The sequence below is a fragment of the Corticimicrobacter sp. genome (genome assembly GCF_040137905.1).
In the GTDB taxonomy this organism is placed as follows: domain Bacteria; phylum Pseudomonadota; class Gammaproteobacteria; order Burkholderiales; family Burkholderiaceae_B; genus Corticimicrobacter.
Map to the genome: position 1 here is coordinate 1 of NZ_JBEFDG010000011.1, position 53,237 is coordinate 53,237.

At 60.3% G+C, this 53,237-nt stretch carries 48 protein-coding genes, 1 tRNA gene and 5 pseudogenes; 29 read left to right on the plus strand and 25 right to left on the minus strand.

The window, feature by feature from the left end; all coding sequences use genetic code 11:
- The 4 genes and pseudogenes from ABN482_RS01240 to ABN482_RS16435 form a co-directional block, all read left to right on the plus strand.
- A pseudogene (locus tag ABN482_RS01240) lies at positions 1-1,157 on the plus strand (hypothetical protein); the annotation flags it as partial.
- A gap of 2 nt (positions 1,158-1,159) precedes the next feature.
- On the plus strand, positions 1,160-1,489 hold the full coding sequence (locus ABN482_RS01245; protein WP_349502285.1) for a hypothetical protein: 330 nt from the start codon (positions 1,160-1,162) through the stop codon (positions 1,487-1,489).
- A 75-nt stretch (positions 1,490-1,564) separates the two neighbouring features.
- A pseudogene (locus ABN482_RS01250) lies at positions 1,565-1,935 on the plus strand (transposase); the annotation flags it as partial.
- A gap of 81 nt (positions 1,936-2,016) precedes the next feature.
- Positions 2,017-2,306 (plus strand): annotated as a pseudogene (locus tag ABN482_RS16435) (immunity protein CdiI family protein).
- A 146-nt stretch (positions 2,307-2,452) separates the two neighbouring features.
- Here the strand turns inward: ABN482_RS16435 and ABN482_RS01255 are convergent.
- On the minus strand, positions 2,453-2,656 hold the full coding sequence (locus ABN482_RS01255) for a hypothetical protein (protein WP_349502286.1): 204 nt from the start codon (positions 2,654-2,656) through the stop codon (positions 2,453-2,455).
- A gap of 122 nt (positions 2,657-2,778) precedes the next feature.
- Between ABN482_RS01255 and ABN482_RS01260 the strand changes: the two genes are divergently transcribed.
- The 3 genes from ABN482_RS01260 (at position 2,779) to ABN482_RS16440 (ending at position 5,107) form a co-directional block, all read left to right on the plus strand.
- Positions 2,779-3,888, plus strand: coding sequence for a VENN motif pre-toxin domain-containing protein (locus ABN482_RS01260; protein ID WP_349502287.1), 1,110 nt, complete (start codon positions 2,779-2,781; stop codon positions 3,886-3,888).
- Positions 3,885-4,361 carry an Imm42 family immunity protein gene (locus ABN482_RS01265; protein ID WP_349502288.1) on the plus strand — a complete coding sequence of 159 codons (477 nt, stop codon included), beginning with the start codon at positions 3,885-3,887 and terminating at the stop codon, positions 4,359-4,361. The genes ABN482_RS01260 and ABN482_RS01265 overlap by 4 nt, the downstream gene beginning before the upstream one ends.
- Before the next feature lie 602 nt (positions 4,362-4,963).
- Complete coding sequence (locus ABN482_RS16440; RefSeq protein ID WP_502877213.1) at positions 4,964-5,107, plus strand: hypothetical protein; 144 nt, start codon at positions 4,964-4,966, stop codon at positions 5,105-5,107.
- Between the two features lie 391 nt (positions 5,108-5,498).
- Here ABN482_RS16440 and ABN482_RS01270 read toward each other — a convergent pair whose 3' ends face one another.
- The 12 genes from ABN482_RS01270 to ABN482_RS01325 form a co-directional block, all read right to left on the minus strand.
- The gene (locus ABN482_RS01270) at positions 5,499-7,970 is read right to left on the minus strand and encodes a TonB-dependent siderophore receptor (RefSeq protein ID WP_349502289.1); all 2,472 of its coding nucleotides are present in this window, start codon (positions 7,968-7,970) and stop codon (positions 5,499-5,501) included.
- 91 nt (positions 7,971-8,061) lie between these two features.
- The gene (locus ABN482_RS01275; protein ID WP_349502290.1) at positions 8,062-9,051 is read right to left on the minus strand and encodes a FecR domain-containing protein; all 990 of its coding nucleotides are present in this window, start codon (positions 9,049-9,051) and stop codon (positions 8,062-8,064) included.
- Complete coding sequence (locus ABN482_RS01280) at positions 9,041-9,568, minus strand: sigma-70 family RNA polymerase sigma factor (protein ID WP_349502291.1); 528 nt, start codon at positions 9,566-9,568, stop codon at positions 9,041-9,043. Before ABN482_RS01280 ends, ABN482_RS01275 begins: the two co-directional genes overlap by 11 nt.
- 118 nt (positions 9,569-9,686) lie before the next feature.
- Positions 9,687-10,655 carry a chemotaxis protein gene (locus tag ABN482_RS01285; protein WP_349502292.1) on the minus strand — a complete coding sequence of 323 codons (969 nt, stop codon included), beginning with the start codon at positions 10,653-10,655 and terminating at the stop codon, positions 9,687-9,689.
- 127 nt (positions 10,656-10,782) lie between these two features.
- Positions 10,783-11,043, minus strand: a complete 261-nt coding sequence (locus ABN482_RS01290) for a DUF2249 domain-containing protein (protein WP_143857661.1) — start codon at positions 11,041-11,043, stop codon at positions 10,783-10,785.
- Positions 11,040-12,155, minus strand: coding sequence for a cytochrome P450 (locus ABN482_RS01295; protein ID WP_349502293.1), 1,116 nt, complete (start codon positions 12,153-12,155; stop codon positions 11,040-11,042). Before ABN482_RS01295 ends, ABN482_RS01290 begins: the two co-directional genes overlap by 4 nt.
- A gap of 124 nt (positions 12,156-12,279) precedes the next feature.
- Entirely contained in the window at positions 12,280-13,776 is a 1,497-nt protein-coding gene (locus ABN482_RS01300) for an ATP-binding protein (RefSeq protein WP_349502294.1), read from the minus strand.
- A gap of 153 nt (positions 13,777-13,929) precedes the next feature.
- Positions 13,930-14,020, minus strand: a tRNA-Ser gene (locus tag ABN482_RS01305).
- A gap of 134 nt (positions 14,021-14,154) precedes the next feature.
- The gene (locus tag ABN482_RS01310; RefSeq protein ID WP_349502295.1) at positions 14,155-14,955 is read right to left on the minus strand and encodes an N-acetylmuramoyl-L-alanine amidase; all 801 of its coding nucleotides are present in this window, start codon (positions 14,953-14,955) and stop codon (positions 14,155-14,157) included.
- Positions 14,952-15,689 carry an LrgB family protein gene (locus ABN482_RS01315; RefSeq protein WP_349502296.1) on the minus strand — a complete coding sequence of 246 codons (738 nt, stop codon included), beginning with the start codon at positions 15,687-15,689 and terminating at the stop codon, positions 14,952-14,954. Before ABN482_RS01315 ends, ABN482_RS01310 begins: the two co-directional genes overlap by 4 nt.
- Positions 15,686-16,078, minus strand: coding sequence for a CidA/LrgA family protein (locus ABN482_RS01320; RefSeq protein WP_349502297.1), 393 nt, complete (start codon positions 16,076-16,078; stop codon positions 15,686-15,688). Before ABN482_RS01320 ends, ABN482_RS01315 begins: the two co-directional genes overlap by 4 nt.
- A gap of 34 nt (positions 16,079-16,112) precedes the next feature.
- A complete protein-coding gene (locus ABN482_RS01325; RefSeq protein ID WP_349502298.1) occupies positions 16,113-17,273 on the minus strand; it encodes a pyridoxal phosphate-dependent aminotransferase in 1,161 nt (386 codons plus the stop codon).
- Positions 17,274-17,395: 122 nt separating this feature from the next.
- Between ABN482_RS01325 and ABN482_RS01330 the strand changes: the two genes are divergently transcribed.
- The 4 genes and pseudogenes from ABN482_RS01330 to ABN482_RS01345 all read left to right on the plus strand — a co-directional run.
- A complete protein-coding gene (locus tag ABN482_RS01330; RefSeq protein WP_349502299.1) occupies positions 17,396-18,310 on the plus strand; it encodes a hypothetical protein in 915 nt (304 codons plus the stop codon).
- Positions 18,311-18,390: 80 nt separating this feature from the next.
- Complete coding sequence (locus ABN482_RS01335) at positions 18,391-20,682, plus strand: NADP-dependent malic enzyme (RefSeq protein WP_349502300.1); 2,292 nt, start codon at positions 18,391-18,393, stop codon at positions 20,680-20,682.
- Between the two features lie 4 nt (positions 20,683-20,686).
- Positions 20,687-21,874: a patatin-like phospholipase family protein gene (locus ABN482_RS01340; protein WP_349502301.1), complete on the plus strand. Its 1,188-nt coding sequence runs from the start codon at positions 20,687-20,689 to the stop codon at positions 21,872-21,874.
- A pseudogene (locus ABN482_RS01345) lies at positions 21,871-22,302 on the plus strand (barstar family protein); the annotation flags it as partial. The gene ABN482_RS01340 and the pseudogene ABN482_RS01345, both read left to right, overlap by 4 nt.
- Positions 22,303-22,503: 201 nt before the next feature.
- Here the strand turns inward: ABN482_RS01345 and ABN482_RS01350 are convergent.
- Positions 22,504-22,912, minus strand: a pseudogene (locus ABN482_RS01350) (NAD(P)H-dependent oxidoreductase); the annotation flags it as partial.
- On the opposite strand from ABN482_RS01350, the gene ABN482_RS01355 reads away from it, so the two are divergent.
- Positions 22,884-23,762, plus strand: coding sequence for a LysR family transcriptional regulator (locus ABN482_RS01355; protein ID WP_349502302.1), 879 nt, complete (start codon positions 22,884-22,886; stop codon positions 23,760-23,762). The pseudogene ABN482_RS01350 and the gene ABN482_RS01355 sit on opposite strands and share 29 nt — an antisense overlap.
- Here ABN482_RS01355 and ABN482_RS01360 read toward each other — a convergent pair.
- Positions 23,728-24,567 (minus strand): 16S rRNA (uracil(1498)-N(3))-methyltransferase, encoded by an 840-nt coding sequence (locus ABN482_RS01360; RefSeq protein WP_349502303.1) that lies wholly within the window; start codon positions 24,565-24,567, stop codon positions 23,728-23,730. The genes ABN482_RS01355 and ABN482_RS01360 overlap by 35 nt on opposite strands.
- 117 nt (positions 24,568-24,684) lie before the next feature.
- Here ABN482_RS01360 and tkt point away from each other — a divergent pair, with 117 nt between their 5' ends.
- The 5 genes from tkt (at position 24,685) to ABN482_RS01385 (ending at position 29,919) form a co-directional block, all read left to right on the plus strand.
- Entirely contained in the window at positions 24,685-26,739 is a 2,055-nt protein-coding gene (tkt, locus tag ABN482_RS01365; RefSeq protein WP_349502304.1) for a transketolase, read from the plus strand.
- A gap of 11 nt (positions 26,740-26,750) precedes the next feature.
- Positions 26,751-27,764 carry a type I glyceraldehyde-3-phosphate dehydrogenase gene (gene gap / locus ABN482_RS01370; RefSeq protein ID WP_349502305.1) on the plus strand — a complete coding sequence of 338 codons (1,014 nt, stop codon included), beginning with the start codon at positions 26,751-26,753 and terminating at the stop codon, positions 27,762-27,764.
- Positions 27,765-27,780: 16 nt separating this feature from the next.
- Positions 27,781-28,980, plus strand: a complete 1,200-nt coding sequence (locus ABN482_RS01375; RefSeq protein ID WP_349502306.1) for a phosphoglycerate kinase — start codon at positions 27,781-27,783, stop codon at positions 28,978-28,980.
- 268 nt (positions 28,981-29,248) lie between these two features.
- The gene (locus tag ABN482_RS01380; RefSeq protein ID WP_349502307.1) at positions 29,249-29,587 is read left to right on the plus strand and encodes a type II toxin-antitoxin system RelE/ParE family toxin; all 339 of its coding nucleotides are present in this window, start codon (positions 29,249-29,251) and stop codon (positions 29,585-29,587) included.
- Entirely contained in the window at positions 29,584-29,919 is a 336-nt protein-coding gene (locus ABN482_RS01385; protein WP_349502308.1) for a helix-turn-helix domain-containing protein, read from the plus strand. The genes ABN482_RS01380 and ABN482_RS01385 overlap by 4 nt, the downstream gene beginning before the upstream one ends.
- Here the strand turns inward: ABN482_RS01385 and ABN482_RS01390 are convergent.
- On the minus strand, positions 29,913-30,200 hold the full coding sequence (locus ABN482_RS01390; RefSeq protein ID WP_349502309.1) for a hypothetical protein: 288 nt from the start codon (positions 30,198-30,200) through the stop codon (positions 29,913-29,915). The two genes, ABN482_RS01385 and ABN482_RS01390, sit on opposite strands and share 7 nt — an antisense overlap.
- A complete protein-coding gene (gene poxB / locus ABN482_RS01395) occupies positions 30,197-31,915 on the minus strand; it encodes a ubiquinone-dependent pyruvate dehydrogenase (RefSeq protein ID WP_349502310.1) in 1,719 nt (572 codons plus the stop codon). Before poxB ends, ABN482_RS01390 begins: the two co-directional genes overlap by 4 nt.
- A gap of 148 nt (positions 31,916-32,063) precedes the next feature.
- Between poxB and ABN482_RS01400 the strand changes: the two genes are divergently transcribed.
- On the plus strand, positions 32,064-32,747 hold the full coding sequence (locus ABN482_RS01400) for a DJ-1/PfpI family protein (protein ID WP_349502311.1): 684 nt from the start codon (positions 32,064-32,066) through the stop codon (positions 32,745-32,747).
- Here ABN482_RS01400 and ABN482_RS01405 read toward each other — a convergent pair.
- Positions 32,692-33,498: a type 1 glutamine amidotransferase domain-containing protein gene (locus ABN482_RS01405; RefSeq protein WP_349502312.1), complete on the minus strand. Its 807-nt coding sequence runs from the start codon at positions 33,496-33,498 to the stop codon at positions 32,692-32,694. The two genes, ABN482_RS01400 and ABN482_RS01405, sit on opposite strands and share 56 nt — an antisense overlap.
- Before the next feature lie 182 nt (positions 33,499-33,680).
- Between ABN482_RS01405 and ABN482_RS01410 the strand changes: the two genes are divergently transcribed.
- Positions 33,681-34,583, plus strand: a complete 903-nt coding sequence (locus ABN482_RS01410) for a LysR family transcriptional regulator (protein WP_349502313.1) — start codon at positions 33,681-33,683, stop codon at positions 34,581-34,583.
- Positions 34,584-34,655: 72 nt separating this feature from the next.
- On the opposite strand, the gene ABN482_RS01415 is transcribed toward ABN482_RS01410, so the two are convergent.
- The gene (locus tag ABN482_RS01415) at positions 34,656-35,039 is read right to left on the minus strand and encodes an Hsp20/alpha crystallin family protein (RefSeq protein ID WP_349502314.1); all 384 of its coding nucleotides are present in this window, start codon (positions 35,037-35,039) and stop codon (positions 34,656-34,658) included.
- A 2-nt stretch (positions 35,040-35,041) separates the two neighbouring features.
- Entirely contained in the window at positions 35,042-35,497 is a 456-nt protein-coding gene (locus tag ABN482_RS01420) for an Hsp20/alpha crystallin family protein (protein WP_349502315.1), read from the minus strand.
- Between the two features lie 193 nt (positions 35,498-35,690).
- Here ABN482_RS01420 and ABN482_RS01425 point away from each other — a divergent pair, with 193 nt between their 5' ends.
- Positions 35,691-36,647 (plus strand): DnaJ C-terminal domain-containing protein, encoded by a 957-nt coding sequence (locus ABN482_RS01425; protein ID WP_349502316.1) that lies wholly within the window; start codon positions 35,691-35,693, stop codon positions 36,645-36,647.
- 85 nt (positions 36,648-36,732) lie between these two features.
- Here the strand turns inward: ABN482_RS01425 and ABN482_RS01430 are convergent, their stop codons facing one another.
- Entirely contained in the window at positions 36,733-38,211 is a 1,479-nt protein-coding gene (locus ABN482_RS01430; protein WP_349502317.1) for an inorganic phosphate transporter, read from the minus strand.
- A gap of 435 nt (positions 38,212-38,646) precedes the next feature.
- On the opposite strand from ABN482_RS01430, the gene ABN482_RS01435 reads away from it, so the two are divergent.
- From ABN482_RS01435 to ABN482_RS01460, 6 genes are read left to right on the plus strand one after another with little or no spacing between them, the layout of a single operon-like run.
- Positions 38,647-40,266, plus strand: a complete 1,620-nt coding sequence (locus ABN482_RS01435; RefSeq protein ID WP_349502318.1) for an ABC transporter substrate-binding protein — start codon at positions 38,647-38,649, stop codon at positions 40,264-40,266.
- A 21-nt stretch (positions 40,267-40,287) separates the two neighbouring features.
- Positions 40,288-41,265 (plus strand): ABC transporter permease, encoded by a 978-nt coding sequence (locus tag ABN482_RS01440; RefSeq protein ID WP_349502328.1) that lies wholly within the window; start codon positions 40,288-40,290, stop codon positions 41,263-41,265.
- A 3-nt stretch (positions 41,266-41,268) separates the two neighbouring features.
- Entirely contained in the window at positions 41,269-42,099 is an 831-nt protein-coding gene (locus ABN482_RS01445) for an ABC transporter permease (RefSeq protein ID WP_109060120.1), read from the plus strand.
- Positions 42,096-43,733: an ABC transporter ATP-binding protein gene (locus ABN482_RS01450; protein ID WP_349502319.1), complete on the plus strand. Its 1,638-nt coding sequence runs from the start codon at positions 42,096-42,098 to the stop codon at positions 43,731-43,733. The genes ABN482_RS01445 and ABN482_RS01450 overlap by 4 nt, the downstream gene beginning before the upstream one ends.
- Positions 43,734-43,775: 42 nt before the next feature.
- Positions 43,776-44,624: a VOC family protein gene (locus tag ABN482_RS01455; RefSeq protein ID WP_349502320.1), complete on the plus strand. Its 849-nt coding sequence runs from the start codon at positions 43,776-43,778 to the stop codon at positions 44,622-44,624.
- A gap of 4 nt (positions 44,625-44,628) precedes the next feature.
- On the plus strand, positions 44,629-45,927 hold the full coding sequence (locus ABN482_RS01460) for an NAD(P)/FAD-dependent oxidoreductase (RefSeq protein WP_349502321.1): 1,299 nt from the start codon (positions 44,629-44,631) through the stop codon (positions 45,925-45,927).
- Between the two features lie 75 nt (positions 45,928-46,002).
- On the opposite strand, the gene ABN482_RS01465 is transcribed toward ABN482_RS01460, so the two are convergent.
- The 4 genes from ABN482_RS01465 to ABN482_RS01480 form a co-directional block, all read right to left on the minus strand.
- The gene (locus tag ABN482_RS01465) at positions 46,003-46,350 is read right to left on the minus strand and encodes a colicin E1 family microcin immunity protein (protein ID WP_349502322.1); all 348 of its coding nucleotides are present in this window, start codon (positions 46,348-46,350) and stop codon (positions 46,003-46,005) included.
- Between the two features lie 116 nt (positions 46,351-46,466).
- Positions 46,467-48,980, minus strand: coding sequence for a TonB-dependent receptor (locus ABN482_RS01470; RefSeq protein WP_349502323.1), 2,514 nt, complete (start codon positions 48,978-48,980; stop codon positions 46,467-46,469).
- Positions 48,981-49,061: 81 nt separating this feature from the next.
- On the minus strand, positions 49,062-50,069 hold the full coding sequence (locus ABN482_RS01475) for a FecR family protein (RefSeq protein WP_349502324.1): 1,008 nt from the start codon (positions 50,067-50,069) through the stop codon (positions 49,062-49,064).
- A complete protein-coding gene (locus tag ABN482_RS01480) occupies positions 50,066-50,569 on the minus strand; it encodes a sigma-70 family RNA polymerase sigma factor (protein ID WP_349502325.1) in 504 nt (167 codons plus the stop codon). Before ABN482_RS01480 ends, ABN482_RS01475 begins: the two co-directional genes overlap by 4 nt.
- A 113-nt stretch (positions 50,570-50,682) precedes the next feature.
- On the opposite strand from ABN482_RS01480, the gene ABN482_RS01485 reads away from it, so the two are divergent.
- From ABN482_RS01485 to ABN482_RS01495, 3 genes are all read left to right on the plus strand, one after another.
- Positions 50,683-51,537 (plus strand): ChaN family lipoprotein, encoded by an 855-nt coding sequence (locus ABN482_RS01485; protein WP_349502326.1) that lies wholly within the window; start codon positions 50,683-50,685, stop codon positions 51,535-51,537.
- Between the two features lie 55 nt (positions 51,538-51,592).
- Entirely contained in the window at positions 51,593-52,819 is a 1,227-nt protein-coding gene (locus ABN482_RS01490) for a YncE family protein (protein WP_349502327.1), read from the plus strand.
- 129 nt (positions 52,820-52,948) lie between these two features.
- Positions 52,949-53,056, plus strand: coding sequence for an entericidin A/B family lipoprotein (locus ABN482_RS01495; protein WP_143859618.1), 108 nt, complete (start codon positions 52,949-52,951; stop codon positions 53,054-53,056).
- Positions 53,057-53,237 lie beyond the last annotated feature (181 nt).

A 53,237-nucleotide genomic window follows, 5' to 3' on the forward strand; every position in this document is an offset into this window, starting at 1 on the left:
GCGCGCTGGGCGCTGCGTCGAGCGTGGTGTTGAACAACCTGCTGTCGCAACTGGAGTCGAGTTCAGGCGATGCGCTGAGTCCTTCGGAGAAGGAAGCGCGGGTCAATCTGGTCAAGACGCTGGTGGCGGGCGTGACGGCAGCGGCAGGTGGGGATGCTGCTGCGGCGACCGTGGCTGCTACGTTGGAGACGGAGAATAATGCGCTGTCCAACGAGAGAGGCGTGGCGCTGCTGGATGAAGCTGGCAAGGCGTTGTATGAGAAATTGAGAGACGCCGGTGTCGGTAGTGCCGATGATCTTCAGGCCCGATTGAAGGCTTGCAATGGAGAGAGTGGCTGCGAACAGGAGGCGAGACAGGCGTATCGAGATGAACTGGACAAGGCTGGAAGCCTGCTGGTGGCCATGTCACGTGCAGGTGATCTGAGCGAAGAGGAATACCAGTTACTGGTGACAAGCTACGCTCGGGCCATGATGGCAGGCTTGAAGCAAGCGCAGGATGAGTCAGGTGGTTCTGGCTGGTTGGGTGATATATACGACGCGTCAGCAGTAGACTGGTCACCAGCAGGGCTGCTGTCCAATCCCTATGTGGCGGCGATCAGAAGTGGTCAGTTGATTGCGCAATGGCAGTCGGAAGGGTTAAGTGCAGAACAAATCGAGGATCGCCTCCGGCAAGATGAGGTGCTGGGTTCTTATCTCGGGGTTACTGATCGGAATGAGATCGTTGCGCTGATCGACAGGGGGGTGACAGGTGACGATGTTCTGGCTGCTGCTGTTGGTGCTGTTTTTAAGAAAGCTGTCAATAATGCGGTAGCAAAGTATGGATCAACCAATAATTTCAATAAAAATGAATTGGGAGGTTCTGAAAGTCTTGAATATAAGCCTGCTTCTTATCATGGCCGGACTGATAGTTTATTGAAAAGTCGAGCTCCTGCTAACGGGCAAGCTGCTCTTGATTATTCTATTCAAGTGAAAAGCACATCGCCGCGCAGAGTAGGGATTGATTACAGCAACAAAGAGTTTGTTGTTTTTGATAAAACAATTGGTGCTGAGTACCATGGACATGTCCGCGCATGGAAAGATTTACACCCGGATATGAGAAATGCTTTAATAAGATCTGGAATGGCTGATTCTAAGGGAGCTATCTTGCCTGGGAGGTGAATGTGTTTTTTAAGTTTAAAAATGAGAAAGATGGTCTTGATAGTGCGCTCGCTAGGGGGGATATTAATGAAATATGCGAAAGAATTGTTTATATAGCATTTTATTGTCCGGATTGGAGGTGGGCTCAAGATTATTGTTTGATTTTGCTGGATTATAATTCGAAAGATGTTAAGGGGGTGGCGGCGACATGTTTGGGGCATGTCGCTAGAATACATCGTAGACTTGATAAGGATAGGGTTTTAAATGTGTTGCGGGAGCATTTGAGCGATCTTGATATTTCTGGTCAAGTTGAGGATGCTATTGATGATATTGAGATTTTTTTGGATGGTTAGTTTGGATGCGACGTCTCCCTGAGATTGAGTAGCATCAGGATTTGGAGTCCAATCAGCCCATGCAGGAGATTGGACATGAAGAAGCGATTCACAGAAGAACAGATCATTGGATTTCTACGGGAGGTTGATGCGGGCCTGCCAATCAAGGAACTGTGCCGTCAGCACGGATTCTCCGAAGCCAGCTACGACCTCTGGCGCAACAAATTCGGCGGCATGAACGTCTCCGACGCCAAGCGTTTAAAGGATCTGGAAGTCGAGAATGCCAGGCTGAAGAAGTTGTTGGCAGAATCACTGTTGGAGAATGAAGTTACCAAGGAAGCCCTGAGAAAAAAGTGGTGAGCGCACCATCCCGACGAGAGTTGGTGCGCTACATGATTAATCGAGGACTGAGTGAACGCCGTGCGCTGCGCGTCATTGGGATGAGCGCGAGCTCCTATCTCTGGAAATCGCGAAATATGGGGGGGTACCCTATTACTGTTAGTGATAATGGGTATGTTGTGGGGGCTAATTTGGGAGGGGGCGATTAAGTGAGAAGGATTAAGTTAATGGCTGATTATTATTGTCATCCGTTATGGGATGTCTCTCCAGAAAATTATGGTGATATATCTCCTGAGAGTTTGCCAATATCTTGTGAATTAAAAAAAGCATTGCGGAATGGGCCGGGCGGTACGATGCAATTATAAATATGGATGATCCGGTATCCTCTGGATTTGAAAGTGAGAGAGAAGAAGAACTATTTGTAAATGATGGATATAGATTGGCTCAACTTCTACGTGATGAATTGGGCGATGATTATGAGATTATTTATAATTGTTAGGTGAAAATTTTTCACAAAATGATTTTGTGTTGTGTTTTTTATGGTAAGGCTTTGTATTTAAATGGAAATAATTTTTTAAATAACTATTTCTATGGTTTTTTTGTTGTGATATTTTTTGTTATTTAATTTTATTCAATTTTAATGCGCTAAGGCTGATCTTTGACAAGGAAAAGATTGAGGCGGGATTTGAGATTGCGAGCGAGGCGAGCCGTCAGGTAGGTCCGTTCCTGACGAATCGAGCGCGGGAAGCTGATGCCGAAGTCAAGAACCTGGAGCAGCAACTGGCGCAAGAGCGCAGCCGCCAGCCGGGCCAGCAGGACGGACAGCGCATCGCAGTGCTGGAGCAGCAACTGCAGGATGCGCAGGGCTGGTTGCCGGGCGGCGACCAGCCCTGCGCATCCTGACTGCGGTCACGGCGGCGCTGAGCGGCAACGTGACGGGCAGTGGCGCGGAGGTACTGCGAGCAGCGTCAGTGAATTACCTGCAAGGGCTGACGGCGCGTCAGGTCAAGCTGATTGCAGACAGCCTGGACTCGGAAGTGGCCCGTACTGCGCTGCATGCGGTGGCCGGTTGCGCAGGCGCTGCGGCACAGGGAGCAGGCTGCGGCAGTGGCGCGCTGGGAGCAGCGTCGAGCGTGGTGTTGAACAACCTGCTGTCGCAACTGGAGTCGAGTTCAGGCGATGAGCTGAGTCCTTCGGAGAAGGAAGCACGGGTCAATCTGGTCAAGACGCTGGTGGCGGGCGTGACGGCAGCGGCAGGTGGAGATGCTGCTGCGGCGACCGTGGCTGCTGCGTTGGAGACGGAGAATAATTATCTGACACATGCGCAGGTTGATGGTTTTGCCAATCGAGCCAGAGGGTGCGAGTCTAGAGGCGATTGCGAAGAAATCATCAAGGAGATGGAAAGCCTCAGCGTCAAACAGCAAGATGAATTGATGGCTCTATGTTCAGTCGATTCTCATGCATGTCAGGCACGATATGGTGATCTTGTTGCAGAGCGCATGTTGTTGCGGGAGGCGATGGATCGCTTGATGGCAAGTGATGCGGTTCCTAGCGGCATGAAAAATGATATGCCGGCGCTGCTGCATCAACAGCTTGAGATTGAGGGGGTGATAAATCAGAAAGCGTTTGCTGATGAATTGATGGCGCGCTATGACTTGGATGATAGCCAAGCCATGGAGATAGCCAGTGCTGCACTGTCTGCGTTAGGAACGACTATCAGGAGTGGCATTCGAGGCAGGGGGCCGACGAGTGCTGTACCTGTTCCGGAGCCAGTTATTGCATCAAATGGATTGACCTATAAATCTCATACTAAACATACTTTGGGACAACCAGGCTCCGGACCGAATGCTGGGGTGGAACCACGTAACTCTTTGGCTCTTTTTGAAAAATCTGTTCCAAGTTTAATATCTTATCCAAAAAAGGAAGTGAGATATGCCGTTGACTCAGATGGGAATCTGCACAGGTTTGAAGCATCGAACGGAGAGTTTCATTGGAATGGCAGTACAGGAGATTTAAGAAATAAACTAGATATTTCTAGTGTTCCGGCTGGGAACTTAAGGCAACTTGGGGTTAGAAGATGATTTTTGGAAATCCATATTTGTTTTCTATAAGATTTGATGTGGTAAAGGATTGGACTGTTCCTGGTGATACATGGAAAACAGGTGTTTTAGATATTTGTGTTGGAGGGGATTTGGCTTATATAGGCTTGGATGCGCTTGAACTTAAAACATCATTAGGTACTTTTGTCGGGATGGGGGAGGTTATTGAAAATGAAGTTTTTGGAGATCCCGATTTGTCGGCAAAGGATTTTTATTTCAGGTCGAGAAAATATTGGTTTGATGATGGCGAGGCAGTAAGGGGGGCTGTGGATTTGACTTGTACGTCCATGCAGGATAAAGGGGGGATGTTGATTTTTATGAAATGTGAGAAATTTGATAGACTTGTTTGGACTAATGATAAAGGGGTTTCGGTTTTTGAGAGGCACCTGCCTTTGGGTACGGTAATAAATGTTTTGAATGAAATTCCTGATATGGATGTGATTTTTGAATCATAATTTGTATCGAAGCTCAATGCGCTGAGGCCGATCTTTGACAAGGAGAAGATCGAGGCGGGATTTGAGATCGCGGGGGAGTTCCAGCGTCAGGCAGGTCAGTTTTCGCTGAATCGCGCAAAAGAGATCGAGGCACTGAATAAAAAAGCCAATGATGCTTCCTCGTCTCGGGAGGAGAGGGCGCTGGCGCGTTCGGAGAGCGTGCAGTTAATCGGCAGTGGGGGCCGGGCGGGACGTATCGTCAGATACTGATGGCTGTTTCTGCCGGTGCAGGTGGCAATGTGAGCGGCGGCGTGGGTCAGTTTGCCCAGGCAGCGGCAGTGAATTATCTGCAAGCGCTGGGCGCAGAGCAGGTCAAGCTGTGCCGACTCGCTGGGTGGAGGCACCCAAGCGGAAGCGGCTCGCTCGGCACTGCATGCCATTGTGGGATGCGCGGGTGCTGCAGCGAATGGTTCAGGCTCATGTGGGGCAGGCGCTCTGGGAGCGGGGGCCAGCTCGGTGCTGAATGCGCTGTTGAGTCAGTCCAACTCGGATAGTCTGAGTCCGCAAGAAAAGGAAGCCCTTCTGAAATCAATGCCCATGGTCAAAAAATAGCTGACGAGATCTTGAATAATCCGGAGATTACCGTAACCTATAAAGATACAGGTAGATTTGGGAAGGTCATGGATTTAATTGTCCCTGGTGGTCGTGGACTTCGCTACGATTCAAATGGGAAATTTATTGGTTTATTGGAGCTGCAAAAAAGATGATTGTATTGTCTACTGTTATAGCAAGCCCTCCAGATAGAGAAAATTGTGTATTCGAAATTTGGGCAGGGTCGAGTCAGTTGGCTGAGGTGTCGCATGAGCCAGGAAGACCAATGGAAATAGAAATTTACTCTCCGGCTGAGGGAGATAAATGGACGTTAAAAATTGAAGACTTTATGACTGTTTTGCCTCAGGCGACTAAGGATTTAGCCTCTCAATCGACGTCTCCCCGAGATTGAGAGCGCAAGGATTCAGACTCCAATCATAGGGGTTTTGCATGAAGAAGCGATGCACGAAGCGCAGATTACGTTTGCACTAAAACCGCACTCATCAGGCAGCCCGCTGTGTAATCACCTCCAGCAAGACCGCCTTTTCAGCCGCATCAATCAGATAATCAGAATTTCCCACGCAATGTCAGCATGAAACTGCGCGGCGTACCGTAGTTGTTGCGATTTTCGATATACCCCGGATACTCGTAGTAGACCTTGTCGAACAGGTTGTTGACATTCAGTGCTGCTGTCCAGTTCGATGTCAGATCGTAGGCGACCCGCGTGTTCCATACGCTGTAGGATGGGCGGCGCAGGTTGGAAATGCCATTGGTCAGGGCGCTTTGCCAGTTCACGCCCAGGCCCATGCTCAATCGGTTCCATTCGCCCGGCAGGCGGTATTCACTCCAGAGGCGCAGCAGGTGGCGCGGCGTTTCTTCGCTGAAGGTTTGTCCTTCGCGATCCGGATCACGCAGGTATTTGTTGCGGTTGTATGTATAGCCAGCGGCCACTTGCAATCCCGGCAGCAGTTCGCCATTCAGTTCTGCTTCGAAACCCTGGCTCCTGACCTTGCCTGCCGCACGCGAGCAATAGCTGCCGTTGCAGATCGGCCCTGCGGCATAGTCCTGCACGGCACGGTGGGTCTGGTCGATGCGATACACGGCCAATGAGGCCGTGAGCTGCCCCTCCATCAGATCGCCCTTGATGCCGGCCTCGTAGTTGGCTCCCACGATGGGCTCCAGGATACTGCCGTCCTGCGTGGTTGCCGTTTGCGGTTCGAAAATATCGGCATAGCTGGCATACAGCGCCCATTGTGGCGAAAGTGCATAGACCGCGCCCAGGAACGGCGTGAATTCTGCGCTGGCCTTGCTCTTGCTGACATCGCTCCAGGTGGCTGCCTGCGTGGTATAGCGGCTTTCGAACCAGCTCATGCGCCCGCCCGTGATCAGTGTCAGGTCTTCGGTCAGGCTGCTGCGCAACTGGGCATAGATGCCTTTCTGCACGTGTGGGTCATAGCGTGACAGGCGCTGCGAGTCGGGGAATACATCCGGCTTGGCAATGCCTGAGTCAGGGTTGAAGACATCCAGGGGCGCGTAGTTGGAGTTGTATTCGATGCGGTCGCTTGATGTCAGGCGCGACATGCTGGCACCCACCAGCAGATCCTGGGGCATGCCCCATACGCTGAAGCGGCCGTTTATGTTGGCATCAAAGCCGAAATGCTCGCTGGATTTGTCGTAATTCCAGGCGTTGCGCATGGCACCGGTCAGTGTCGCGGGATCTACCGCGCCGGTCGCGTCCAGTGCCGAGGTGATGCTGGTTTCCCTGGCATGGCTGGCGGCGATTTTCAGCCGCCAGTCGCTGTTGAACTGGTGTGTCAGATCGGCAAAGACCTGGGTTTCGTTGCGGTCCCACTGGTTCCAGTCTGCCCCCAGGAAAGTCGAGCGTTTCAGGCCTAGGTCGCTGCCATCGCTGAAGCGAGGCAGGCCACCGAAAAAGGGCGTGGAGCGCAGCCTCGATACCAGTACGCCTGCGCCCAGCGTGGTGTCGGGCGTCAGGTCGTAGTCCAGGGCCAGGTAGAGGTTGGTGTTGCGCTCCTTGACCTTGTCGATGAATGATCCCTTGTCGTCATAGTCGAGTACGGCGCGGGCGCGCAAACTGCCATCCTGGTTGAGCGCGCCACCGGCGTCCAGCATGGCACCCAGGTGATCCCAGGAGCCCGCACGGGTTTCGACCCGGATCTGTGTGTCGGCGGTTGGCCGCTTGCGCACCAGATTGACCGAGCCGCCTGGCTGGCCGGCCCCTTCGAACAGGCCTTGCGCGCCCCGGAAGACTTCGACACGATCCAGGTAGGCGGTACTGGCGGTAAAACTGTTGCCGACGGCATAGAAACTGCGGGACAGGGGCACACCGTCATACTGGATATTGCTGATGGTGAATCCGCGTGAGTAGAATTTGCGCCCGCCATCGGCGACCTCACTGATGGTCACGCCCGTGGTGTTCTCCAGGACGTCGCTGAGGGTGGTCAGGTTCTGGTCGGTCAGCCGCTGCCGGGTGATGACTGTGACCGATTGCGGAATGTCGATGAGTGCCTGTTCGGTCTTGCCGATGGTTGCGGCTCTGGCCGCATACGATTGCGAGTCTTCTGTCGTGGCATTGTGGGTACCCGTGATCAGCACGGGAGCCAGCAGGCTGGCCGAGGGGGACGGGTTCGCCTCGATGCGGATGCCGCCTTCGACATGCGCTGCGCGGTAGCCTGTACCCGACAGCAGGATACCCAGCCCCTGGGTGACATCGTAGCGGCCATCCAGGCCGGTGCTGCGCAGGCCACGCAATTGTTGGGCCGAATAGATCAGCGAGATGCCGGCCTGTCGTGCAAATGCGGCCAGGGCATCGTCCAGCGGACCGGCGGCAATGTTGAACGGGTAGGTGGTCTGTCGGTGGGTCGAGGCGGTGGCTGGCTGGGCTTCGGCCGTATGGGGAGCAAGGCTGGTCAGGGCGACCACCAGCGACAGCAAGACGATGGGCGAAGACTTGCAGTGCGCGCGCGTGGTCGCCTGGCTGGATGACGCAGCCATGGACTGGAGACAAATGGGCTTCACGAAAATGGTTCCAAAAGGGGCGGTTGATATGGGGCAGTGCGCACTGCTTCAACCTGTATGACGGATGAATCCGCCCATCCCCTCAAAAAAATCAGCCCCTGGCGCGTACGTGGGTCTGTGTGCCGCCCCACCATCGGCGCGTGATCTGGATTTCAATCGGCAGATTCTGGCTCAACAGTGCCAGTACCTTGCGGGTGTCACTGAGCTGGAACACGCCCGAGACCGGCCATTGCGCAACGGCGGGATCGCAGGTGATGGTGCCGTGATGGCGCGACAGTTCGTCGAGGAACCGGGCCAGTGCCATGTCGCGCACGGACAGTTCTCCCTCGGTCCAGGCGGCTGCATCCATCCTGGCATCATCCGGCAGGGGCATGACCTGGGCGGGCGTCATCAGGGCGGCGTCGCCGGCATGCAGCGTGGCCAGTGCCGTGTCGCCAGGGCTGTCATGGGGCCATAGCGAGACGGCTCCTTCATCGACGGCGACTTCGGAATGGGTGTCGAGCAGGCGCACGCGGTAGCGCGTGCCCAGGGCCTGGGCGCGACCGTCGCGCGTCTGTACGAACAGGGGACGTCCTTGTGGATCGTGGCCCGACGTCAGGTAGATTTCGCCGGACAGCAGTTCGATACGGCGGAACTGGGGCGTAAAAGCAATATTGACGGCAGTATCGGTGTTGAGCAGCAGAATGCCGCCGTCTGGCAGCGCGATGCGATGGCGCTCACCGCGTCGTGTAGAGGCATCTGCCAGCACATGCTGGACAGCGGATGTGCCGTGCAGACGCCATGCCAGCAGCCCGCCCGTGGTCAGAATGCCCAGTGACATCAGCGCCTTGCGGCGTGCCGTCCGTCGCTGTGCGGCTTCGGCCTGGCGCAGGACATGGGTTGCCGCCAGCGGAGGCAGGCTCGCTGCGGGCCGTTGCAGGTGGGAGCCAAGCGCCTGCAGGCGTTCCCACACCACCGCATGCATGGGGGCGGCCTGTTTCCAGGTCTCGAAGGCCTGCCAGTCCTGTGCGTTGGCCGTGTTGTGCTGTAGCCGGATGCGCCAGGCGATCGCGGCATCCAGGATGGCCTGCTCACTGTCCATAGGTGAGGCGGTAGCAGTGTTGCAGCGCCTGTGCCAGGTAGCGTTCGACCGTGGCGACGGATTTGCCGATCTGGCGGGCGATCTGCGGGCAGCTCAGGCCATCCATCTGGGCCAGCAGGAATACCTCGCGGACCAAAGGCTTGAGGCGACCCAGCATCTGTGCGATCTGTTCAAGCGACTCAAGGATCAGAAAGCGCTCTTCTTCGGAGGGCCAACTGGCCTGGGGATGGTTGTGCAGTACGGCCAGGTAGGCACGCTCGATTTCCATCCGGCGCCAGTGATCAACCACCAGGCGATTGGCAATGGTACGCAGGTAGGCGCGTGGTTCGCGCAGTGTCGTGTCGGTTGCGGTTGCCTTATCGGCCGACAGCAGGCGCACGAAGGTGTCCTGGGCCAAGTCTGCCGCCTGGTGGGCATCGCCCAGTTTCAGGCGCAACCAGCCTCGCAGCCAGTCGTGATGGTCACGGTACAGCGTGGAGACGATGTCATGGGAACGGGCGCAGGACTCGGCGGACATCGGGGATGCAGGCAGGAAACTCTGTGAGTGTGAATTGTTTCCATTAATGATAAGCGGCAGGCCGCGCCCCAGTCAAACGGATCCGGGGCGGGTGTTGCGTTTGTGAGTGAAGTATCGCTCAGTAGGGGCCAGCTGTATCCAGCGCACTGCGAATGGCGGCCGCCAGCTCGTTGATTTCGAACTTGGCCACATAGCCATTGGCACCGACCTTGCGCACATGATCCTCGTTGGCGCTGCCTGAAAGCGACGAGTGGATGATGACGGGCAGGTTCTTCAGGAAATTGTCGGACTTGATATTGCGGGTCAGGGTAAAGCCATCCATCTCCGGCATTTCCAGGTCGGTCAGCACGAAGGCGATCTTGTCCGAGATCGGCTTGCCTTCGGCCTTGGCTTCCTGGGCGATGACCTTGATCCGGTTCCAGGCCTCCAGCCCGGTGATATGCATGGAAAACGGGATCTCCATGGCGTTGAGGCCCTGCTCGAGCAGGGTGCGCGCCACGCGCGAGTCTTCGGCCACGATGGCGACGGAACCCGGCTTGATATCGAACTGGTTGGTTTTGACCTTTTCGATGCCGCTGGTGCGGTCGGCAGGAATGATGTCATACAGGATCTGCTCGACATCGAGGATCTGGGCCAGGCGGCTGGTGGACTGGTCGCTGTCGAGGCGGGCGATGCTGGTAATGTAGCTGCTGCCCACGCCTGATTCGGCGGTCAGCACCTGGCTCCATTCCAGGCGGATGATGTCATCCACGGACTCCACGGCAAAGGCCTGGACGCTGCGGGCGTATTCTGTAATCAGCAGGATGTTGAGGCCGGTCTGCGGTGTGCAGCCGGTCACGGCGGGCAGGTCGATCACGGGGATGATCTTGCCGCGGATGTTGACCATGCCAAGGATCGGCGGGCGCATGCCGGCCGCCTTGGTCAGGGTCGGCATGGGAACGATTTCGCTCAGCTTGAAGACGTTGATGCCGAACAGTTCCGAGTGCCCCTTGTCGGGCGCAGCACCGAGCCGGAACAGAAGCAACTCGAACTTGTTGGCGGAAGTAAGGTTGGTCCGTTCCTCGATTTCTTTCTGAAAATCGTCCATGCTGTCCCCAGGCGCACACCACGTATCGTTGCGCAAAAATTTGAAACATCTACCCTACCGCTGGCAGATGGTGGCGTCAACAGACTTCTCTGGATGTGGGGTGCGCGCAAAAGGGGCTTGACGCCGATCAGGCGACGATGCGGAAATCGATCACGATGGCACCCGGTTCGCGAGTGACATATTCGATCTCGATCCGGTCGCCGAAGTAGTCCACCAGTTGCTGCAGCAGCGGCAGGGGATCATGGTCGTTGCAAAAGCGCATGGCTTCGCCGGGCTGCAGGGCAGAGAGTGCACCGAAAATGGCTGCGTGCCGGAAGCGCTTGGCGACGCCACGAGCGTCGAAAGGGTAGATGTTTTCGTTGAACATGGGCAGTGCGTGGTCGGTCATGCTGATTTTTCCGGTGAAAGGGGATGGAGGTGCAGGCCAAGCAGCGCAAAGCCGCTGGCCGGTGAAGAGGCCGGCTGGGTCTCGATGGCCCGGGCCGGTTCGATATGACGCGTCCGGGCCAGTGTGGTCCGGATCAGTGTGTCCAGGGCCATGCGCGACATGCCGGCACCCGGACAGGCGTGGATGCCGGCACCGTAGAGCAGGTTGGCGGCCGGAGAGCGTGCCGGGCGGCATTCCAGCGGGGCGTCAAAGACGCTGGCGTCACGATTGGCTGCGCCCCACATCAGGGTCAGCCGGGCACCTGCAGGCAGATCGATGCCGGCCAGGGTGCAGGCCCGAGTGGTGATGCGGCGGTTGGACGGCAGGGGCGCATGGATGCGCAGGATTTCATCATTGGCAGCGGTGATGTCCTCGGGTTGCCTGCGCAGTGCCGATTGCAGGTCCGGGTGCGTGGCCAGCCAGTGCAGCAGGATGCCGGCACTGGCCGCGATGGTGCCCAGCTCGCCGACCGTCCAGTTGCGCAGGATGCTGACCAGCACGGCATCATCCAGCGGCTGGCCATCCAGGGTGCTGTGCAGCAACGCCGTGGTGATGTCATCGGGAAACGCGTCGCTGCGGCTGCGCCGCTCGGCCAGTATGGTGCGGATCGTGGTGTCGAATGAATGGGCAACCGCCTCCAGCGCCTGTGGATCACCAGAGGCCACAGCGGCATTTTTCTGTTGAATCCAGTCCTGCAACGGCGTGTGGCGTGAGTCGTTCCATCCCAGAAAGGCGCATTGCAGGCGCAGCGCGAAGGGATCGGCCAGCCCTGCCATGGCTTCGATGGCATCGCCATGAGCCAGTGTGCCGACCAGGTCGTCGCAGATGGCCTGGCAGCGTGGGGCCAGTTCTGCCATGCGTGCAGCAGAAAAATGCGGCTCGATCAGTGCCCGGTAGCGGCTGTGTTCAGGTGGATCCATGCCGTTGGGCACGGCCAGGTGGCGCGATACGCGACTGCTGAAAGTGTCGTGATCGGCCAGGATGCGACAGACCTCGGCATGGCCGGTGACGACCCAGCCACCGGCTCCATCTTCGGTAAGCGGGGCGGCGTGAAGTGTCGAGTCGTGAGTCATGGGCCTGTTCCTGTCGCAGACGCTGCGGTGAGGGCATCAGGATAGGCGGGCGGCGGTCTGGGGCGGAATGATGAAGGTCAAGCGCCTGAGGCAATTGGCGGAGGGGATGCCGGCGTGGTGCAGGTTATTTTTGTTGATTGCCTGGGAGGTCTTGGCGGCCTGTCTCGTTGGGGAGAGAAGGCATGTCCATGCCAAGAAAGTGCTGCCCGAGTACGGTGGATCGATATCGCTGAAAGGGGCTTTGGGGGCGATCGGGTATGGTCAGTTCGAGCAGGCCTTGTTCCACGAGCGGAATGATATGCCGCTTGTAGTTCATATACGCGTTTGAGAGTCTGGCTGCTGACAAGAGTTCGGCTTTGCTGGCGGGCTGTACCGAGCATAGTCTCAGCATGATCCTGGCACGATCACTGAGATAGGCGCTGGCTTGCTCACGAACTTGCTTGCTCACTTGCTCACTTGTGAGTGAGGAAGCCATGATCGGGGCTGTTTTTTGCACATAGATGCTCAAGCGCAGGCCTGTTGCAATTTCTGTAATGCGGGGTTCAGGCAAGCCTTGTTTCTGGGCTTCGGAAAAAATGCGTTTTATACCGCTTCCCCATTGTTCGATCAGGCCCAGTTCGCGAAATATGCGAGCAATGACAGGGTTGCGGATACGGGAAACACCGTTTTTCATGTCTTCAATGGTCATGCCCGGCAGCAGCAGGCCCGGACTCTCGATGTCGATACGGTCATCGAAGAACGCGATACGAATGGGCGTGCCACGTTGCGAATAATCGCTGTGAACCAAGGCGTTGACTATCGCCTCACGCAAGATCGAGATCGGTATGCTCCAGATGTCCTGGCGTCGCATGGCACCGAACTGCGCTGTCTTGAATGCATGTTTTTGCAGGAATTGCTCAATCGACGTGACGGCTTCGGGCAGGTGAGCGTGGATTTCGGCCTGATCGAAAATATCCACTTTGTCGAGACCGCGAAAACGGGCACATTGGATCCAGGCGTCAGGAAAGTGTTGTATCCGGTCTTTTCCGAAAAGCAGGATTGCGCCATGTGTGGGTACTAGACGACCTTGTTCCTGGCGCAACAGTTTCAGTGTGGTCAGTGTCTTGTGATCCAGCGGGTGTTGTGTGCCAAACAAGCGGGATGCGGCTATCAGGTCGACATCGCTTTCGGACAGTTCCAGCATGGGCATTTCATCAAAAACAATTCCCATTGCAGTGCGGCGCATTTCTGCAATCAGATCAGGGCCTGCCTGCCGGTTGCTGGAGCCCAGACGTATGTATACGCCTTGATCGGGACCTGGCGTATTCAGGTAGTGCGGACGTGAGTTGCTTGGGAATACTTCCAGGATCAATAGTGTGTGTTCGCCCGAACTGACCAGTTCTACATTGGGAATCAGACGTGGAGAAATCGAATCGGCAATCAAGTTGCAAATACGTTCTTCATCTGCCAAAGGGTCGGAGACGCCAACAACCTGCTTGTGATCACTGATGCCAATCAATACGCGCCCGCCAGCGGTGTTCGCGAAAGCAATCAGTGTTTTGAGCAGATTACGCGGTGAGGAAAGGTCACGCTTGAATTCCAGCGTTTTGCTTTCGGCTTGCCGCAGGAGTTGTTCGAGCATGTGCGACATTGGCTGCTTGCCTGTAGGTCCTTTTATGCATGAAGCATAACAAGGGAGTGCGGCGGCTGTGAAGGTGACGCATGCTGCGAATTTATGCAGCGCTCAAAACAAAACCCGCTGATCCAGGAGGAAGCAGCGGGTTGTATATGTATCTGGCGGACAGAGGGGGATTCGAACCCCCGATACGCTTTTGACGTATACACGCTTTCCAGGCGTGCGCCTTCAACCGCTCGGCCACCTGTCCTATGCATCAAAGGCGGCGGGGCTGTACTAGCTGCGCTGCGCTTTTTGCGAATCCGGCATTCTAGACCAGAATGCGGATCCTATCAAGTCAGCCTGTCCTGGGCTGGTGTCTACCTCCCTGCAATGCCGGGTAGCTCAGGGCAGTGTCTGCAGGATGGCGGCCGTTTCGGCATCCGGTTGGCCGTCGAAACGCGCCGGGCGGTAGTGCATCTGGAAGGCGGACAGGGTCCGGCGTGTGGCGTTGTCGAGCAGGCCGGTGCGATCCAGGGCATAGCCGACGCGGATCAGGTTGTCCTGGAACCAGCCGATATCGGGCAGTCCCTGTTCATCGAAGCGTTGGCGCAGGTGAGTGGCCTGTGCCTCGTCATACCAGCGTCCCAGTCCGGCATCGGCCAGGCGTTTCCAGGGAAACAGCGGTCCCGGGTCCTGTTTGCGCAGCGGGGCGATATCACTGTGGCCGACGATGTTGCGCGGCGCGACGCCATGCCGCTGAGCAATATCGCGCACCAGGGCGATCACGGCCTGGATCTGTGCCTCGTCATAGGGCTGGGCCCATGACAGGTTGCCATAGCGGTCTTCTTGCGGGCCGTCATGGACAATCTCGATACCGATAGAGCTGGTATTGAGTGCAGTCTGGCCGTACCAACTGCTGACACCGGCATGCCAGGCGGCACGGTTTTCATCGACCAGGGCGTAGACGGTGACAGGCTGCTTGTCATCCACCAGGTAATGACTGCTGACCCGGCCCTGGCCCAGGACCTGTAAGGATCGGTCCAGATCGCCAGCGGTGTAGTGCAGCACGATAAAGCGTACCCGGCTGTCCTGGCTGACCGCTGTATGCGATGTATCCAGGACATATGGCTTCGAGCCCGTGCAGCCGGCCAGCAGGGCGGCGCATGCCAGGGGCAGGACTGCCAGCAGGCGTGGTGTTTTCATAGCCACCCCAGCAGTTGCAGGGCCAGTGGTACCAGCAGGGCCGTGGCGATGCCGTTGAGGGCCATGCCCAGCGCCGAGAAGGCACCGGCGACTTCGCCGAGCTGAATGGCGCGCGAGGTGCCGATGGCATGGGCCGAGACGCCGATGGCGAAACCCGTGATGGCGGGGTCATCGATGTGCAGCAGGCGGCGCATCAGGGGGGCCATCATGGCACCACTGATGCCGGTTACGGCCACGGCGACGGCCGCCAGCGGCCCCAGCCCGCCGGTGCGCTCGGCCACGCCCATGGCAATGGGGATGGTGGCCGACTTGGGGGCCAGGGAGATGATGGTTTCCAGCGAACCGCCAAACAGCCAGGCGATGCCGATGGCCGAGACGACGGCGGTGGCCGATCCGGCCAGCAGGGCGACCAGCAGTGGCAGCCACATCTGCCGCAGGCGGGCGATCTGGCTGCAGAGCGGGATCGCCAGCGCGACCGTGGCCGGGCCGATCAGGAAGTACAGCAGCCGTACGCTATCGAAGTAGTCAGGATAGGCGGTATCCGTCCCCCAGAGCAGCGCCACGATGATGATGACGCCGGTCAGTACCGGCAGCAGCAGCGGGTTGCCGTTGCTGCGCTGGTACAGCCAGTGGGTGGCCAGGTAGACCGCCAGCGTGATGCTCAGCCACAGCAGGGGCGGATTGGAGAAAGACTGCCAGAAGGAGGCCGTCAGCGCTGGCGCGGCCTCGGTCATGGCGTGTCTCCGTTGTCGGCAGATGTGCCGGCGTGACCCGCTGCGGCAGGTGCCATGCGGCGCATCATCCAGCGCAGCGTGAGCGCGGTGACGGCGAGGGTGGCGGCCGTGCCGGCGACGCAGGCCAGGATGAACGGCAGCCACTCGGCGGCGACGCGTTCGGAGTGGACAATCACGCCGGCGATGACCGGGATGAACAGCAGCATCATGTTGCGCAGCAATGTCATCGAGACATCGTGCAGCGGGCCCGGCACCTTGCGGCGCAGCATCAGTACGGCAAACATCAGCAGCATGCCGACCAGCGCGCCGGGAATCGGCAATGCCAGGAAATGGACAGTCAGCTCGCCGATGAGCTGGAACAGCAGGAGTGCGGCGATGGCGTAGAGCATGGCAGTCTCGTGGAAGGCTGTCGGTATGGGGTGGTCAGCGACACAGGGGGCGCATGCGCTCGATGGCCTGCTCCAGTTGTGGCATCGCGGTGGCATACGAGAAACGGATGCTGCGCGCGGCATGCGCAGGGCCGAAGTCGATGCCCGGCACGGCAGCTACGCCGGCTTCGTGCAGCAGCCGTGCGGCAAAGGTCGAGCTGTCGTCGCTGTGGCGGCTGATGTCAGTATAGATATAGAAGGCCCCATCGGGCCTGACCGGCACATCCAGGCCCAGGCTGTCGAAGGCGGGCAGCAGGAAGTCGCGGCGCTGGCGAAAGGCCAGGCGACGGGCCTCGAAGATGTCCAGTGCCTCGGTGCCGAAGCAGGCCAAGGCTGCGTGCTGCGAAGGCGAGGGAGGGCAGATCGCCAGGCTGGCTGCCATGCGCTCGATGGGGGCAACCAGTGCCTCGGGGACGATCATCCAGCCCAGGCGCCAGCCTGTCATGTGGAAGTATTTGGAGAAGCTGTTCAGGATGATCAGGTTGTCGTCCAGGCGGAGGGCCGAACGGGGGGCATGGTCGTAGGACAGGCCCAGGTAGATTTCATCCATGATGACGAAACCGTTGCGCTGGCGTACTGCGTCGATCAGTGCGCGCAGTTCGTCGTCGGCGATTGATGTGCCGGTTGGATTGCTGGGCGAGGCGATCAGCACGCCGCGCGTGGCAGGCGTCCAGTGGTCGCGGACATCCTGGGCGCTGAGGTGGAAGCGCCGCGCTGCGTCGCTCGGGATCAGGCGCGGGATGCCGCCGGCGCTGGCAATGAAGTTCTGGTTGGCCGGATAGGACGGGTCAGGCAGCAGGATTTCGTCGCCGGGGTTGACCAGGGCCATGGCTGCCAGCAGCAGCGCGCCGGAGGCACCCGAGGTGACGATGACGCGGCCGGGATCGACCGGCGCGCCGAAGTGATCGGCATAGAACGCGGCGATGGCTTCGCGCAGCGCCGGCAGGCCGGCTGGAGCACTGTAGCCGGTATGGCCTGCCTCCATGGCCCGCAGCGCGGCGGCGAGCACGGGGGGCGGGGCCGTGAAGTCCGGCTCGCCGATGCCCATGCTGATGATGTCGCGACCGGCTGCCTGCAGTCGCGCCGCTTCCTTGGCGACTTCGACGGCGAGAAACGGCTGGATGGCATGGGTGCGTGCGGCAAGATGGGCGGACATGTCGGGTAGTGGCAGGAAAAAAGGGAGAATAAAATGGAAAACGCCCGGCAGTTTGATGCCGGGCAATGTCTGTGTGATCGTGGTTATATATAAGGTTAGATCAAGAACGGATTGTAGTCATCATGCAGCCTTCACGCAGAGCTTTCCTGACGGGGCGTCGTCCGCCCGAATCGCCCTGGCAGGTATTTTGCCGGCGGCTGGCCCGCCTGTTGCCCGATGCCTATGTCGAGGCACCGGCCGAGGACCGGGCACCGCTGGCCTGGGTCGCGCCGACCGAGGCCGCGCAGGTGCGCCAGTTGCGCGACTGGTGCGCCGAGCTGGGCGTGCAGATGGCACCGGCCGGTGTCTGCCAGGGATTGGCGGATATGGTCGAAGGCCCGCTGGCCCGCACGGCGGGTGTCTGGTCGCAACGCGAACCGGGGCTGCCTGCTGTCTGCATCGATGTGCGTCGGCATCTGACGCATCTGGTGTCGGAGGCGGATGGTCGCCTCTGGCGGGCCGGGCCGGGCTGCACAATCAGCCAGTTGCCTGAGGAAATCGCCGATGATCTGCTGGCGCAATGCCGGGGCGGCGATATGCAGACGCTGGCCGCCTGGTTTGCGCGCGGCGGACGCAGCCGTTATCTGAGGGCGGTAGATGTCATGCTGGCCGATGGCACGCTGGAGCGTTTCGGGCCATTCGGGGTTGACGGGCAGCGTCCTCTGCGCAGCACGGTGGTGCAACGGCTGATCCCGGCCTTGTTCGATCTGTCGCGCGAACCGCAGGTACAGATGTGGTGCGATGCACAAAACTGGCCGCTCCGCTATCGCCTCGATGCCATGCGCGCCGATGACGCCCATGTGCCGGATCTGGCACGACTGCTTGCCGGCAGTGGCGGTACGCTGGTGTGGATAGAGCAGGTGGTGTTCGATCTGGCTCGGGATGAGGCGGATGACGCGTCGCAGCAATCAGGCATCGATCCGCAGGCTGCTGAACTCGAACGCAAAATCAAGGTGCTGTTCGATCCCCGAAAAATCCTGCCGCACTTGCCAGAATAGGGCAGAACAGGGCTAGAATCAGCGCTTCCCGTTGTTGAAAAGATCAACAGCTTCTGTCCATCGAAGCGAGAGTGAGACTTATGGATGCCACCGATCTGCGCAAGGCTGCATTGCTCTATCACGAGCAGGGCCGGCCGGGCAAAATTGCCGTTACCCCCACCAAGCACCTGACCAACCAGCGCGACATGGCGCTGGCCTATTCTCCCGGGGTGGCGGCTCCTTGCGAAGAGATTGTGCAGGATCCGGCCAATGCCTTCCGCTACACCGCACGCGGCAATCTGGTCGGCGTGATCAGCAATGGCACTGCCGTGCTGGGCCTGGGGCATATCGGTGCGCTGGCTTCCAAGCCCGTGATGGAAGGCAAGGCGGTCCTGTTCAAGAAATTCTCGGGGATTGATGTCTTTGATCTCGAAATCGACGAGACCGATCCCGACAAACTGGTGGAGATCATTGCTTCGCTGGAGCCGACCTTCGGCGGCATCAATCTCGAGGACATCAAGGCACCGGAATGCTTCATCATCGAACGCAAGCTGCGCGAGCGGATGAAGATCCCCGTTTTTCACGATGACCAGCACGGTACGGCCATCTGTGTGGTGGCCGCCTTCGTGGGCGGCCTCAAGGTGGTGGGCAAGGAAATCGACAAGATCAAGCTGGTCGTGTCGGGCGCAGGTGCTGCCGCGCTGGCCTGCCTCAAGCTGCTGGTCGATGTCGGCCTGCCGCGCGAGAACATCTGGGTGACCGATATCGAAGGCGTGGTCTACGAAGGCCGTACCACCCTGATGGACGAAGAAAAGGCGGTGTTCGCCCAGAAGACCGATGCGCGTACCCTGGCCGAAGTGATCGACGGGGCCGATGCCTTCCTGGGCCTGTCGGCAGGCAATGTGCTCAAGCCCGAGATGCTGGCGAAGATGGCGGCCCGTCCTCTGGTGCTGGCACTGGCCAATCCCAATCCCGAAATCCTGCCCGAGGTCGCCCATTCGGTCCGTGATGACGTGGTCATGGCCACTGGCCGCTCGGACTACCCGAACCAGGTCAACAATGTGCTGTGCTTCCCGTACATCTTCCGGGGCGCGCTTGATGTGGGAGCCACCACGATTACCCTGGAAATGGAAATCGCTGCGGTCAATGCACTGGTCGGGCTGGCTCAGGAAGAGCAAAGCGATATCGTGGCAGCGGCCTATGGCATTGAGGATCTCTCATTCGGGCCGGAATATCTGATTCCCAAGCCTTTCGATCCTCGCCTGATCTCGCGCATCGCGCCTGCCGTGGCCCAGGCTGCCATGGATGGCGGCGTGGCGACGCGGCCGATCCAGGATATGGAGGCCTATCGCGATCAGTTGCAGCAGTTCGTCTATCACTCCGGTGCCTTCATGAAGCCGCTGTTCGCGGCCGCCAAGAAATTCGTGCGCGAAGGCGGCAAGGCCCGCATCGTCTTTACCGAAGGCGAAGACGAGCGTGTATTGCGCGCCGTCCAGGTAATCGTTGATGAGAAACTGGCCAAACCCATCCTGGTGGGGCGTCCTGCCGTGCTGGCTGATCGCATCGAAAAATACGGCCTGCGCATTCGCCTGGGCCATGATGTCGAAGTCACCAATCCCGAGTTCGACGAGCGCTTCCATCGCTACTGGAATACCTACTGGAACATGATGTGCCGCCAGGGTATCGACAAGGAAATGGCGCGCGTCGAAATGCGCCGTCGCCTGACCCTGATCGGTGCCATGATGATGCACCTGGGTGAGGCCGATGGCATGGTCTGCGGGACGGTGGGGGCCTATGGCAATCACCTCAACTTCATCGATCAGGTGATCGGTCGCGAGGAGGGCGTCAACGTCTACGCTGCCATGAACATCCTGCTGTTGCCGGAACGTACGGTGGCGTTGGTCGATACCCACGTCAACGACAATCCCAACGCCGAGGAAATCGCCGAGATCACGCTGCTGGCGGCGGCTGAAATGCGTCGCCTCAACCTCGAGCCGAAGGTGGCGCTGCTGTCGCGCTCCAATTTCGGTACGGGTGGCTCGTCTTCGTCCGAGAAAATGCGCGAGGCGCTGCGCCTGATCCGCGAGTGGGCTCCCGACCTGGAAGTCGACGGTGAAATGCACGCCGACTGCGCGCTCGACGAATCGCTGCGCAATCGCATCCTGCCGGAAACAACCCTCAAGGGGGCGGCCAATCTGCTGGTCTGCCCGAATGTGGATGCCGGCAATATCGCCTACAACCTGCTCAAGACCGAGGCGGGTGGCAACGTGGCGATCGGCCCCTTTCTGCTGGGGGCCAATGCGCCGGTGACCATCCTGACCTCCAGCTCGACCGTGCGGCGCATCGTCAACATGACGGCGCTGACCGTGGTCGACGCCAACGTACCGAGGTAAGTCGATGGCGGCCGCGACCGGCCTGGTTCTGGCGGGCGGCGGTGCCCGCGCAGCCTATCAGGTCGGTGCGCTGTGCGCCATTGCCGATATTCTCGACCCCAACGGCAGGGCGGATTTCCCCCTGCCGTTCGGCATTCTCTGCGGCACTTCGGCCGGTGCCATCAATGCGGCAGCACTGGCCTGCGGTGCCAGCCATCCTCGCCTGGCGCTGCGGCGACTGCGCCACCTGTGGGGCACTCTCGATACTTCCCTGGTCTACCGTACCGATGCCTGGGGGCTGTCGCGCGGCGGCGGGCGCTGGCTGTCCATGCTGATGCTGGGCTGGCTGTGGTCGGCGATCCGCCAGCCGCAGCCCCGCTCCCTGCTCGACAATGCACCGCTGGAGCAATTGCTGGAGGCGACGCTCGACTTCGGACGACTGCCAGGACATTTCGAGTCCGGCGCGCTGTCGGCACTGGCGATTACGGCATCGGGGTATGACAGCGGCGAACATCTGACCTTCTATCAGGCGCGCTATGCCATCAAGCCCTGGCGGCGTACGCTGCGGCGCGCCGTGTCTACCCGGATCGGTGTTTCGCACCTGATGGCATCGAGCGCCATTCCCTTCGTGTTTCCTGCTCGCCCGCTGGAAACCGGGCAGGGCCGGGAGTGGTGTGGCGATGGTTCCATGCGGCAACTGGCACCGATCAGCCCGGCCATCCATCTGGGGGCGCAGCGGGTGTTGGTGATTGGGACCGCGTTCAGCGGCGGCGATACGCATCCAGAGCAGCGCGGCCAGGAGACAGGCCATCCATCGCTGGCCCAGATCGGCGGACAGGCCATGGCCACCGTATTCCTGGACAGCATTCCGATGGACGTGGAGCGGCTGGAACGACTCAATGCCATGCTGGCGTTGAGCCCGGAGGCCGGTCGGGCGCTTGACCTGCGGCCGGTGCGGGTGCTGGCGCTGGCACCGAGTCGGCGACTGGACGATCTGGCCCTGATGCACCTGGACAGCATGCCGCCGATGATGCGCATGTTCCTGCGGGCGCTGGGGGTGTCGACCGAGCGTAACCGGCTCAGTGGCGGAACGTTGGTTTCTTACCTATTGTTCGAAGCGGCCTACACAAATCAATTGATCGAACTCGGATATACCGATACGATGCAGCGCATTGCAGAAGTCGAAGATTTTTTCCAGGAGAGCAGTATATGACGCAAGGCAAATCGGCTGCGCGGCACCTGCGTGATTTGCGAGAGGGCGGAGCCCTTACCATGGCAGTGTCCGAGGCCGGCCAACTGGCCGAAATGGCGTCCCAGGCCGAGATGACACTGTTCGTGGCCGATTGTGACCGTGCCCGTAACCGCTCGGCGGTGCTCAGGGCGATCGCCAAGGCAGTGGACTACCCGTTGTTCTTCGGCGGTGACCTGGAAGCGCTGTACGATTGTCTGTGCGATACGGTCACGGAACAGAAAACGGGTGTGGTGCTGTGGCTGAGCCACCTGCATTCGGCCGATCCGGCCCTGGAAGACGATGCCGTCAATATCGAGGCCGTGTGCGCCGATGTGGCCGAGTTTGCCCGTGACAATGGTCGTGCATTTGCCTATTACTTCGAACATGCAGGCCGCCACACCGAGCCGGATAGCCTGCCGGTCGCCGTATCGAGCCGCGACCAGTACGACGATGAAGAAGAGGAAGACATCGACTTCGACGACAGCCTCGATGAGGATGACGAAGTCGAGGATGGCGAGGTCACTGACAGCGACGATGATGACGATGAGGACGCGCGCTGACACGCGCCCAATCGTGCATTGCCCCTGATCCTGCCAGCATGCCGGTCCGGATCAGGTTGGCTCTTGCCTGACATGAATCCCCAGTCCTGACGCTCCAGGGGCAAGATCGGCTCGCAAGGTCAGTTCCGGAATGCAGTAATCACCTGCATTCTGCTTGCGAAAGGCAATCGGGGTGGTTGTCCCGAGGGTGTCCAGCCGCAGCCCCAGTGCCTTCCTGGCCTGCTCGAAACCGGCGTCATCGATTTTGCCGGTGCGGTAGATCACGTGGGGCGGAATGTTCGCTTACCCCATAGGCGAAGCCGCAGGCGTATACCCGATCGATCCATCCCTTGAGAATGGCAGGCATCGAGAACCACCACAGGGGAAATTGCAGGATCACGGTATCTGCCCAGCGCTGCTTTTCCTGCTCATGTGTGATGTCGGCGCTTTGCATGTCGGTGTCGTATGCCCGTTTGGAGTTGGCTCAGCCCACGGTAAGTGTGCAGCTTGCCCGTCTGCGAGATTTTTTCGACGATCCGCTGTTGTTGCCTGGTCCGCGTGGGATGCGGCCTACTGCGCGGGCAGATGCGCTGCGCGAGCCGCTGCGGCAGGCCTTGGCCGTGCTGGAGCAGGTGGTTGCGCCTGCCGGCGCATTCGAGCCGGCGCAGTCCAGCCAGACCTGGCGCGTGGCCGCATTCGATTACGGGGAATACACCGCTTTGTTGCCTGCCTTGGCCGGTCTGCGCCAGCTTGCGCCCGCGACGCGCCTTGCTGTGATCCAGGCGGCCCCTACGCTGGTAGCAAAAAAGGCGGAGCAGGGCGATATCGATCTGGCTTTTCTGACCGATACCGAAGCCCCTCCGGATTTACGTCGCCGGTCGCTGTTCACGGAAACATATGTACTGGCCGGGCGTGCAGGGCATCCGTGTCTGGCGTCTCCACTAACTATGGCGCAGTTCTGCGCGCTGGAGCATGTTGTCGTGTCGCCGGAAGGCGGTGGTTTCGAGGGCGTGACGGACAAGGCCCTGGCGGCATGTGGTGTCGCACGTCGCGTCGCGCTGTCCGTGCCTCATTTTCTTTTTCTCAATGCGGTATTGGCGCATACCAATCTGGTGGCGATGGTGCCGTCGCGGCTGGTCAGGGGCAACATGGCCTTGCAGGTGGCGGCGGCACCGGTGGCGATCCCCGGCTTCGAGATGCTGATGCTATGGCCTGAACGGGTGCATCGTGATCCTGCGCATCAGTGGCTGCGCGCGCATATTGCCAATTCGATCAATCATGAGCGCGACAGCTGGATCAGTCGTTCAGCCAGCCTTGCAGGGCTGCCGTAGCGGCCACCAGCGCCAGGCCAGCGGTTTCCGTGCGCAGGACCCGGCTGCCGAGCCGGATGGCCTGTACCCCGTGGCGTTGTGCCAGGGTCTGCTCCTCGGGACTCCAGCCGCCTTCGGGGCCGATCAGAAAAATGATGTCCCGCGTCTGCCGGCTTGCGAACGCACTGTTTGCCTGTCCGGCAGGCAGGGGAGCCAGTTCCAGCGCCTGCTTCAGCGTATGGCCGGCTTCTGGCGTGCACATCAGGCGCAGCGTGGCTTCAGTTGATGGTAGCGTCGCCTGGTCAGAGGCACCTGACTCATGTGTGGCACCTTGCCGGGCGGAGTCCGTCAGCCATTGTGTCAGTGTCACGGGCGCATCGATCTCGGGGATGCGATTGCGTCCGCACTGCTCGCAGGCGGCCACGGCGATCTGACGCCAGTGGCGCAGGCGTTTGTCGAGGCGGTCGCCCTGCAGCTTGAGTACGCTGCGCTGTGCAGCAATGGGGCTGATGCGCTGGACGCCCAGCTCGACGGCCTTTTCGATGATCCAGTCCATCTTGTCGCCTGCCGGCAACCCCTGGGCCAGGGTCAGGTGGCCGGGAAGTTCTGCCTCGCGCCGGTCGTGTGCACCGATCTCGGCGCGGCCGCGCTTGCCATCGATGATCAGGCGTGCAGGATATTCGCCACCATGACCGTCAAACAGCGTGATGGTAGTGCCTTCAGGCAGGCGCAGCACGCGTATCGCATGATGGGCAACTTCGTCGGGCAGATCCAGGGTCTGGTGTGCGGACAGGGCGGTCGTGCAGTGAAAACGGGGTGCGGACATGGCTGGACAGAAGGGCGGGCAAGGGGACGACTCTATTTTAGCCATGCCCATCGGGCTGCGCTTGAATGCTAAAATCCCCGGCATTTCCCATCGCTAGCGGCTGCGCCACTCTCATCCATGAGTATTTCCGATACATCCAATCACCGTCCCGCCAATGCCATCCGTGCCCTGGCGATGGATGCCGTGCAACAGGCCAACTCGGGCCACCCGGGTGCGCCCATGGGCATGGCCGATATGGCACAGGCGCTGTGGCATGATCATCTGCGGCACAATCCGGCCGATCCGGCCTGGCCCGGCCGTGACCGCTTCGTGCTGTCCAACGGGCATGGTTCGATGCTGATCTATGCCCTGCTGCACCTGACCGGCTATGACCTGTCGATCGATGACCTGCGTCAGTTCCGCCAGTTGCACTCGCGCACGCCCGGCCACCCCGAAGTCGGCATCACGCCGGGGGTCGAAACCACCACCGGGCCGCTGGGCCAGGGGCTGGGCAATGCGGTTGGCATGGCGCTGGCCGAGGCCCTGCTGGCGGCAGAATTCAATCGTGACGGCCATGCCGTGGTTGATCACCATACCTATGTGTTCCTGGGCGATGGCTGCCTGATGGAAGGCATTTCGCACGAAGTTGCCTCGCTGGCCGGCACGCTGGGCCTGCACAAGCTGGTGGCGCTGTACGATGACAACGGCATTTCCATCGATGGCAAGGTCGAGCACTGGTTTGCCGACGATACGGCGCGCCGTTTCGAGAGCTATGGCTGGCATGTCATCCGCGTGGCCGATGGCCACGATGCGGTTGCCGTATCTGCCGCGATTGCCGAGGCACGTGCGCGTACCGCCGGCGGTCCCACGCTGATTGCCTGCCGTACCAAGATCGGCCAGGGTTCGCCCAACATGGCGGGCACGGCCAAGGTGCACGGCGCGCCGCTGGGTGCCGAAGAAATCGCCGCCACGCGTGCCGCCCTGGGCTGGAACCACGGCCCCTTCGAGATTCCCGAAGACGTCGCAGCATTCTGGAATGCACGCGCGACCGGTGCTCAGGCGCAGGCCGATTGGCAGCAGCGTTTCGATGCCTATGCTGCCGCTCATCCCGAACTGGCTGCCGAGTACCTGCGCCGCATGCGCGGCGATCTGCCGGGCGAGTTCCAGGCTGCCTGGCAGGCTTTCGTCGAGGCCACAGTGGCCAAGGGTGAAACGCTGGCCACGCGCAAGGCTTCGCAGCATGCCATTACCGCGCTGGCCGAACTGTTGCCGGAACTGCTGGGCGGCTCGGCCGACCTGACCGGTTCCAACTATACCGACTGGAAGGGCGTGGTGCCGGTGCGTGCCGCGCAGCAACCCGGCCAGCCGATTGCCTTTGGTCGTCACATCAACTACGGTGTGCGTGAATTCGGCATGGCTGCCATCATGAATGGTATTGCCCTGCACGGCGGCTACCTGCCTTTTGGCGGTACGTTCCTGACGTTCTCGGACTACTCGCGCAACGCACTGCGCATGGCTGCGCTGATGAAGCAGCGCGTGGTGCATGTGTTTACCCATGATTCCATCGGTCTGGGCGAGGATGGCCCGACCCATCAATCCATCGAACATGCTGCCAGCCTGCGGCTGATTCCCAATCTCGACGTCTGGCGCCCATGCGATACGGTCGAGACGGCTGCCGCCTGGGGCGCTGCCGTGACCCGTCCGGCCAGCATCGGCATGACGGTGCATGCCGGCGGCCCCAGCGCGCTGCTGCTGTCGCGCCAGAACCTGCCGTTTGTGCCGCGCGATGCCGCGACCACGGCGGCGATTGCGCGGGGTGGCTATGTGCTGAGCGAGGCCTCGAAGGGTGAGGCGCGTGCCGTGATCCTCGCGACCGGTTCCGAAGTGGCCCTGGCACTCGAGGCGCAGCAACGGTTGCAGGCCGAAGGCGTGCCGGTGCGCGTGGTGTCGATGCCTTCGACCGATGTATTCGACCGTCAGGACAAGGCCTGGCAGGTGTCGGTGCTGCCGGCCGGTGTGCCGCGCGTCGCGGTCGAGGCGGGTGTCACGGCCTTCTGGCACAAGTATGTCGGCCTGGAGGGGGCCGTGGTGGGCATCGACAGCTACGGCGAGTCAGCCCCGGCCGATGTCCTGTTCAAACATTTCAGCCTGACCACCGAAGCGGTGGTCGAGGCGGTTCGCAAGGTTCTATAAGGAGTCTGTCGATGACGATTCGTGTCGCTATCAATGGTTATGGCCGCATTGGCCGCAATGTCGTGCGGGCCCTGTACGAAAACGGCAATCCCCACGACATCCAGATCGTGGCAATCAACGGCGGCCGCGGTGATGCAGCAGCCTATGCCCACCTGACCCAGTACGATACGGCGCATGGTCGTTTCCCGGGCAAGGTCGAGGCGACCGAGGATGCCATCATCGTCAATGGCGATCGCATCGCCGTGACGACCACCCGTGATCCTGCCACGCTCGACTGGGCTGCCCAGGGTATCGACGTGGTCATGGAGTGCACCGGTGCCTTCACCAGCAAGGAAAAGGCCAGTGTGCACCTGCAGGCTGGTGCCAAAAAGGTGCTGATCTCGGCACCGGGTGGCAAGGATGTGGACGCCACCGTGGTCTATGGTGTCAACCATGATGTGCTGCGCGCCAGCCATACCGTGGTGTCCAATGCTTCCTGCACGACCAACTGCCTGGCACCGCTGGTGGCACCGCTGCAGCGCGAGATCGGCCTGGTCAACGGCCTGATGACGACGGTGCATGCCTACACCAACGATCAGGTGCTGACCGATGTCTATCACAAGGATCTGCGCCGCGCCCGCGCCGCAGCCCACAACCTGATCCCGACCAAGACCGGCGCAGCCTCGGCCATCGGCCTGGTGCTGCCCGAATTGCTCGGCAAGCTGGATGGCTATGCCATCCGCGTACCGACCATCAATGTGTCGCTGGTCGATCTGTCGTTCGTGGCTGCGCGTGAAACGTCCGTGGAAGAAATCAATGCCATCCTCAAGTCGGCCTCCGAAGGCTGGCTCAAGGGTATCCTTGATTACAACGACGCGCCGCTGGTGTCGGGCGACTTCAACCACCACCCTGCATCCAGCGTGTTCGATTCCACGCTGACCAAGGTGTCGGGGGCGCTGGTCAAGGTCTCGGCCTGGTATGACAACGAATGGGGCTACAGCAGCCGCATGCTGGATACCGCTGCCGCCATGATGGCAGCAGCCTGAGGGAGCGGGTCGGAACATGGTTCAAGTACTGACGCTGGCCGGTCTGGCCCAGTCGGGCGGGCTCAAGGACAAGCGCGTGTTCATCCGCGCCGACCTGAACGTGCCGTTCGATGTGCACGGTCACATCAGCGAAGATACCCGCATCCGCGCTTCGGTGCCCGGCATTCGCATGGCACTGGCCGCCGGTGCGGCGGTCATGGTCACGTCTCACCTGGGACGTCCCAAGGAAGGTGAGCTGACCGATGCCGATTCGCTCGCTACGGTGGCGCAACGGTTGACCGAACTGCTGGGGCAGCCGGTCGATCTGGTGCAGGACTGGGTCCAGAAGGGGGTGCAGGTGGTGCCCGGACAGGTCGTGCTGCTGGAGAACTGCCGCGTCAATGCCGGCGAGAAAAAGAACGAAGAGGCACTGGCACGTCGCATGGCCGAGTTGTGCGATGTGTACGTCAACGATGCCTTCGGCACGGCACATCGCGCCGAGGCCACCACGCACGGTATTGCCCGTTTCGCGCCCGTGGCCTGCGCCGGCCCGCTGCTGGCTGCCGAGCTGGATGCGCTGTCGCAGGCGCTCGAGGCACCGCGCCAGCCGCTGGTGGCTATCGTGGGTGGTTCCAAGGTATCAACCAAGCTGTCTATCCTTGATGCCCTGGCGCAGAAAGTGGATCGCCTGATCGTGGGCGGCGGTATTGCCAATACCTTTCTGCTGGCGCAGGGATTTCGCATTGGTGCCTCGCTGGCCGAGCCTGACCAGGTCGAGCAGGCGCGTGCCGTCATCGAACGCATGCGCGCCCATGGTGCCGAAGTGCCGGTACCGACCGACGTGGTCTGCGCCAAGTCGTTCGGGGCGGATGCCGAAGCCGTGATCAAGCGCGTCGAGGACGTGGCCGAAGATGACATGATCCTGGACATCGGGCCGGAAACCGCGGCCACCCTGGCGGAAATTCTGCGCCATGCGGGCACCATCGTCTGGAACGGTCCGGTAGGCGTATTCGAACTGCCGCAGTTTGCCAACGGTACCGAGCAGATTGCCCGGGCCATTGCCGACTCGGATGCCTTCTCGATTGCGGGGGGCGGAGATACGCTGGCGGCCATTGCCAAGTTCGGCATTGCCGATCAGGTCAGCTACATCTCGACCGGAGGAGGGGCTTTCCTGGAGTTCCTCGAAGGCAAGACGTTGCCGGCCGTGGCGGTGTTGCAGGAGCGGGCTGCAGGCTGATCGCTGTAGAGGATTCCCACTCTGGAACTGCTGCGAAAGAAAAATGCCAGTCGGTTTTACCGACTGGCATTTTTTTATGCTGCATGCAGCCTCGCGGCGCGGTTCACTGCGCATAATCTGCGCACTCAATGGGATTTTTTCGCAGGTCATGCGCTATGTTCAGGTCATGGTGCCGGAAATTCTTGAAATGGGCAGAATGCGACTTTTGCGTATCGATGGGATGGTGCTATCTATGATCTTTGTATAAAATTTTATACGGATGCGTAGCATGCCGAAAGATATTTATTGGGTCGGGTCAGCTTACGATGATTTATTGTCTTTTCCTGCTGGCGTTCGTCGGCAGGCGGGTTTTCAACTGAGCAAGATTCAGGCGGGTCTGGAACCTGAGGACTGGAAACCATTTGACGCAGCCGGGACGGGAGTTCGTGAAATCCGTATCCGTGAAGCGTATGGCATCTTCAGAGTGCTGTACGTTGCCAAGTTCGAGGAGGCACTGTATGTGCTGCACTGCTTCCAGAAAAAGACTCAGCTGACGAGTGTGCGGGATAAGCAGATAGCAGAAGTTCGCTATCGTGGCATCATCAACTTGAGAAAGCAAAAATCATGAAAATTGATACAGAAATTCGTCATGTGACCAAATCAACTGCGAATCTGTTTCTGGAGTTGGGGTTTGCACCCGATGAGGCCGAGAGGCTGCTCATGGCATCAAAAAAGCAGATCGATGATACGAAGCGTATCAAGGAAGATCTTATGAATGAGTTGGCGATGTGGATACGACAACATCAGCTGAAACAAGCGGATGCTGCTGACATACTGATGGTTTCGCGCCCGCGTGTGTCGGATGTCGTGAATCGCAAGAGCGCCAAATTTACGATTGATGCGTTGGTCGAAATGTTGAGCCGTATCGGCAAGCCTGTTCGAGTGGCCGTGGGTCAGTAAGCCAAAGGTTTGCTGTAATCAGACAAGCGTTTTCGAAAGTCGGTAGCCAGCATCTGATCGACTTTCTCGATGGCGGCGATGGACTGCCGGGGAGGCACATGCTTGCCTTCCAGAATGGCGCTGGCCTGATTGTGCAAGGCATACGCCAAATGTGCTGCAGCACGAATAGCCGGATCGGATGCCCCGTCATTGCCAAGATGCTGGGCAAGTAACTGGCGTATTTCGTAAACAGCGAATGCCAGCACTTGCTCCTGTGTGATGGTGGTAGGTGGTGTATTCATCGCAGATTGGTTTTGGCGACCTCCAGCACTTCGTCACCGCGTCCGCTCAGCACGGCACGCAGCATGTACAGGCTGAAGCCCTTGGCCTGGGCCAGCGTGACCTTGGGCGGCAGCGCCAGTTCGTGCTTGTCGGTCACGACATCCAGCAGCGCCGGACCGGGATGTGCAAGGAAGGCGACCACGGCTTCGGGCAACGCTTCCGAATCGGTGACGCGGATCGCATGCAGGCCGGCACCGCGCGCGATGGCGGCATAGTCCGTATCGACGAAGTCCGTACCGGTTTCGGGAAAGCCGGCGGTCTTCATTTCCATGGCGACGAAGCCCAGCGAACTGTTGTTGTAGACCACGATTTTAATGGGCAGGTCGAGCTGGCGCGCGCTCAGCAGATCGCCCAGCAACATGGACAGGCCGCCGTCGCCACACAGGGCAATGACCTGGCGGTCAGGCTGGGCCGCCTGTGCGCCCAGTGCCTGGGGCATGGCATTGGCCATGGAGCCGTGGTTGAAGGAGCCGTGCAGGCGTCGCTGGCCATTCATGGTCAGATAGCGGGCGGCCCACAGGGTCGGGGTGCCGACATCCGCGCTGAAGATGGCATTTTCTGCGGCAGCATGGTCAATGACCTTGGTCAGGTATTGTGGATGGATAGGACGGCCCTGGGGAGCCGGTCGTGCCAGGGCATCCAGATCCTTGCGGGCCTCGGCATAATGCGCCAGCGCTTTTTCCAGAAAGCGCCGCTCGTTTTTGCGATGCAGGCGCGGCAGCAGCGCCGCCAGCGTGGGCCGGATGTCGCCATTCAGGCCCAGGGTGAGGGGGGCGCGCTTGCCCAGGTTGCCGGGGTTGCGGTCGATCTGCGCGATCCTGGCCTTGGAGGGATAGAAATTGCGATAGGGAAAGTCGGTGCCCAGCAGCAGCAGGGTATCGCACGATTCCATGGCGTGATAGCCGGAGCTGAAGCCGATCAGACCGGTCATGCCGACGCTGTTGGGGTTGTCGTACTCGATGTATTCCTTGCCTCGCAGGGCGTGCACGACCGGTGCGGCCAGCGTGTCGGCCAGCGCCACGACTTCGGCATGTGCGCCGGCGCAGCCGCTGCCGCACATGAGTGTGACGGCTGCTGATTCGTTGAGCAGGGCCGCCAGCCGGTCGAGTTCCGCATCGTCAGGTACCAGGCTGGCGGGTGCAACATCGTGCCATGGCTGTGGGGCGAACGGTGCTTCGCTCAGGGCAACGTCGCCTGGCAGCACGATCACGGCGACGCCACGCTGTCCGATGGCCGTGCGCATGGCCCGCTCCAGCACGCGCGGCAACTGGCTGGCATGACTGACCAGTTCCACGTAATGGCTGCATTCCTTGAAGAGTTCCTGCGGATGGGTTTCCTGGAAGTAGCCCAGGCCAACTTCTGTCGATGGAATCTGCGCGGCAATTGCGAGCACGGGTACCTGGTTGCGATGGCAATCGTAAAGCCCGTTGATCAGATGCAGGTTGCCAGGCCCGCAACTGCCGGCACATACCGCCAGGCGGCCGGTTTCGGCGGCTTCGGCTCCGGCAGCAAAGGCCGCGACCTCTTCGTGGCGGGTGTGCATCCAGCGCAAATTGCCGAGACGACGCATGCTGTCGGACAGCCCGTTGAGGCTGTCGCCTGTGACGCCCCAGATACGTTCGACGCCCGCGGCGGCAAGGGTTTCGGCAAGGTAGTCTGCGATGGTGTTCGACATGGACGCTCCATTTCAGGGGGGATGCGGGCGCGATCAGGCTGCGCCCGGATGGGGAACTGCATGTTTTTTCATTATGGCGCAAAACACGGCACCCCTGTCTGCGGTTACGCTAGCGGCTGGACTCTGGATTCTGTAGAAAGGTGCCGTCATGCAAGTCAATTTTCTGCTGTTCCCTGCTGTAACCCTGCTTGATCTGACCGGACCGTACGAGGTCCTGGCCCGTGCGCCGGGCGTGCATGTCGATCTGGTGGCTGCGTCGATGGCACCGGTACGATCCGACCGGGGCCTGGCCCTGCTGCCAACGGTTACGATGGCGCAGGCACGTCCCTGCGACCTGCTGGTCGTGCCAGGTGGGCCGGGGACCGATGATGCCCTGCTGGATCCGCAGTGGGTTGAGTTCACGGCCCGCCAGGGTGCGCAGGCTCGCTATGTTTTTGGTATCTGTACTGGTTCTCTGTTGCTGGGCGCTGCGGGGCTGCTGCGCGGCAGGCGTGCTGCCAGTCACTGGCTGGCGCGGGAACTGCTGGCCGAGTTCGGCGCGACGCCTGATGATTCCCGCTTGTGCGTGGATGGCAATGTCTTTACCTCGGGTGGGGTGACATCCGGTATCGACATGGCCATCCAGGTGATTGCCAGCCTGTTTGATGAGGATACCGCCCGGCAGATCCAGTTGCAGATCGAGTATGATCCTGCGCCGCCTTTCTCTGGTGGCACACCCGGCACGTCACCGGCGCATATCGTGCAGCGCTGCAGGGAGGCTGCCGGTGCGCGGCTGGCTATTCGGGCCGAGGCGGTTGCCCAGGCTGCGCGGGCGCTTCGGGAGCGTTCTTGAGTGCCGTGACGAGCGCTTCTCCAAGCGCTGTTGCTGATGCCGGATTTTGTCCGGTGATAAGGCGTCCGTCTATGACCACCTTGCTTTCAAAGATCGGCGCTTCTTCGAATGTTGCGCCTGCATTTTTGAGGGCGGCTTCCAGTTCGAAAGGAACGATTTTGTCGTATTGGCGGGAGGCTTCCTCTTCGGCCGTGAATGCAGTCAGTCTGCGCCCGTCTATGAGCAAGGAACCATTGTTGAGCTGGACGTCGATCAGCCCTGCTGGCCCGTGGCATATGGCACTGACGATGCCGTCATTTTCATAGATGGTGCGAACGATCCGGGCCAATTCTGGACTGTTGACGAAATCCCACATCGGGCCGTGCCCGCCAATCAGCAGAATGGCATCGTAATCGGCAGGATTCACGTCAGCCAGCTTGAGTGTGTTGCCCAGTTTGTTGCGATGTTCGGGATCCACCCAGATTTTCATGCTGACGGGATCTTTCAGGTCAAAGCCGTCGAAGGGAGCGAAGCCTCCTTGCGGGCTGGCGACGTCATACGCTATGCCTGCTTCAGTCAAGACTTCAACTGGATGGGTCAGTTCCGGGAACCAGTATCCCCCCACCAGACTTTCGGTTTTTTTGTCCAGGCTCGAGACGACGATCAATACCTTATCGGCATCCCGAGGGCGCTGTGCTGGCGTGGCCGAGGCAGGCGATGAGAGTGAGAGCACTGTACATGCAATGATGAACAGGGACTTGGCAATCGACATGGTGTTCTCCGGAACAAATAGTGTCCGGTCATTCTAGGGATGACGAGCGTCGGGAACAGCCCCCTGACGCTGAATGGTCTGTTTAATTTTTTATCTTAATGCTATTCGATTGTGGTGAAAATTTGTGGCTAAGCTGGTATCTTGAGACTGACTGGACACGATAGATTTCCCAGAGGCATGCAATGAGTACGAATCATCTGTTTGACGGCCTGCCCGAGTTTCTGGCGATTGCAAAGCGGCTCAGTGTTCGCCAGGCTGCACACGATCTGGGTAAAACACCGGGGGCCGTCAGCCAGTCATTGCAGCGCCTGGAGCAGCGGCTGGGCGTTCCCCTTTTCCAGCGTACGACGCGCAGGATGGCCCTGACGGAGGCTGGGGCCGAACTGCTGGCCAGGGTCGAGCCTGCGGCCCATGTCATCGCCAGTGGCCTGGAGGATGCTGCGCAGTCAGCCAGGGAGCCTTCCGGTACGTTGCGGTTGCTGGTCGAGCGGCTTGCCTTGCCTCACGTCCTGGAACCGGTGCTGCCTGTGTTCAGACAGGCCTGGCCGAATCTGCGGCTGGACATCACGGTCAGTAATCGCCACGATGACTTCGTGAGCGAGGGCTACGATGCCGGTATTTCCATCGGCTCCTATATTGCACAGGACATGATCGCCGTCAGGATCGCCAAAGCGTTCAGCTGGGCCGTGTTCGGCTCGCCGGACTATTTCCGGCGCAAGGGGCGGCCGCGTGCAGTTGGCGACCTGGTGACGCACGAGTGCATTGTGTTCAGGCGGCCGGAAAAAGGTGATATATATCGCTGGGAGTTCCTCGAGAACGGGGAGTCCGTTCGGTTCGATCCGGCAGGCGCGATCACGGTCAATGATGGCGAGTTGATGCGCAGTCTGGCAGCCCTTGGGCAGGGCCTGATCTATTCATCGACTTTTCATACGTCGCGTGAACTGGCGGCAGGTACGCTGGAGCCCGCTCTGCTCGAATGCTCGCCGGGTCGGGATGGACTCTTTCTGTACTTTCCAAAATCTGCCAGGAATCAACCCAAATTGCGGGCTTTCATCGAGATCTGTGCCCAGGTGCTGAATCGCTGAAGCACGGTTTGCTGGTGCGGCGGGTGTGTCCTGGATACGGGCCCGTCACACCAGCAAGGGAACCAAAGCGTGTCAGGCTACCTGGATGTCGATCCTGCGTGGCTGTGCATCCGCCAGCTTGGGAATGCGCAGGTGCAGCACGCCATCGTTGAGAGCGGCCTGGATGCCGGCGCTGTCGAGTTCACGGCTCAGCGTGAAGCTGCGGCGGTAGCGTGGCACCTGCACTTCGGCCAGGACCGACGACAGATCGGCCGGCGCATCGACGGCGATCTCGCCTTCGATGTGCAGTGCGTCACCTTCCACGCGCAATGTCAGGCGGTCCTTGGGAACACCCGGCAGATCGGCCAGCAGGGTCAGGCCGCTGTCATCCTCATGGATGTCCACCTGCGGCACCAGCCAGGTTTCGCGGCTGGTATCGGAGGCTTCGCGACGGGTGGGGGTATGTTTTTCAGTCATGTTCAGGCTCCCTGGATATCGATGCGACGGGGTTGGGCGGATTCACGCAGCGGTGCCGAAATCTGCAGCACGCCATGCCGATAGCGTGCGCTGACGCGAGCCGGGTCGATATTGTCCGGCAAGCTGATGGTGCGCCGGAATTTGCCGCTGGTGCGTTCCTGGGCATGCGTCGTACGCTTTTCCCCTTCTGCGGCAGGCAGACTCGTGTCGCGTTCGCCGGAAATGGACAGCAGGCCCCGGTCGAGGTTGACTTCCACCCTGTCCGGGGCCACGCCGGGCAGGAAGGCATAGATTTCGACGGCCGTGGCGGTGCGGCCGATATTGACCGACGGGAAGGCACCCTGGGTTCCCGAACGGATGTCAGATCCCCTGCCTGCCAGCGCCTGACTCAGGCTGCGGTGCAGCCGGTCCAGATCGCCGAAGAGTGCGTAGGGTGAACCTGCGGATGTGTGGAACATGCGATTCTCCAGTGTCTTGACAGTGATGGTGCTGGCCCTCCAGCACCGCATGAACCGATAATGGGATCGCCTGGCAGGCTTTCAAGAGGGCAGACAATTTTTTCGCATTACGAAAAATCATGCCTTGATATCGGCTGCAAAGGCCCCATATGGAACCCATTCGACATACAGGCAGTTGACCAGGTGAAAGCACATGGAATTCAAGGACTATTATGAAATTCTGGGTGTCGCCCGAGATGCGTCCGCTGATGATATCCGCCGTGCCTATCGCAAGCTGGCGCGCAAATATCATCCCGATGTCAGCACCGAGGCCGATGCCGAAGCGCGTATGCGCGAGATCAACGAAGCCCATACCGTACTGAGCGACGCCGAAAAGCGGGCCGCCTATGACCAGCTTGGCGCAGGCTATGCCCAGGGCGGCGGCTTCAATCCGCCGCCGGGCTGGGAGCGCGGTGGCGGGTTTCGTGGCGGACAGGCCGGGCCCGGCGGAGCACAGGGTGATTTCAGCGACTTCTTCTCGGCTTTTTTTGGCGGCATGGGTGGCGCTGGCATGGGTGGGCATCCTCGCAGTGCCGGGGGGGGCTTCCGTACACGCGGCGAGGATCGCCATACCGTGATCGAGATCGACCTCGACGATGCATTGCACGGTGCCCAGCGCGAGATCGGACTGCGCGCGATGCAGACCGATGCACATGGGCAGTCATCGATGCAGCAACGGACGCTGTCGGTGCGTATTCCTGCCGGCGTGCATGAAGGTCAGCGGATCCGGCTGGCGGGGCAGGGCGATCCCGGACTGGGCGGCGGTCCGGCAGGGGATCTCTATCTTGAAATCAAGTTCCGGCCCCATGCCCGCTACCGCGTCGAGGGGCGTGATCTGACCATGATCGTGCCGATTGCACCCTGGGAGGCCGCGCTGGGTGCCGATATCGAGGTACCGACGCCGGGTGGACGGGTGGAGGTCACGGTGCCGGAAGGCACTGCCAGTGGACGTCGCCTGCGCCTGCGTGGGCGTGGCATTCCCGGCAAGCCGGCGGGTGACCTGTATCTCGAGTTGCAGGTGGTGGTGCCGCCGGCCGATACACCGCAGGCCAGGGCGCTCTATGAACAGATGGCACACGATCTGAAGTTCGATCCGCGCGCCAGGCTCTGAATGATGGCGGGCGATGGCCTTTGCGGGGTATCGCGCAATATCCGATGCAACAAGGGCGGTCCATGGAGGGCCGCCTTTTTTTGCATCAGCCCGTGAACTGGACGCCGATCCAGAAGAACAGGGCGGCCAGTCCAATCGAGATAGGCAGCGTCATGGCCCAGGCCAGCAGGATGCTGCGTATGGTGCTTGTCTGCAGGCCGCTCTTGTTGGCTACCATGGTGCCAGCCACGCCCGACGACAACACGTGGGTGGTCGAGACGGGCAGGCTGAAGACATTGGCCACGCCGATGGCGCAGGCTGCCGTGACCTGGGCACTCATGCCCTGGGCATAGGTCATGCCCTGGCGACCGATTTTTTCACCTACGGTCAGTACTACGCGACGCCAGCCGATCATGGTGCCAGCACCCAGCGCGAGGGCAATTGCCACGATGACCCACAGCGGGGCATACTCGGTAGTGGCAGTCAGGTCGCTGCGCAGCCGGTTGAGATCGTTGCGCTCGGCGGCAGGCAGGCTGCTGTCCTGGCTGACTTTCTTGGCCGTGTCATCCAGGCAAAGCAGGTAGCGGCGTACCCGGATGCGCTCATCCGGCGACAGTTCCGTATAGCTGGTTGCACCATGCAGGGCCTGTTGCAGGGCTTCGAGCGTCTGCATGGTCTGGCTTGCTTCGCAGCGGAAATGCTGGGGCGTGTCGGGGTCTGCGAGGGTATTTGCCGATTGGCCCAGATAGCCGTTGAGCAGTTCGCCATTGCGCAGGTAGAAGGTACTGAGATGCGCGGCGGCGTCCTGTGTGCGCTGAATCTGGTACGGGGTGCTTTCGATATTCAGTACATAGTTGGCGGGCACGATGCCGATCAGTACCAGCATGACCAGGCCGATGCCTTTCTGGCCGTCGTTGGAACCATGCACGAAGCTGACGGCCATGGCCGAGAAGATCAGGGCGACCCGATTCCAGAATGGCGGGTGTTTCTTGTTCTCGGTTTCGCGGCGCTGCTCGGGCGTCTTGTGCATCTTGGACAGTGGCAGGTAACGGCGCAGCAGCAGGAACAGGCCGCCGGCTGCCAGGAAGCCCGCTATCGGCGACATGATCAGCGACAGTCCGATATCCATGGCCTTGCCCCAGTTGACGCCACTGCCCAGCGGCAGGTCGGTCATCAGCGCATTGGCCAGACCCACGCCCAGGATGGAGCCGATCAGGGTATGTGAACTGGAGGCCGGCAGGCCGACATACCAGGTGGCCAGATTCCAGATGATGGCGGCCGACAGCATGGCAAAGACCATCGCCAGCCCGCGTCCGGTATCGACGTTGACGAGCAGTTCGACGGGCAGCAGGTGGACAATCGCATAGGCGACACCCACGCCGCCCAGCAGTACGCCGAGGAAATTGAAGATACCGGATGCGACCACCGCCAGGTAGGGGGGCATGGCCTTGGTGTAGATGACGGTGGCAACGGCGTTGGCCGTATCGTGGAAACCGTTGATGAATTCGAAGGCGAGCACGAAGGTCAGCGCCAGGACGAGACTGGCTGCGACCCAGGGATCCAGGCCGGTGAACAGATCGGGCATGGGAGATGTTGGCTAAATGAAGATGCGCGATTATTGCAGATAAATGACGTGTCCGTGACGAGAAAGATCAATTGCCATCACTATGTAAAGAAGGGTTCTCAAGGGGGAGGCGATGGCAGGCTGCCGTCGTTTTGCCGGTCTTGTGTACATGCTCGAGATGATGAGCGCTGCGTCGATGGCTAACTTCATTTGGTCATAAGCTAATAATTTTTGATTATTTATGGTTATTTGGATGCTGGAATAGAATCAGCTCCCCTTTTGCGTCTTCCATTCCTGTTTTGGAAAAATGCTGCGTGATGTGGCATGCCGGGTATGGATCGCGGGATTCTTATATTGCAAAAAATAATATAAGAATCGCTATAAATAATTTTATAGGATAAGAAGCGGGATCTAGACTAACGCTTCCTTCTATGCAAATTACTGGAGTTTGACGAAATGGCAATCACCCGTCGTGAATGGTTGGCGATGTCCGGCGCCTTGATTGCGGCCCCTCTCTGGCCGCATCTTGTCATGGCCGAGGCAGTCACGGGCAATGCAGCAGCGCCGGTTCGCGGTGGTGTGCTGAATGTGCACCTGGGCTCCGAGCAGCGCATCCTGAATCCGTCCCTGCGTGCCTCGACCGGGGTCTATATCGTGACCAGCAAGATCATCGAGTCGCTGGTCGATCTGGATGCCGATGGCAAGGTCGTGCCGCAGTTGGCCACGTCCTGGGAATCCAGCCCGGATGGCAAGACCGTGACGTTCAAGTTGCGCGAGGGCGTCAAATGGCATGACGGCAAGCCCTTTACCTCTGCCGACGTCCAGTACAACGCGCTGGAACTGTGGAAGAAGCACCTGAATTTCTCGACCGGCCTGCAGCAGAACCTGGAAGCCGTGGACACGCCGGACGATTACACGGCCGTGTTCCACTATTCCCGTCCGATTCCCGAGGATCTGCTGCTGCGTGCCCTGGCCGACCTGGGCTATGTGGTGCCGCGTCATGTCTATGAAGGCACCAACGTGCTCGAGAATCCGGCCAACACCGCGCCGATCGGTACCGGCCCGTTCCGTTTCGTCGAATACCAGCGTGGCCAGTACATCATTGCCGAGCGCAACCCCGACTACTGGCGCGAAGGCGAACCCTACCTCGACCGTATCGTCTGGCGCATCATCACCGACAAGTCGGCCGCCACGGCCGCGCTGGAAACCGGTCAGGTGCAGTTGAGCGCCTATTCGCAACTGACGCTGGCTGACCTGGATCGCCTCAGCAGCAATCCGGACTTCGAAGTGACCAGCAAGGGCTCAGAGGCCAACCAGTTCTTCAATACGGTGGAGTTCAACTTCCGTCGCAAGGAAATTGCCGACGTTCGTGTGCGTCGCGCCATTGCCCATGCAATCGACGTGCCGTTCTTCATCGAGAACTTCCTCTATGGCCAGGGCAAGCCGGCGACCGGCATTATTCCTTCCTCGTCGGCCAAGTTCTATCCGCCCAACAGCAAGCAACCCTATCCGTTCGATCGCGCGCGCGCCGAGGCGCTTCTGGACGAGGCCGGCTATCCTCGCAATAGCAAGGGTGAGCGCTTCACGTTGAAACTGGTGCAGATTCCCAATGGTGAGGATGTGCCGCTGTTTGCGACCTTTATCCAGCAGTCGCTGGCCGAAGTCGGCATCAAGGTCGAGATTGCCAATCACGATTATGCCGGCGCGCTGCATGCGGTCTATACCTCGTACGATTTCGATATCGCGACCGGCTGGAACCAGTATCGCGGTGACCCCCATGTCTCCACGACCGTCTGGGTACGCTCCGGCAGCCCGGCCGGTTCGCCCTGGACCAACCAGTACGGCTGGCAATCCGACAAGGTCGATCAACTGGTCGATGACGCGGCATCCGAGATCGATCCGGAAAAGCGGCGCGCGCTGTACGTGGAACTGGTCGAACAGGTGAACGAGGAGTTCCCTCTCTGGTTCGCCGTCGAGCGGGAGTTCTTCTCGGTCGTCAGCAAGAAGGTCGGCAACGACCATAATGTGGCACGCTGGCCCTCGAGCAGCTGGCATGACACCTGGATCGCAAAGTAAAGAAAGAAGTACGCCGACATGATGCATTTCCTTTCCCTGGTCGGACGGCGGCTGGCTGCCGCCATCCCGGCCCTGCTGATTATCCTGGCCGGCCTGTTCCTGCTGTTGCAACTGGCACCCGGGGATACCGTGGATGCATTGGTCGCCCAGGTGGGCGGTGCCGATGCCACCATGATCGAGGAACTGCGTCGGCACTACCAGCTTGACCAGTCCACCACCACGCGGCTGGGTGATTACCTGTGGCGGCTGGTGCATCTGGACCTGGGCGAGTCTGCCATCTATGGCAAGCCGGTGGCCGATGTCATCATCGAGCGGTTGCCGGCAACCCTGCTGCTGATGGGTTCCGCACTGGCGCTGTCCTTTGCCTTCGGCATGGTGCTGGGCGTGATTGCAGCCCGGCGTGTCAACAAGTGGCAGGATACGCTGATCTCCACGCTGGGCCTGGTGTTCTACGCCACGCCCTCGTTCTGGTTCGGGCTGATGGGGATTTTCGTCTTTGCCGTCTATCTCAGTTGGTTGCCTGCCGGCGGTTTCGGCACGATCGGGGCTGGACTGGAGGGCTGGGCGCTGGTACTCGATATTGCCTGGCACCTGGTGCTGCCGACGTTGACGTTGGCACTGATTTTCCTGGCGGTCTACCTGCGGATCATGCGGGCGTCGATGCTGGAAGTCTCGACACTGGATTTCGTGCGCACGGCCCGCGCCAAGGGTCTGAGCGAGAACGCCGTGGTGGTACGCCATGTCCTGCGCAATGCGATGCTGCCGATGGTGACGCTGGTCGGTCTGCAGGCCGGTACGATGCTGGGTGGTTCGGTGGTGGTCGAGAGCGTGTTCGCCTTGCCGGGCTTGGGCCGGCTGGCCTACGAATCGGTGATGCAGCGCGACCTGAACACCCTGCTGGGTGTGGTGTTCGTGTCTGCCATCCTGGTGATCGTCATCAATTTCGTGGTCGACCTGATCTACAGCCGGCTGGATCCCCGCATCAACACGGGACATTGAATCATGCAGTTCCTACGTAACTACCTGCGCAGTCCGGCTGCCGTCATCGGCCTGGTACTGCTGCTGGCGATTATCAGCCTGGCCCTGACGGCAGACATCTTCTTTCCCAAGAATCCGCTGGGCCTGGCAGGGCGGCCGCTGCAGTGGCCGTTCACCAATCCGGCCTTTCCGCTGGGCACGGACCATACCGGGCGTGATATTGCCGCGCAGATTTTTCATGGTGCCCGTGTCACGCTGCTGATCGGGCTGGTCGCCACCGTGCTGGCGATCGTGATCGGCATCGTGGTCGGGGCGATTTCCGGCTACTACGGTGGCGTGATCGACGATATCCTGATGCGGGTGACCGAGGCTTTCCAGATCCTGCCGAATTTTCTGCTGCTGCTGGTGCTGGTGGCGGTCTTCGGCTCACAGCTGGAGACGGTCATCATCGCCATCGGGGTGGTGTCCTGGCCGCCGGCTGCGCGGCTGACGCGGGCCGAATTCATGTCCTTTCGCAACCGCGAGTTCGTCCAGGCCGGGCGGACGCTGGGGCTGACGGATGGCGCGCTCATCTTCCGGGAAATCCTGCCCAATGCATTGCCGCCGGTGATCGTCTACGCCAGCGTCATCATGGCAGTGGCGATCCTGCTCGAGAGTGCCCTGGCGTTTCTCAACCTGTCCGATCCCAACGTGCCGTCCTGGGGCAACCTGATCGGGGGGGGCAGAGGGGTGCTGCGCGTGCAGTGGTACGTATCGGCCATTCCGGGCTTTGCCATCCTGTTGACCGTGCTGGCGGTATCGCTGGTGGGGCAGGGGCTCAATGACGCACTGAATCCCAGGTTGAAAAAGCGATGAGCACTTTACTTGCATTGCAATCGTTGCAGGTGGATCTGCCCGCCGGCGCGGACCGGCCCTATGCGCTGACCGATGTTTCGTTCGAACTGGCGCAGGGGCAGACCCTGTGCGTAGTCGGCGAGAGCGGTTCCGGCAAGTCGATGACCGCAGGTGCGATCATGGGCCTGTTGCCGCCTGAAGTGCGTGCCAGCCAGGGCCGCATCCTGTTCCAGGGCGAGGATCTGCTGGCCTTTGACGAGGCCCGCATGCGCACGGTGCGCGGGGCGCAGATCGGCATGATTTTCCAGGAACCGATGACTGCGCTCAATCCCCTGCGCAGGATCGGCGACCAGATTGGCGAGATGTTTCGCACACACACCCACCTGGGGCGCGGGGAGATCCGCAAGCGGGTGCTGGACCTGCTGGCGGATGTGCATATTCCCGACCCCGAGCGGGCAGCGCGTGCCTATCCCCATGAGCTGTCGGGCGGACAGCGCCAGCGCGCCATGATTGCCATGGCTCTGGCCCTGGAGCCCAGCCTGCTGATTGCCGACGAGCCGACCACGGCACTGGACGTGACGACACAGGCGCAGATTCTGCACCTGATCCGCGAAATGCAGGCCCGCAAGGGTACAGCCGTGCTGTTCATTACGCACGATTTTGGCGTGGTGGCAGAGATTGCCGACCAGGTCGCCGTGATGCAGCAGGGGCACCTGGTGGAGTACGGTGCTGCCCAGCAGGTGCTGAACGCGCCGGCTCATGCCTATACGCAGGCACTGATTTCGGCCGTGCCGCCGCTGGAGCCGCCGCCGGTGCGCGAGCACGGTGGCGAGCCCATCCTGGTGGCCTCCCATGTCAGCAAGACCTATCGCAGTGGCGGCCTGATCAAGAGCCGGCGTCGTTTGACACATGCCGTCAATGACGTCAGCCTGACTCTGCCAAAGGGCGGCACCCTGGGTATCGTCGGTGAAAGCGGTTCGGGCAAATCGACCCTGGCCCGCTGCATTGTCCGGCTGCTCGATCCCGATAGCGGCGAAATCCGTTTCGAGGGCATGGACCTGGCGGCACTCAGTCGCAAGCAATTGCGCCAGCATGCCCGGCATGTGCAGATGGTGTTCCAGGATCCGTATGGTTCCCTGAATCCTCGCCGCAAGGTCGGCGATATCGTGGCACAGGGGCTGGTGGTGCATGGCACGCCGCGCGAGCAGGCCCTGGCCAGGGCACGGGAGCTTTTTGCGCTGGTCGGCCTCGATCCGGAAGCGACGAACCGATTTCCGCACGAGTTTTCTGGAGGGCAGCGCCAGCGTATCGGCCTGGCCCGTGCGCTGGCGCTGGAGCCGCGTATCCTGGTGGCAGACGAACCGGTTTCGGCACTCGATGTGTCCGTGCAGGCCCAGGTGCTGGACCTGCTGGCCAGCCTGCGCGAGCGGCTGGGACTGTCGTTGCTGTTCATCACGCATGACCTGCGGGTCGCAGCCCAGATATGCGATCAGGTGGCCGTCATGAAAAACGGCGTGGTCGTCGAGCATGGCCCGGCGGCTGCAGTATTCTCCAATCCTCAGCATGAATACACGCGTGCGTTGCTGGACGCCGTTCCCGGTCGTCACTGGCAGCCGCCACGTGTTGCTGCGGCGGATGTGTCGCAGGTTGCCTGAGGCGACTTGTCTGCAGTTTCAAAATTCGAACCAGGAGGGCGTATGTCGCTCAAATTTCCGCTTATCGACCATGTGCTGGTCAATGTCAACGACCAACTGGACGAGGCTGCCCGTCAATATGCGCGGCTTGGCTTTACCCTGACACCGCGTGGCCATCACTCGCTGGGGTCCAGCAACCACCTGGCGATCTTCGAGAACGATTACCTCGAACTGCTGGGTTACGAGCCGCAGAATGCCGGCCGCGTTGCCGGTGTGTGGGGTACGCAGCAAGGGCTGGCCGGACTGATCTTCAAGACCGATGACGCCGATGCGCTGGTGGCCCCGCTGCAGGCGCGCGATGTTGCTTTGATGAGCGACGCACCGCAGGCATTTCACCGTCCGGTCGAACTGACCGATGGCACGTTGCGCGATGCGCGTTTTCGCACGCTGCACCTGGATCTGGCGACGACGCCCAGCGGCCGCATTTTCTTCTGCCAGCACCTGGATCCGGATCTGGTCTGGCATGCGCCCTGGCAGCAGCATGCCAATGGTGTCTATGCCGTCAAGCGGGTCGTGATTGCCTCGCAGGACCTGCAGGCAGCCAGTGCCGTGCTGGCCAAGGTGTTCGAGGCCTCGGAACTGGAATCGATCGAAGGCGGCCTGCGTCTCAGAACCGGGCAGGCCAGTGTCGAGTTTCTGACGCTGGCGCGTGCGCGCGCCATTTTTGGCACTGAGATCGAACTGGGACCGGATGGTGCCGATCGCAAGGTTGGGCTGGAATTGCAGACCCGCTCGCTGCAGGACGCCGCCCGCGTGCTGGAAGCCAATGGCGTGCCTTTCGAGCGCCAGCCTGACGGCATCCTGGTGCCTGCTTCGCAGGCTTCCGGCGTGGCGCTGCTGCTGGTGGAGTGATCACATGACCTTGCCCTGGCAACAGCCCGTCAGTGACTCCTACTGGCAAGCAAGTGATGTGGCGACATCCGTGTTTCCTGTCCTGCAGGATACGGTATCGGCCGATGTCGTCGTCATCGGTGCCGGTTATGCCGGCCTGTCGACCGCCCTGCACCTGGCCCGCGAGGGCCGCTCGGTCGTGGTGCTGGAGGCAGGCGATATCGGGCATGGTGGGGCCGGGCGCAACAATGGCATGGTGATTCCGGCGCTGACCCGCGCCTTCCCTGACGACTTGCGTCGCCATTATGGCGATGTACGCGGCGAACGCATGGCCCGTTTCGTGGCCGGCTCGGCCGCATTCACCTTCGACCTGATCCGTGAACTGGGGATAGCGTGCGAGGCGGTGCAGCAGGGCTGGATCCAGCCTGCCCATTCGCCGGGGCGTGCACGTCAGGCTGTCCAGCGCGCCCGGCAGTGGCAGGCGCTGGGGGCCAGCGTCAGTGAGCTGGATGCTGCTGGCGTACAGGCGCTGAGCGGTGCCACGGAATATTTTGGTGGCTGGATCGCGCACGACGGGGGGCATGTCCATCCCCTGAAACTGGTGCGCGGACTGGCTGCGGCTGCCCAGGCGGCAGGTGCGCAGATCTACGTGCAGTCTGCCGCGCTCAAGGTCGAGGCAGCCCAGCCCAGCTGGCAGGTGCGTACGGCCAAGGGAGCCGTGCAGGCGCAACGGGTGGTGGTGACGACGGATGCCTATGCCGATGGCCTGTTTCCTGCCTTGCAGCATTCGGTCGTGCCGGTGCAGTTCTACCAGTTGGCGACTTCGGTACTGCCCGAGTCGGTGCGTGCCCAGGTCCTGCCAGGGCAGGTGGCCATTTCTGACACGCGAGGGGACATGCACTTTGCACGGCCGACCGTGGATGGGCGGCTGGTGTCCGGGGGCGTGCTGGCTGTACCCGCGGCATGGCGACCGCGCCTGGAGTCGCGCATCCGTGCACGTCTGGCGCGCGTGTTTCCACATCTGGGGCAGGACTGGCGCTTTGAGCATGGCTGGTTCGGCCACGTCGGGATCACGCTGGATTTCCTGCCGCATCTGCATGAGCTGGCCCCCGGTGTCGTGGCCCTGACCGGCTTCAATGGCCGGGGTGTGGCACTGGCGGTGGCTGCCGGCAAAATGCTGGCAGAGGCGGCGCAGGGCCGAAGCAGCGACGACCTCGACATTCCTCGCACGCAGCCCAAGGCCGTTCCACTGCATGGGGTGGTCAGGAAGGTGGCGACGCTGGAATTGTTGCGCTATCGCTGGCGTGATCGCAGGGAAGTGTGATCGACGCGGCGCGATCTGTCGGGAGAGGCGTATTACAAAACGCCGAGACCGGTTCCGAGTCTGTTTTTTTCAATATCAGTCGCTAAAATAATGTTTTTTAGCGGCTTTTTTTATTTCAAAGAGAACGCACAAAATTCCTAGCGGGATAGAAAAAATCAGGCATAACATAAAGCAAAAAGCCACTCCGCGCGTTCCTGCAGGGCCGTTACCTGAGATAAGTTTGTCCCAAAAATCATTGCCTGCAATACGTACTGCAAATTTCCCCATTAAGTATTTTGAAAACGGATAAAGTAGAGCGGTTGGGGTAGCTATTGTTAAAAAAATTATTTTATTTTCCCATTCCACATTCCATGACTCCCAATAGATAAAAGCAGTCAATAAAAAAGTCACTGCTGAATTTTTTAGATAGTATTTAATGTTCATTTAATGCTCTTCGCTCCGTCTCGCTATGTGCGTTGAGCAACCGATACAGGGGCGCAACACAATCTGTGATGCTCCGCCCCTCTGCTCCAGGTGTCCGTGTACGTCTTGGACAAGCTCTAGAAGCGTATTTCCGTACTCACCATATAAGTCCGGCCGCGTGCCGTTGTATTGACTGATACACCTTCTTGGGCATAGTAGAGATCCTGGTTCATGCGGTTGAGCGCTTCGGCGTAATCCTTGTTGCCCACATTCTGGACGCTGGCACGCAGCATCACGTTGCGGGAAAGCTGGTAGCTGGCGTAGATATCGAAAATCGTGGGGATGCTGGGCATATCTTCTTTCTCGACACGGTTGGTATCGATATTGATGCCCTCAGTGCTGAGACGTCTCGATTTGCCAGTGAACTTGGCCAGACCGCCTATAACCAGCGTGCGATCCAGGAACCGTGCGCCGACATCCAAGGTGGCATAGCTGCTGGGTAGGTCGGCCATATCGCTATAGCCGAACCCCATTTGCGTCGTACTGACAATCGAGGTGGGCTGGTCGGTTTTCTGCTTGCTCCAGCTCAGGCTGGCATAGACCATGCCGGCATCGTAGCTGGCTTCGATTTCGTAGCCACGCGTGGTGACGGGAGTCAGCGAATTGATGGATATCTGCGCGTTGAAATCGGCATATGAGTTGTCAATATCCTGACAGCGGGAACCGTCGTAGCACAGGAAGAACGACTCGCCGGTGATGTAGTTCTTGATTCGGGTTCGGTAGGCCAGTGCCTTGAGCTGGAAGGTATCCTTTTCCGTCAGCAGTCCCTGCTTGAAGATATCGAAGCCGACTTGCCAGGTTTCGGCCTCTTCGGGTTTCAGGAATGGGTTCATGGAACCACCACCCTCATTGGAGAAAAAGACCTCCTGCACATTCGGCGCGCGCGATGATTGACTGTAGGATACGAATGGGCGCAGCCAGGGAGCAACCTGCACAGCCAGTGTCGCAGAAGGATTGATGGCCGTGTCGGTCAGGTTCAGCCGGGCGGCACCCTGGGGAAAGCAGCGTATCGTGTCCGGGCAGGCCGGCTTGTTGCCGATGACATTGCTGCGGGTGTAGTTCAGACCCAGGTCCAGTTGGTAGATGTCGTGCCGCAGGGCCAGCGTGCTGTACAGCGAGGAAATCTTCTGCCGGCCGGCCGGCATGAATCCGTTGCGGCCTTCATCCTCGAATTCACGAACGGCTGAGCGACTGTATGTGGTGTCTGTGAACTTGCCCCCCAGTCGCAGGTCCAGCTCATAATCGTTCCATGCAAAACGGCTGAGGTTGCTCAGGTCGAAGGCATTGGCGCGATTGCGGATCGCGGTATGACTATAGGTGCTGATGGCACCGTATTCATAATCCTGCCGGGAGCGGCTGTTGCTGATCTGGGCGCTTACGTTCACCAGATCGGAACTGGGCGAATAGCCGTACTTCAGGTAGTAGTCTTCGCTGTCGAGATCGCGCCGGTTGAATGTGTTGGTATAGGTACGCCCGCTCAATTCAAAGTAGTTGTCGCTGTCGGGACGGATTTCCAGCTTGTAGAGTTGTGAGCGTGGATGCTGTTTCATGAACTGGGTATCTTCGCCCAGGAATTCGCTGCTGCTCCGCCCGCTGCCGTTGCTGTAGGTGGCATGTACGGTGCTGCCGCTGATGCCTACCAGACCGCCTATGCTGCCGGTGTCGGAAAAGGGGGTGCGGCCTGCCACGGCCACCATCCCGCTGCGCCCCAGGCCATTGCTGCCTACGGAAAACCGGCCCATGACCCCCGTGTTGCGCTCTTCGAACAGAATGTCATCCACGCCCAGCGTACGCATGTTGGCACTGCCGGCCAGCGCATTGATCCCCTGGGAGCCCGCACTGCTGCCGCGTGTGACATCCACGCCGACCAGGAAGTTCGGATCGATCAGGGCACCTGCGCCGCTGTTGGCTCCATTGCCGTGGTAGCCGGCCGGGGCGACGCCAAAAAAGGTCTGGGTCACGCCATCGATCATGGTGTTGACCCGCCCCAGGCCGCTCATGCCGCGGATGTTGACGCTGACGGCAGCCTGCAGCGGATCGAGCTGGGTATAGGTGCCGGCCATGCTGCGCAAGGTGGCATCCAGGCTCTGCATGTTCTGGTTGAGCGTGCGTGTGCTGTGGGCACCGGCAGTTTCATAGGTGCCCGTTACGGTCAGGGTATCCATGCGTGCCACGTTATTGCGCTGGATGGTGTTCGTGCGTTGCAGCATGAAGCCGTTGTGCTGTGTGGCGACGGCATACAGCCCGGTGTTCTCCAGCAATGCCGTGAGTGCCGCTTCGGGATTGCTGTAGCGACCCTGCAGACCTGGGCTCTGTTTGCCTGCAACCATGTCGCTGGGATAGGTCAGCAGCAGGCCAGCCTGTCTGCCGAAGGTGTTGAGTACCTGGTCCAGCGGGCCTGCTGCCAGGTCGAGCATGAGGGCGGCATGGCGGGTTTCTGTCGTGGCGGCATCAGCTGTGGTGGTTTGCGCGATGGTTGTCAGGGGGGCCAGCAGGAGCAGGGCTTGCAGCACGGCACGGTGCAGCGATGAAGCGCGAAGAGGGATGGGGCGCAAAGGTTGGCAGGGCGAGGCACTCAAGGGACGGCTCATATGGAATCGGATCGATGTTTTCAGGGTTTACCCATTCCATGTCGCACGAAATGAAAAAACAGACCATTTGCATCTGCGTTTTCATGAAAGATAGAGCGTACGCGTTGTCCAGAGCAGACCGCGACGTTGATCCTCGACCTTGAGGTGGAGCATTCTGGCCAGGCTGTAGATGGCATCTTCCGGCGCAGCCAGCGGATAGGAGCCCGATAGTCGCAGATCGGCCAGCGCAGGGGCGCAGTCCAGTTCAAACGGGGCGTAGGCACCCAGTTCGTGCAACAGGTCGGCCAATCGCATGTCGCGGGCCAGCAGGATGCCATCGGGCCAACTGGCCCGGCCGGCATCGGCGGGCTGACGAAGATCGTAGCGATCAGGATGCATCACGCTCTGCTCGCCGCTCTCCAGGATATAAGGCTGGGTGTCCGTAGTGCCTGGCTGGCTGGCCTGCAGTCTGACCCGACCTTCGAAGACCGATACCTGGGTGGCTGGATGAGGTGCTGTTGCCGCGCTTGGCAGCAGGCGAACCGAGTAGCGGGTGCCCAGCGCCTGGGCCAGACCATGTCGAGTGCGCACCATGAATGGACGGAGGTCGCCGGTAGCGTGTCCTGTCTCCACGAAAATCTCGCCGGCCAGAAGCTCGATGACACGCATCTGGTCGTCGTAGTGGATATTCAAGGCCGTGTCTGGTGCCAGGGTCAATGTCGTGCCATCTTCCAGATGTCTTTGCCGCTGTTCGCCTTTGCGGGTGCGCTCCTGGGCCAGCAGGCGCTGGCCTGGCTGGCTGTCATAGGCCAGCCAGCCGAGGCCGCCACTCAGCAGTAGGGCCAGTGAGCCGGCCATGGCGCGTCGGCGCGGGTTGGCGGGCCGGGTGAGCAGGGCATTGCGTGCTGCGCCTGCCGAGGCCGGCGCGGTATGCTGAATGCCTTGCAGGCGGCCGTGCAACGTGGCGATGCGTTGCCAGGCCTGGGCGTGTGCAGGATTGGCATCGTGCCAGGCTTGCCACTCCCTGAGCAGGCTGGCGCTGCCAGGGTTTTCCTGCAAGGCAAGCAGCCACTGGATGGCCTGCTCTGCAACGGCGTGCGGTGTGGTCATGCTGACTGGTCAAAATAGCATTGCATGGCGGCACGCACCAGATAGCGCTTGACCGTGGTCAGGGAGATGCCCATCACGGCGGCAATCTCTGCCTGCTTCAGTCCGTCCAGTTGGCTCAGCAGGAAAGCCTGCCGGACAGCCTGGGGCAAGCCCTGCAACAGTTGATCGACTTCGTGCAGGGTTTCCAGAAGGATGGAATGCGCTTCGGGAGACAGCGCCAATGGCACGGGTTGTTGCGCCAGGGCATCCAGGTAGGCGCGCTCCAGTTGCTCACGGCGCCAGTGGCTGGCCAGCACGCGCTGGGCAATGGTTGTCAGCAGTGCACGCGGTTCCTTGATGGGGGTTGGGTCGCTGCGCGACAGCAGGCGCACAAAAACATCCTGGACGATATCCGACGCGCAATGGATGTCCCCCAGCTTGCGTCCCAGCCATGATTTCAGCCAGGGTTGGTGTGCCTGGTAGATCTGTTCGATATCAGGATGTGGAGCGGGAGAAACCATGCGATGCAATCGTGAGACGGGCGTCGTTCCAGTGTTTTGCTTGACACGCTATTGATAATGGAATTTTAATGCAAATGAGAATGCAATATAATTATATTTTTGAGTTGGTAAAAATGATCTCGCGCCTGTTGTCGTTCCTTGTGCTGACTTCTTTGCTGGCAGCCTGTCAGCATGCGCCTGATCCCCGGCAACATCAGGCCGTATTGCAGCAGGCCGTGGCCCAGGGGTATGTCGTGCGCCTGGCCGATGGTGCCCGCCTGACCCCGGACGCATTGCTGTCCGAACTGGCGGCTGCCCAGGTACTGATCGTGGGCGAAGATCATGACAATCTCCGGCACCACCAGATCGAGGAGTGGCTGGTGCGTACGCTGCCTGAGCAGCGCCCGGCAGGCAGCTATGTGCTGGAAATGGCACGGCCCTCCCAGCAGCCTGCCCTGAATGAACTGCAACACGAGTTGCAGACACAACCGGTGCCGGATGCCGGCACCTTGCGGCGTCGGCTGGACTGGCAGGATGGCTGGCCCTGGCCGCTTTACGGCAACCTGGTCATCGCGCTGCTCAGCCAGCCACAGCCCGTGCTGGCCGGTAATTTCGACGCGGATGAAATGCGCCGGATCATGGCGCGACAAACGCGACCCCTGGGGGCGTTGAGCGAGCGACCTGCGGTGGCCGACACGCTGGCAGGGTATATCGGTGGCAGCCATGCCGGAACCGAGAAGCAGATGCCCGGCATGATTGCCGCGCAGATGTGGCGGGATCGTCGCATGGCGGATACGCTGATTGCTGCACCCAAACCCAGCGTGCTGTTTGCCGGCAACATCCACGCGCTCAAGGATGTAGGGGTTGCCATGCACCTGCGCGATCAATGGCCGGATCAGCCCGAGTCGGCTGTCAGGGTGTTGCTGCTCCTGACCCAGGAGTCCGACGCCGATACCTCGCATGCGGATTATCTGTGGATCACCGGCTGACGCGCAGCACTTGCCTGCCGTACCTGAATTACCTCAACCAAGCTGTATCACTTCAATGACGACCCATCATCTTTCATCGCATCGCCTGTCCAAGCCCCTCAAGGGAGCACTGACGGCGGGACTGGCCTGCCTGTTGGCGCTGTCCTCGGCTTTCGGGGCATCGCCGCCTGTCTCCGACAAGGATCGCTTCTGGATGCGCACCAATTATCTGCAGGAGCCGGAGGAGGGGGTGTATGAATTGCAGTTCAACGCACCGACAGGCGCGGTTTTCGGGGCAGTGATCGACCGGGTGCGGCGTGATGAGAACCGGGGCTATCTGTATGCCTTCGATGGTGAAACCATGCAGGTCAAGGGGCGCTACGAAATGCCATACCGGGCTTTTTCGCTGGCACAGGATGGTGCCGGGAAATGGCTGTACGTGGGGCATACCCAGGCGGCTTCGCTGCGCGTCAGCCGGGTATCGCCGCAAGATGGCAAGGTGGCTGTGACCAGTGAGCGCCTGCATGTCGAGCCCAGTGCACCCCAGGATGAGCATCTTCGTCACATGGTCTACAACGACAGGACCGGCGAGCTGTTCGTGGCCTATATCGGCAAGGTTGGCGAAGGAGAGTCCCGACAATCGGTCTATCGGCTGCTGGTGCTCGATGGCCAGACGCTGCAACTCAAGGGCGAGGTCGAGGGTGCGTTCCCATCGGTGGGATATGCACTGACACTGGACCCCGTTTCCCAGCATCTCTATACCGCCGGCCGCGACTATATCAACGAGATCGATCCGGTCAGCCGTCAGGTGATTCGCCATATTTCGCTGGATCAGACCCAGCCCCGCATCAATAACCTGGTGGGCCTGGCGGTCGATGCGCAGGGTGGGCGCATCTTTGCCTCGCAATTCATTCACCAGCCCGATGAGGAGAACGAAGGCGAACAGGATGGCCTGTATGTGTTCGACCTGAAAACCGGCGCGCAGACCGCTTTCGTGCCGACTGGCGAGGGCGCGGTCACGCTGGCCTACAACCGCAAGCATGACGAGATATATGTCAGTAATTTCTTTGGCGGCACGATCGGCGTGGTCGATGGCAAGACGTATCAGCTCACCAAGCGCATTCCGGGCCATGTCTTTCCCAACATGATGGCACAGTCTGCCGATGGCGACGCACTGTATGTCGGCCTCAAGCAGGGATTCAGCAAGCAGTGGAACCCGGAAGAGTTCGTCGAGGGTGCGCGGGAGCAGGTGCTGCGCATCTCCCTGGACCGGGATCAGCCGGTCGCAGCGCCGGGGCACTAGGAAATGCGACCCGCCGCATCGTGGCGCTTGCCTGATGCGGCCAGTCTGGATAGACTGAAATCCCTGCGTACGTCAATGACAAGGAGAGATACCATGATGCAGAAAATTGCCAAGAAAACCGGCCTGGCCATGCTGCTGTGTGCGACCGTATTGGCAGCCGGCTGCAATACCGTGTCCGGCGTGGGCAAGGACATCGAGCGCGGTGGCGAGGCAATCCAGAACGCTGCAGACAAGTAAGGCGCAGGTGCGCGGGCTGGGCGGTATCCTGTCCACCCGCCGCTTTACAATTCCATGCAGCCCGCTGGCCGGCTTGTCCGGCCAGCGGGCGCTTTTTTGCCTAAAATCGAGGTTTGGCCGCATTGCGAGGCAACGGACTTCATCCATTCATCTTCGGAGAATTCTTCATGGCCCTCGTTTC

What these genes read in the sequence shown, in the direction of transcription:
- ABN482_RS01265 (WP_349502288.1), top strand. Translation starts at nt 3,885, where the DNA reads ATGATTTTTGGAAATCCATATTTGTTTTCTATAAGATTTGATGTGGTA.
- ABN482_RS01275 (WP_349502290.1), bottom strand. Translation starts at nt 9,051, where the DNA reads ATGGACAGTGAGCAGGCCATCCTGGATGCCGCGATCGCCTGGCGCATC.
- ABN482_RS01280 (WP_349502291.1), bottom strand. Translation starts at nt 9,568, where the DNA reads ATGTCCGCCGAGTCCTGCGCCCGTTCCCATGACATCGTCTCCACGCTG.
- ABN482_RS01285 (WP_349502292.1), bottom strand. Translation starts at nt 10,655, where the DNA reads ATGGACGATTTTCAGAAAGAAATCGAGGAACGGACCAACCTTACTTCC.
- ABN482_RS01290 (WP_143857661.1), bottom strand. Translation starts at nt 11,043, where the DNA reads ATGACCGACCACGCACTGCCCATGTTCAACGAAAACATCTACCCTTTC.
- ABN482_RS01295 (WP_349502293.1), bottom strand. Translation starts at nt 12,155, where the DNA reads ATGACTCACGACTCGACACTTCACGCCGCCCCGCTTACCGAAGATGGA.
- ABN482_RS01300 (WP_349502294.1), bottom strand. Translation starts at nt 13,776, where the DNA reads ATGCTCGAACAACTCCTGCGGCAAGCCGAAAGCAAAACGCTGGAATTC.
- ABN482_RS01310 (WP_349502295.1), bottom strand. Translation starts at nt 14,955, where the DNA reads ATGAAAACACCACGCCTGCTGGCAGTCCTGCCCCTGGCATGCGCCGCC.
- ABN482_RS01315 (WP_349502296.1), bottom strand. Translation starts at nt 15,689, where the DNA reads ATGACCGAGGCCGCGCCAGCGCTGACGGCCTCCTTCTGGCAGTCTTTC.
- ABN482_RS01320 (WP_349502297.1), bottom strand. Translation starts at nt 16,078, where the DNA reads ATGCTCTACGCCATCGCCGCACTCCTGCTGTTCCAGCTCATCGGCGAG.
- ABN482_RS01325 (WP_349502298.1), bottom strand. Translation starts at nt 17,273, where the DNA reads ATGTCCGCCCATCTTGCCGCACGCACCCATGCCATCCAGCCGTTTCTC.
- ABN482_RS01330 (WP_349502299.1), top strand. Translation starts at nt 17,396, where the DNA reads ATGCAGCCTTCACGCAGAGCTTTCCTGACGGGGCGTCGTCCGCCCGAA.
- ABN482_RS01335 (WP_349502300.1), top strand. Translation starts at nt 18,391, where the DNA reads ATGGATGCCACCGATCTGCGCAAGGCTGCATTGCTCTATCACGAGCAG.
- ABN482_RS01340 (WP_349502301.1), top strand. Translation starts at nt 20,687, where the DNA reads ATGGCGGCCGCGACCGGCCTGGTTCTGGCGGGCGGCGGTGCCCGCGCA.
- ABN482_RS01355 (WP_349502302.1), top strand. Translation starts at nt 22,884, where the DNA reads ATGTCGGTGTCGTATGCCCGTTTGGAGTTGGCTCAGCCCACGGTAAGT.
- ABN482_RS01360 (WP_349502303.1), bottom strand. Translation starts at nt 24,567, where the DNA reads ATGTCCGCACCCCGTTTTCACTGCACGACCGCCCTGTCCGCACACCAG.
- tkt (WP_349502304.1), top strand. Translation starts at nt 24,685, where the DNA reads ATGAGTATTTCCGATACATCCAATCACCGTCCCGCCAATGCCATCCGT.
- gap (WP_349502305.1), top strand. Translation starts at nt 26,751, where the DNA reads ATGACGATTCGTGTCGCTATCAATGGTTATGGCCGCATTGGCCGCAAT.
- ABN482_RS01375 (WP_349502306.1), top strand. Translation starts at nt 27,781, where the DNA reads ATGGTTCAAGTACTGACGCTGGCCGGTCTGGCCCAGTCGGGCGGGCTC.
- ABN482_RS01380 (WP_349502307.1), top strand. Translation starts at nt 29,249, where the DNA reads ATGCCGAAAGATATTTATTGGGTCGGGTCAGCTTACGATGATTTATTG.
- ABN482_RS01385 (WP_349502308.1), top strand. Translation starts at nt 29,584, where the DNA reads ATGAAAATTGATACAGAAATTCGTCATGTGACCAAATCAACTGCGAAT.
- ABN482_RS01390 (WP_349502309.1), bottom strand. Translation starts at nt 30,200, where the DNA reads ATGAATACACCACCTACCACCATCACACAGGAGCAAGTGCTGGCATTC.
- poxB (WP_349502310.1), bottom strand. Translation starts at nt 31,915, where the DNA reads ATGTCGAACACCATCGCAGACTACCTTGCCGAAACCCTTGCCGCCGCG.
- ABN482_RS01400 (WP_349502311.1), top strand. Translation starts at nt 32,064, where the DNA reads ATGCAAGTCAATTTTCTGCTGTTCCCTGCTGTAACCCTGCTTGATCTG.
- ABN482_RS01405 (WP_349502312.1), bottom strand. Translation starts at nt 33,498, where the DNA reads ATGTCGATTGCCAAGTCCCTGTTCATCATTGCATGTACAGTGCTCTCA.
- ABN482_RS01410 (WP_349502313.1), top strand. Translation starts at nt 33,681, where the DNA reads ATGAGTACGAATCATCTGTTTGACGGCCTGCCCGAGTTTCTGGCGATT.
- ABN482_RS01415 (WP_349502314.1), bottom strand. Translation starts at nt 35,039, where the DNA reads ATGACTGAAAAACATACCCCCACCCGTCGCGAAGCCTCCGATACCAGC.
- ABN482_RS01420 (WP_349502315.1), bottom strand. Translation starts at nt 35,497, where the DNA reads ATGTTCCACACATCCGCAGGTTCACCCTACGCACTCTTCGGCGATCTG.
- ABN482_RS01425 (WP_349502316.1), top strand. Translation starts at nt 35,691, where the DNA reads ATGGAATTCAAGGACTATTATGAAATTCTGGGTGTCGCCCGAGATGCG.
- ABN482_RS01430 (WP_349502317.1), bottom strand. Translation starts at nt 38,211, where the DNA reads ATGCCCGATCTGTTCACCGGCCTGGATCCCTGGGTCGCAGCCAGTCTC.
- ABN482_RS01435 (WP_349502318.1), top strand. Translation starts at nt 38,647, where the DNA reads ATGGCAATCACCCGTCGTGAATGGTTGGCGATGTCCGGCGCCTTGATT.
- ABN482_RS01440 (WP_349502328.1), top strand. Translation starts at nt 40,288, where the DNA reads ATGCATTTCCTTTCCCTGGTCGGACGGCGGCTGGCTGCCGCCATCCCG.
- ABN482_RS01445 (WP_109060120.1), top strand. Translation starts at nt 41,269, where the DNA reads ATGCAGTTCCTACGTAACTACCTGCGCAGTCCGGCTGCCGTCATCGGC.
- ABN482_RS01450 (WP_349502319.1), top strand. Translation starts at nt 42,096, where the DNA reads ATGAGCACTTTACTTGCATTGCAATCGTTGCAGGTGGATCTGCCCGCC.
- ABN482_RS01455 (WP_349502320.1), top strand. Translation starts at nt 43,776, where the DNA reads ATGTCGCTCAAATTTCCGCTTATCGACCATGTGCTGGTCAATGTCAAC.
- ABN482_RS01460 (WP_349502321.1), top strand. Translation starts at nt 44,629, where the DNA reads ATGACCTTGCCCTGGCAACAGCCCGTCAGTGACTCCTACTGGCAAGCA.
- ABN482_RS01465 (WP_349502322.1), bottom strand. Translation starts at nt 46,350, where the DNA reads ATGAACATTAAATACTATCTAAAAAATTCAGCAGTGACTTTTTTATTG.
- ABN482_RS01470 (WP_349502323.1), bottom strand. Translation starts at nt 48,980, where the DNA reads ATGAGCCGTCCCTTGAGTGCCTCGCCCTGCCAACCTTTGCGCCCCATC.
- ABN482_RS01475 (WP_349502324.1), bottom strand. Translation starts at nt 50,069, where the DNA reads ATGACCACACCGCACGCCGTTGCAGAGCAGGCCATCCAGTGGCTGCTT.
- ABN482_RS01480 (WP_349502325.1), bottom strand. Translation starts at nt 50,569, where the DNA reads ATGGTTTCTCCCGCTCCACATCCTGATATCGAACAGATCTACCAGGCA.
- ABN482_RS01485 (WP_349502326.1), top strand. Translation starts at nt 50,683, where the DNA reads ATGATCTCGCGCCTGTTGTCGTTCCTTGTGCTGACTTCTTTGCTGGCA.
- ABN482_RS01490 (WP_349502327.1), top strand. Translation starts at nt 51,593, where the DNA reads ATGACGACCCATCATCTTTCATCGCATCGCCTGTCCAAGCCCCTCAAG.
- ABN482_RS01495 (WP_143859618.1), top strand. Translation starts at nt 52,949, where the DNA reads ATGCTGCTGTGTGCGACCGTATTGGCAGCCGGCTGCAATACCGTGTCC.